The sequence below is a fragment of the Undibacterium sp. Ji49W genome, assembly GCF_049340205.1.
GTDB lineage: Bacteria > Pseudomonadota > Gammaproteobacteria > Burkholderiales > Burkholderiaceae_D > Undibacterium.
On the sequence record NZ_JBMPOW010000005.1, the window covers coordinates 115,344 to 173,014 of the forward strand.

Consider the following 57,671-nt stretch of genomic DNA (forward strand, 5'->3'; position numbering starts at 1 on the left):
CAGATATCCCGGCAAAGGATGTTGAATACCTTCAATGTGACGCTTTGGATACGGCACGCATCCTGGCGGCGGTGCCCAGGGTGGATGTGGTGATCCACGCCATCAATCCCGACTACACGCGCTGGGAGACGCTATTGCCACCCGTGACGGATGCTGTTATCCGTATTGCTACGGCGAGTGGGGCCTTGCTGATGGTGCCAGGTAATGTGTACAACTTTGGCAAAGAATTGCCAGCGGTGCTCAGTGAAGATACGCTCTTTAACGCCAATACACCCAAGGCGGCACAAAGAATCGCCATGGAACAGAGCCTGGCCGACGCCAGCCGCAAGGGTTTGCGCTGTGTCGTTGTGCGCGCCGGAGATTTTATCGGTGGCAGTGGTACCTGGCTGGATATGGCAATCACCAAGTCGCTGGATAAAGGTGTGGTCACCCATATGGGGCCGGACGATCTGCCGCATGCCTGGGCTTATCTGCCGGACCTGGCAAACGTATTTGTACGTCTGGCCGGGCAGCGTGACGCACTGCCTGCGTTCGATATCATGCATTACCCCGGCATTACCGCCACCGGCAGAGATGTGCACGCGGTGCTGGAACAACTGAGTGGCCGCAAGCTCAGGGCCAAAGCCATGCCTTGGTGGCTGATGAATTGCGTCGCCCTGTTTTCACCCATGTTGAAGGCAGTCATTAAAATGCGCTACCTGTGGCAGCGGCCACATCAGTTAAGTGGCGACAAGCTGGAAAAATTGCTGGTCAAGCTGACCGGCAGCAGCTTGCAGGATGCCTTGCGTCCGTATGTGAAGAATGCTCAGACACGCTAGGAGAACAGAGTTCAAGACCACCTTCTGCAAGAAACCGGACATCGGCGTATATTCAGGGCTTCTTTGGCTTCAGCTTATTCCGATGTCAGAACTATCTACCGTCATCCTGCTCGGCAGCGCGCGTAATCCGGGCAACACTTATCATCTGGCGCAGGCGCTGGCTGATAAACTGCAGGCCAGCCTGCTGGATCTCAATCGCTATCAGATCAAGCCCTTTGATTACGCCTTTCAGAATCAGGACGATGATTTCCCGGGCCTGATCCGTGAAGTCCTGAGCTATGAGCGTATCATCCTGGCCAGCCCTGTCTACTGGTATGCCCCCAGTGGCAGCATGAAAATATTCATGGACAGGTTGTCTGATCTGCTGAAAATCAACAAGCCGCTGGGTCGTCAACTGCGCAGCAAGCGGGCTGCGGTTCTTGCCACTGGTTCAGATGCCGTCCCGGCAGATTGTTTCGAGCAGGTATTTACACACAGTTTTGCGTATCTGGGCATGCAGTATGACGGCATGCTGTATGCCAGTTGTGATGAAGATTTTATTCATGAACAGCATGCAAAGGCCATCGACAGTTTTTGCCGGGGGCGGCATGCTGAATGAAGCGCAGATACAGGCTTACCTGGCCAGAATTGCCTACACCGGGCCGCGTGCAGCGACGCTGGATGTGCTGACCGCTTTGCATGCAAGCCACTTGCAGCACATCCCGTTTGAAAACCTGGATATCAGTCTGGGTCGCAAGCTGGATTTATCCACACCGGCATTGCTGGACAAGTTGTTGCAACAGCAGCGAGGTGGTTTTTGTTATGAACTGAACCAGGCATTCAGCTTGTTGCTACAGTCTTTCGGTTTCCAGACCAGCCTCATTTCTGCCCGGGTATTCAATGGCAAAGACTATGGACCGGATTTTGATCACATGCTGATACAGGTCCTGCTGGATGGGCAAAGCTGGATCGCTGATGTCGGGTTTGGTGACAGTTTCCGTGCACCGCTGAACATGAATGGCCAGGCTATCACTGAGTTAGGCATGCATTATCAGGTACAGCCTGAACCTGGTACGGCCTGCTTCAGGCTGAGACAGGGTAAGGACGGCAAGGATGGCAAGGATGGCAAGGACATGCAGCCGCAATTTCGCTTTTCCTTGCAGGCTTTCGGGATCGGCGATTTTGAGGCGATGTGCCTGTACCAGCAGACTTCGCCACTATCGCATTTCACGCAAAAAACCATTTGCTCAATTGCCACCCCGGAAGGGCGCATCAGCATCTCCAACAACAAATGCATTACTACCGAGCGTGGTGAGCGGCACGTACGTACCATCCATGATGCAGATGAATACCGCAGGCTGTTACAAGAGCATTTTGGTATTCATCTTGCAGTTGATGCCAACATACAAAAACTGATGGCGCGCCATCCGGCGTGAAACGGTTGATGGCTTCAGTCGATGATGCGCATCCTGAATTGCCTGCCCTTGATATTCGTGCGGCTCAAGCGGTCTACGGTCTTGACGGCAACATGGCGGTCCAGTGCGACATAGGTGACAAATTCAGATACATTGATTTTGCCTACTTGTTCTTTTTTCAGGCCCAAATCTGCCGTCAGCGCACCCAGCAGGTCACCGGGACGTAGCTTGTCTTTTTTTCCGCCCATGATGCAGACGGTCATCATCGGTGCTTCGAGGTGTTGTGCATCTTGATTCTGTAACTCGTGGATATCGGCCCAGGTGACGGCTTCACCCTGATATTCTTCTATCAGCTTTACCCATTTCTTTTCACCCGGCGTTGCCAGGCTCAGTGCCAGGCCTTTTTCACCGGCGCGACCAGTGCGGCCTATGCGGTGGATATGCACTTCGGTATCTTTGGATACATCGACGTTGATGACGGCACCGAGGGTTTGTATGTCCAGGCCACGGGCGGCAACGTCGGTGGCTACCAGTACCGAGCAACTCTGGTTGGCAAACCGGATCAGCACTTCATCACGGTCGCGCTGTTCCAGGTCACCATGCAGGGCCAGGGCGCTGATGCCCTGGGCATGCAATTCTTCTGTCAGTTCACGGCAATGGATTTTGGTATTGCAAAAAGCGATGGTGGATGCCGGTTGATAGTGATGCAGCAGTTGCGCAACGGCGGCATTGCGTTCTTCCGGCGTGACCAGATAAAACAGTTGTTCGATATGGTTGGCCGCATGTTGCGATTCGACCTTGATTTCTACCGGTTCACGTAATAACTGTTCGCTGGCCTTGCGGATGTTATCCGGGTAGGTCGCAGAAAACAGCAGGGTTTGCCGGCGCGGCGAAGTTGCTTCGACAATGTTATAGATATCATCATAAAAGCCCATGTCTACCATGCGGTCGGCTTCATCCAGCACCAGGGTTTGGACGGTTTTCAGGTTGATGGTGCCACGGCTGATATGGTCTATCAGCCGCCCCGGTGTACCGACCACAATATGCGCACCGTGTTCCAGTGAAGCGATTTGCGGGCGCATGGCGGTACCACCGCAGAGGGTGATGATCTTGACGTTTTCTATGGCTCTGGCCAGACGGCGTAATTCGTTTGCCACCTGGTCTGCCAGCTCGCGGGTCGGACAGATCACCAGGCCCTGTACCGCAAAATAAGTGGGATTCAGTTTTGCCAGTATACCAAGGCCAAAGGCTGCTGTCTTGCCGCTGCCGGTTTTGGCCTGGGCAATCAGGTCCTGCTGTTGCAGGATGACTGGCAGGCTGGCCGCCTGTATGGCGGTCATTTCCTTGTAACCCAGGCTTTCCAGATTGCTGAGCATGGGGGCGGACAGGGACAAGGAACTAAAGGCGGTAGGTGCAGACATGGGAATAATTTCAAAATAGAGGTGGCGGTTGTGCCGACGTGCCATTGCGTGACCAAGGGCGGGCTGATGGCAGTTCCACAGGATATGCCGCCATTGTAGGTTAAGCAGGCAAAGTGGTGGGAAAGCTTTGTGCCCCAAGTGCTTGTGGCAATAACAACAAAGCCCGCAATGCGGGCTTTGTTATCACCTTATAGATAAGCTGAGCGCCTTCGATTGCGTATCAGGCCTGCCAGAGCAGATATTCTATGCCGTTCTGTATGGCACCGATGACCAGTGCCTGGTTTTCGGTACTCTCGCAAAAACTGGCGAGCGCACCGGCTGCCGTGATCTTGTTGGTATTGAGCTGATCCAGCCAGTAATTGAAGCCGGACTGGTCGGGGGCGCGATGCAAGACATTCTGGTAAAAATTTGTCACCAGAGTGGAATTGGTCGGTGTGCTGCCATATAGCTTCTTGAATTCGGCCGATTGCATGAAGCCCGCTGCCACCGTGGTCAGACTGGAACCTTTGTCCATGTCGGCAATCCAGTAACCCAGGCCCAGCATGTCCGGCTTGCGGTCAAAGGCGGCCTGGTACAGGCGATACGCCTGACCGGCAGTGCCGGTGATATCCAGCGCAATATTTTCATCGCTGAACTGCAGACGTTCCACATTGATCAGATTATCTGCACCGTCGGTGCCGCTTTTTGCCTTGATGAAGGCGGTATTGCTCACCGCAGTTACCGTGTAGTTGGTGTGCAGGCCGTTGTAGATGGCTGTGTCCAGACCCAGGCCACCATCAATCGTGTCGTTGCCAGCATTGCCGGTAAAGCTATTGTTGATGGAATTGCCTATCAGGGTGTCGTCGCCTGCACCGCCTATGGCATTCTCTATAAAGGCTCCGTAGGCAATACCCAGATTGCTTACACCGGTATAGGTGGGTACGGTTCCTCCGACATATCCGGAAGGGATAGGGGAAGAAACCATGCGTATGTCGGAATAATTGCCTGGTGTCAGGTCAATCTTGCAAGCCAGAGTGAAATTGGCAACCGAAATCGTGTCATTGCCACCTGCATCCCATATCGTTTTCAGGAAAGGTTTGTCGGTTGCAAAGGTATAGACATCATTGCCCGTTTTGAAAGACGTGTTGGCACCGTACATATTTTGCATGGCGGCGATGTCAGCCACCATTGGCGTTTCTGGCACGATGTTGTCGTAAGTGAAAATCGGTTTGCCGTTCGTGCCATAAGTAACGGTAAGGAACAGGTCATTCGCCTGCTTGGTGTAAGACATGATGGTGTATTGCCGCGTGTCGAATGCGGTCGGCATGATGACACCGTCTTCAAACGGATGCTTGAGACCCAGCGCATGACCCAGTTCGTGCAGGATGGCCTGGTAATTGTAGGAACCGACCGTCCAGTCGGTGTCCTTGGTGGAACCGGTGGAAATCCAGATATCTCCGCCTTCCGGATAATAATTGCTTGGGTTATACGCCCAACCCCAAGCCGTTCTTCCAGTACTGGTTTTATCGGTGGCAGATGTGATGCCAATCCGGATATCTCCGGCAGAATTGCTGTTATCCGCGACCTGGGTGAACTGTATATTGGCAACGTCTGACCAGGCCTGCATGGCGGTTTTTGCAGACTGTTGCTGTTCTGTGTTTAATGCAGCATGGGAACTGGCACCGGGCTCATCGGTCGTCGAATAAGTACTGGACCCGTTGTGGCCAAAAAAATAGGAATCGCCGGTCGACCAGGGAAAACTGTAAGCGAGTGATATGCCTGTGTGTAGCCCGGTACCCCATTTGGCACCTGCAATTAGCGCATCAATCAAGATCACACCAGTCAATGGAACGTTGGTGGTGGGGACGGTGTTGTAAGGGGTAGGCATAACAATTGAAAATTAAAATTAGTTGATCCGCAGGACCAGCAAAGGCCGCTGTATTGTTGCTTATTGTAACGGGGAAACATGAGGTTATTACGAGGTTTATAGCAATTTATTTAAGTTTTTTGCTCTAAAAAAAGTACTTCCGTGGTTTTCGTCGCATGAAGCTGGTAATAATGTCATTGTCGTTTTAAGCTCAGCATTTCTTTCTTCAACCTGGAGTCAGCTCATGATGATATTTGCCATAGTGGTGCTTTTTCTCATCGCGTTTCTGCTGTATGTCGCGACGTTGCCAGATGCTTTCCGGGTTGAACGTTCACTGGAAATCAATGCGACCAGCGAGCAGATTTTTCCTCTGATTGATGATTTCCATGCGTGGGAAGCCTGGTCGCCATGGGAAAAAGCCGACCCTCTGGTCCAGCGCACTTATAGTGGCAGTGACAGCGGCCCCGGGGCGGTATATGCCTGGCAGGGTAACAAGCAACTGGGGGCAGGGCGTATGGAAATTCTGGAAACCCGGCCACATGATTACCTGCGTCTGCAAATCAATTTCTACAAACCTTTTGCGGCTCAGAACACCATAGAATTCAAGCTGGAAAACAAGGCGGGCAAGACCGTGGTCAGCCATGCCATGTTTGGCCCCAGCAATTTCATGTCCAAACTCATGGGCCTGTTTTTCAACATGGACAAGATGGTCGGCGGCAAATTCGATGAGGGCTTGCAGAGTCTGAAAGAAATAGTCGAGACACCTGTTCCGGGAAAATAGACATGGCCAGGCAGCGTAAATTTTATGCCTGGCTCTGTGATCACAGCGTGGCCTGCTTTGTCTTGCTGACACTCAGTTTTCTGGTATTTGGCAAATTGTCTTTCGACCTGATACACCTGTTTAGTGCCAATGCCGATTACCTGCTGGACAGTGGCTGGACAGGCCTGGTCGATGGTGGCCTGCAGCAGTTGCTGGAATTGCTGGCCACTTCTTGCGGTGCCATGCTTGCTTACCTGATATTCAAACTGTGCGAAAGCGCCATGGTTGAGCGGCTACGTCATCATTAAAATGAGTTCTAGCCAAAATGAGCAAGACTGATCATGCCTGCACGATGCAGCCTGCGTAAGCTGTGATCTGTCAGGGGGAAGCATAGTGAATATCAGGGATGTGGCTTATCAAACCAGAATGCTGAAGGTTTTGCATTACATCGACCAGCATCTGGACGAGGACCTGTCGCTAGAGTCATTGAGCGAAGTCGCTGCATTTTCGAAATTTCATTTCCACCGGCAGTTTTCCGATTACTTTGGCATCGCGGCAATCAGGTATGTGCAGTTGTTGCGATTCAAGAAGGCAGCGCATGCGCTGGCGTTTCGTGAGCACCGTCAGGTCATCGATATTGCTCTCGAAAGCGGATATGAAAGCAGCGAGGCATTTTCTCGCGCGTTCAAGAAAAGCCTGGGGCAAAGTCCGGCGCATTTCAGAAAACAGCCACAGTGGACCACCTGGCAGAACAGCTACTTATCCCTACATCACATGAGAGAACAGCATATGTCAGTCAACCACCAGCTTGAAGATGTGAAAATCATCGCATTTCCCGCAACCAGAATCGCTGTCTTGGAACATCGCGGTGACCCCGCAATGCTGAGCAGCAGCATTCAGAAATTTATCGCCTGGCGCAAACAAAATAAATTGCCGCCCGCCATCAGCGCGACCTTCAACCTGATTTATGATGATCTTGAGAATTGTATTCCCAGTCAATACCGTTTTGACCTGGGGGCAGCGGTGCAGGCGCCGGTAGCAGACAATGCGGCGGGCATCGTCAATAAAATCATACCAGAGGGATCGTGTGCCGTATTGCGGCATACCGGTTCGGATGCCTTGCTGGGTGCCAGCGTACGGTTTTTATACAGTCAGTGGTTACCGCAAAGTGGTGCCAGTCTGCGTGATTTTCCACTGTTTTTGCAGCGTCTGAGTTTTTTCCCGGATGTTCCGGAACATCAGATGAGCACCGATATATTTTTGCCTTTGAATCCGGTCAGCACGCCTTGACAGACTGAGCAGACCAAGCTTGCGCCAGTCATTGCTGACTGGCGCAAGCTGACAGGCAATTATTTCAATGTCCAGGCAAATGACAGATCATTCCAGCCTTGTGCAGCACCTGTCTGGAAGCGGCATGCTTTCAGTGCCAGCAGGGATGCTTTATCAAGCTTGCGGAAACCGCTGGAAGCAATGATCTTTGCATCGACAACAGCACCTTTTTTATCCACCATGTAACTCAGTTTGACCAGGCCTTCTTGCTCATCCGTCAAAGCGCGTTGATCATAGGATGGGGCTTCGCAACCCGATTCAGAAAACGGGTTACGCGTTTCTAATGCGAATGCTGGCGCTGTGACCAAAGCAAAAGCCAGTGTAGATACGATTGCATAGAGGCGGAAATGTGCGGACATAGTAAACTCCTGAAAATAATGAAAGCGATCGATAAATTTGCTGTTGCCCCTGAGGCAATTGACTGCCACTAAATCGAGCAGATGGTTGCACTATACGTCGTGCCAACTCAGCTAAAAAATCAATAATTCGTATAGGGATTATTTCCAAAAAGCATAATTGCTGCATCGCATCAATTTGGTGCGTCTATTTCATCATCTCCCTCTCAAAAAATCTCTGTGCTTGTGCAAAAAAGCCTGAAAAGCGGGCCTATGTTGCGTTCTGCTACTCATGGTGGTGCAAAAAGCGGTACCAGTCGGCGAGAAAATATTTTTCAATAATTTGTAACAAGACGCTTCAATTGTAGTGTTCCTTTTCATAAGTAGATGAAAAATTGAATTTTTCCTGTTATTCAGCATGATCAATGCGCAATCTCTATATGGCATTCCAGTCCATTAATGATGGCTGAAATTCATCATTGGCTTCTATTCATAACGTGAAGGTAAGCTAAATTCCCCCATATTGTTGTGTAGTTGTATGACAAGTTGTTGTCATCAAGCATATTTGCCTAAAATCAATTTTTTCACAGTAAGGATAATCATCTTCAGGTTAGAATTGCCATCAGTGTAATAGTGGATATGTCATGAACAGTTCACCTTGCTTTGTTAACCAAAATGCTTTATTTCACTGAAATTTGTTGAATTTGTGCAAACACTACAAGATTTTTTACAGCGTTGGCAGCAGCGAGGAATCTACACACGGCTATTTGTACCGCTCTTTTTCTTGATAATTGCCGTTACTGGTTTGCGCTACTACCTGCTGCTGGGTGCTGAAACCACAGATGTCCGTCAAAGGTCAGAGGCAGAGCTGCGCCATTCTTTTCATTATTTGATTCCCGTTTTGAGTAACCTTACAGTTCAGGGTGATAGTAAGGGCATACATACCCTGCTGGATCAGGAAGTCCGTTCCAGCCCTGTGATTGCCCGTATCACCTGGCGTTATGGCAAACAGCAATTTGTCGGACAAGATCCGGAGTTACCGCAGGCTGCCGTGCCAGCCTGGTTCAACAGAGTACTGTCCCTGCCTGCACAAACCTTTGCCAACGAAGCCAGGCTGGTCAATGGCGAGGTCGCCATGTTGCGGTTTGACACCACGCTCGAGCATGAAAAAGAACACATCTGGCAAAAATTCCTGATCCAGGCAAAAATTTCCCTGGGGATCATTTTTACCATCTATCTCTTGCTGGGCCTGATTTTGCGTTCGAACGCCAGAACCATGAGCCGCCTGGCCAATGCGACCGAGCAATTCAAGAAAGGCCAGCATGCAGTACGCATGTCAGTGACTGGTACTGCAGAAGCACGTGCTCTGGCGCTGACCTTCAACAGCATGGCCAATGAAGTGCAATCCCTGTTGCTGACCTTGCAACGCAGCCAGCGCGATCATAGCGAGCAATTGCATTTCACCTGGCAATTGTTGAATGCCTTGCCCATACCGATATTCTTCCAGGATCAGCATGGCATCTGCAGGCGCGTGAACCATGCCTGGGAACTGATGTTTGACCTTAGTGCAGAACAGGTTATCGGGCATCCCATGCCTGCTCTCTTCAGTGATGAAAGCATGCCTGGTATGTCCAGCCTGCCGTTGATGCCAGAGGATGCCGACGATACGGTTAAACGGGTGACCGAGGCCAGGGCCCATGTCGCCGGCAAACATCTGGATGTGATCTTTTACCAGGCCAATCTGACCAATGTAGAAGGCGAGGCGGTCGGCAGCATTGGCGCCCTGATCGACATCAGTGAACGCATCAAGGCGCAGGCAGCGCTGGCCGCAGAAAACGAAAAAGTGGAAACCACGCTCGCCTCTATCGGTGATGCCGTCATCAGTACCGATGTGGATGGCCGTATACTGATGCTCAATAAACTGGCACAGCAACTGAGCGGCTGGAGCAGGGAAGAGGCATGCGAGCATCATTTGCAGGATGTCTTTTTTCTGGCCGACGCGACCAGCAGGAGTGGCCTGGGTGATTTTGTCAGCAATATCTGCAATAGTGAAGATGTCTTGCAGGCCAGTAACCAGATCCTGGCTGCCCGTGGTGGCAAGCAGATAGAAGTGGATTACACGGCTGCGCCGATACGTCAGAAAGACGGCAGCGTCACTGGTTGTGTACTGGTGTTCCGCGATGTCAGTGAACGCCGGCAACTGATGCAGCAACTTTCCTGGCAGGCGGGCCATGATGTGCTGACCGGGCTGGAAAACCGGGCCTCGCTGGCCGACCGTTTCAGCGTGGCCATCAATAGCGCCCGTGAACAACAATGCTGGCTGGCAGTGTGCCTGCTTGATCTGGACCATTTTCAGGTCATCAATGAGAAATATGGGCATGAGTTTGCCGATAAATTATTACAACAGGTCGCACGGCGCCTGGAAATCAGCGTCGGTTCCAGCAATAGCGTGGCCAGGCTGGGCGGAGATGAATTTGTCGTGCTCTTGCACAACCAGACCGATATCGCCGGGGTTGAACTGAACCTCGCTCTGCTGTTGGCGGAACTGGCACAACCCTATGACATCGAACAGCGCACGGTCAGCATGTCGGCCAGCATAGGTGTGGCAATTTATCCGCGTGATGATGTCAATGCCGATACCTTGTTGCGTTGTGCCGACCAGGCCATGTACCAGGCAAAACTGAGTGGTCGCAATCAATTCCATCTGTTTGATGCCGAACAAGACCAGCAATTGCGAACCCATCATAACCAGCGTGCCCGCGTCCGCCAGGCCCTGCATGAGAGTGAACTGTGTCTGTACTTCCAGCCCAAGGTCAATATGCGCCTGGGCCATGTAACAGGCATGGAAGCGCTGCTGCGCTGGCAGCATCCGGAGCATGGCATCGTTGGCCCACTGGAATTCTTGCCGCTGGTCGAACACACTGACCTGATCATCGATATCGGTGACTGGGTTTTGCAGCAAGCCATGGAACAATTGCGCTTATGGAACCGGGAACACCGGCAATGGATAGTCAGCGTGAATATCGCCGCACGTCATTTCCAGAGCAAGGATTTTTTGCCGCGCCTGCGCAAGATACTGGCTGACTATCCGGATGTTGCACCAGAGCGCCTGGAAATAGAAATCCTCGAATCTGCCGCCATACAGGATATCCAGCATGTGCGCGAAGTCATGCTGGCCAGCCAGAAACTGGGCGTCAGTTTTGCACTGGATGATTTTGGCACCGGTTATTCTTCCCTGTCTTACCTCAAACGCCTGCCTGCCAATACCCTGAAAATCGACCAGAGCTTCGTGCGTGACATGCTTGACGACAAGGATGATCTGGCCGTGATCAGCGCCGTCATCGGACTGGCGCGCGCATTCAATCGCGAAGTGATCGCCGAAGGTGTGGAAAGTGCAGAACACGGCGTCGCCCTGATGCGGCTTGGCTGCATGCTGGCACAAGGCTATGGCGTGGCGCGGCCCATGCCCGCACTACAGGTCAGTGACTGGGCAAAAAGTTACATCATGCCGGCGATATGGGGGGAGGATAAAGACCTGCACTGGGAAGGTGCCTGAACAACGGGATCGCAGGCAGGGTGAAGCGATGCGACTTGATCAGTGACATAAAAAAAAGCGAATCATTGATTATGATTCGCTTTTTTTAACCTTGAAAACCCGGTTATTTCGCCGGGTATTTGATCGTCATTTCCTTCAGCACATTGTCGGCATGATCCACCTCGCTCATGACCCATAACATATAGCGGATATCGACATGGATGGCTCTGGTAATGGCGCTGTCAAAATACCAGTCCTTGGTAATCGATTCGTAAGTGGAATCAAAATTCAGACCTACCAGCTCACCATTCTTGTTCAATACTGCTGAACCGGAATTGCCACCAGTCGTATCCGCCGTGGACAGGAAATTCACCGGTACGGTATTCAATACCTTGTCCTTGAATATGCCGTAGTGTTTGTCCTTGATGCTGGCCAGCAGATTGACCGGTGCCTCGAAAGGCGCTTTGCCGGTATCTTTTTCCAGTATGCCTTCCACCGTGGTAAATGGTCCCTTGCTGATGCCATCGCGCGGTGTGTAAGGTGCTACCGTGCCGTAAGTGACACGCAAGGTGGAATTGGCATCGGGATATACAGGTTTGCCGATAGACTTCTTCCATGCAATCACAGCCTGCATGTACTGCGGGATGATGCGTTCCAGGTTGCCATCCACTTCCTTGCGCTGGTTTTCCAGTGCCATGTCTGTGTCATGCAGCTTGATGGCCAGACGGATGAAGGCATCGTCGGATGCGTCGAAGGCTGCGCGGTTCTTGTTCAACCAGCCAAGTCGTGTTGCCGTATTACCCAACTGACTTTGCTGATACAGGCTGACCACGCTTTCTGGCGCTGGCAGCAAGGCGTCCAGTCCTGTTGGATGAGCTTGTTCCGGCAATTTGTTATAGCGTTGCAGGGCTGCTGTAAAGCGTGCCTGATCGACGTTGGGCAGATAAGACTGTTCGAGACGGTTCAGGCGGCCAGCGATGAAAGACAATTCGCGTTGCTGATAATCGGCGTGCCGTTCGACATCCGGTTTTTCGCTTTCGATGGCGACGCGGTACAGCGTGCGCGCACTTTTCAGCATCTCGCCGGTATGGATAATAGTCCATGCCGTTTCCTGTTCGGACAATGCCATGTCACTGGCGATGACGGCATCCAGTTCTGACAGCAGAGCCTTGTTGTCGCCATGCTGTTTATACCAGGCGCGGAAATCGGCATCCTGACCATCCTTGATAGCTGCCAGGTCCTTGCGGGCAAAGCCTGCCAGCAAGCCTTCGGTTTTTTTCAAGCCGTTATTGATGCCTTTGACCACGCTGGCATAACGTACTTCAGCCGTCTTGTTGCCTTCGCTGGCAGCCTGGATGACGGCAATATCAGCTTTCGATTCAGCCACCTTTGCCGGATAGCTGTGGTCACGCGCAAAGCGAATTTCCGCCGGCAACTTGTAACGGCTGGTGCGTCCAGGGTAACCCGCCAGCAAGATCGGGTCACCGTTCTTCAAACCCTGTGCCGAAACCACCAGGAAGTCTTTTGACTGATACGGGACGTTATCGGCAGACGGGTCAGCAGGGCGGCCATCTTTGCCCACATAGGCGCGCAGGAAAGAATAATCGCCAGTGTGCCGTGGCCATTCAAAATTATCGACCTCGCCACCAAAATTGCCGATCTTGTCAGACGGTGCATACACCAGCCTGACGTCACGTATCATCATCTGGCGTATGCGGTAGTACTCCAGCCCGCGATGGAAGCTGGGTACGGAACAGCGATAGGCCTTGTCCTGTTCACAGTCGGCAATCAGGGCCTTGATGCGGTTTTCCACCTGTTCATGGCGGGCGCGGCCAGACATGTCGGCCGTCAATCCCTTCAACACCTGGTCAGTGACGTTTTCTACCTTGTCAGTGATGTACATGTGTGCATCCGGTCCGGCAGGCAGTTCCTCTGCCTTGGTACGGGCCAGGAAACCTTCGCTGATGTAATTCTTTTCAGCCGTGGAATTTCTTTGTATGGCCTTGTAGGCGCAGTGATGATTGGTCACCGCCAGCCCGCTGTTCGACACAAAAGAGGCAGAACAGCCACCCAGCGACACCATGGTATTGAGCGGGTGCTTGCTCAAATCCGCCAGTTTTTCAGCAGGGATCGTGATGCCTATGCGTTTGAGTTCGGATTTTAACTGGGGTAACTGATGTGGTTGCCACTGGCCTTCGTCGGCATGGGCGGATGAAACAGCACCGGCAACGGCCAGTGTCAGCGTGATAACTTTGAACAAATTGGTCTCCAACGAGGTAAAACTTACGGGCGGCAGTATAGCTGTACCCATGAGCAGAAAATAGCTGGCCTACAGGAAATGCTGAAAAAATGCGGTGAAACACAGCAAAGTGCGGTGACTTCCGGTCTGATTTTTCTTTTGCATATAAAAATGACAGGAAATCCTGGTAATAGCAGTCAGTTACAGACACATATCCATAAATTTAGTTCCTGCATTGCCCACCTGCAAGTGCATATTATTTTCATTATTTCGCCAAATGGAATAATAAATTATAAATCATGAGGATTCTCTTTGTGCTGTTAATGACAGACACTGTCATTCATGGCTTAATTTTAGGCCGTTTACCTGACAGGAGATCATCATGTCCCGTGCATTTGCCGATATCAGCTTTACCCCCAGTGTCAAAGCAGCACAAAGCCTGTATGGCAGCCGGGAAGACAATCTTGGTTTTGAACTGGTGGATGAAAAGCGTGACCATTTGCTGGAACGTGACATTGAATTCCTGCAGGCGCGCGATAGTTTTTATCAGGCGACGGTGTCTGAAAACGGCTGGCCGTATGTGCAGCACCGCGGTGGCCCGGTGGGTTTCCTGAAAGTGTTCGATGCCAAAACCATAGGCTATGCCGACTTTGTCGGCAACGCGCAATACCTGAGCGTGGGGAACCTGTTTGCGAATGACAGGATTTCGCTGATCCTGATCGATTACCCCAGGCGGCGGCGTATGAAAATCTGGGGCCGGGCCCGTATCGTCCACGAACATGAAGAGCCTGCGCTTATCGCCAGGCTGGCCATGCCTGCTTACCGCGCCCGGATTGAACGCGCCATCATCATCACGGTCGAGGCCGTAGAGTGGAATTGTCCACAACACATCACCCCCAGGTTTACCGGGGCCGAAGTGCAGGAGATGATGGCGACGGTACTGGAAGAAAACCGGCAACTGAAGCAGCAATTGCAGAATTTGCAGAAATCGCAGCAATCACTTGCGGCTGACCGGGGAGCCGGTTCCGCGACATGACATGGGTTTGCCGTGGGCAGCTATAATAAGAAACCCACAGCAAAGACAGGCATCATGAAACTCTATCGCTATCTGACCGGCCCCGACGACAAGGCATTCTGCCTGCGTGTATCTGAAGCGCTCAATAAGGGCTGGTCCTTGTATGGGGGACCGACCCTGAGTTTTAACGGCAAGAACACGATAGCCGGTCAGGCCATCCTCAAGGAAGTGGACGGCGAATTTTCAGCCGACCTCGACTTGTCTGCCATGTAATGCTGCCACTACCAAGGCTGGAAAAGGCGGCGCCATGCTGCTCATCCGGCTTAGTGCTTATCCTGGTCTTTCCTTCCAAATTATGAATCAGCAACACGAGCAATTTCCCTCGGCGCTGGAAGCAGTTTTTCTGGTCGCCTTTCTGATGGGCGTGGAATTTGTCATCAACGCCGGTTTTTACGATATGCGTTCCGTGCTGGGAATGGACCCCGCGCACATGATAGGCATCGTCTTTTTGTTGGCCAATGCCGTGCTATTTACGGTACTGCTGCATTATAAGAAGATGACGTATTCATCGCTATTTCATGCATCCCGTACCCCGATCATGGCGACCGTGACCTTGCTGGGTGTGCCGGTACTAATGCTGGTGCCAGCATTGTCGCTGCTGATCATGCTGCTGGAGCAAGTGCTGGTGCAATGGATGCCGGTACCAGTGGCGCAACAAAAGGTATTTGACCAGATGATGCTGAGCGGTTTGTCATCCATCGTCACCGCCTGCCTGATCGCCCCGGTGGTGGAAGAAATGCTGTTTCGCGGGATTATCCTGCGCAGTTTCCTGAATCAGTATTCACGCTGGCAGGCCATATTCGCGTCTGCCCTGCTGTTCGGTTTTGCGCACTTGAACATTTACCAGTTTTTTGCTGCCTTGCTGCTGGGCTGCCTGTGTGGCTGGCTGTATGAACGCAGCCGTTCTTTGTGGCCTGGCATTATTTTGCATGCCAGCTATAACAGTCTGGCCATGCTGGTGGAAAGGCTGGCAGTATCCGGCGTAGACTGGCAACCAACAACGGCACATTGGTTGATCGCCATCGTGCTGCTAGTCATTGGTGCCGGTCTGTTGCACAAACTGCTGCGACAGCGGGCTTTGCCGCCGCCGGAAAAACCGGCGGATAAATAACAGAGCAGGGGGAAGCGTTAACTGCTTCCCCCTGTTTTTTAGTCTGGCTGCATTTCGCGTTTCAGGCGACGCTGTACTTCCCAATCCAGTTCGGTGTCGCGTTTCTTTTCCAGCGCATCGATATGGCGCAGTTTTTTGCCTTCGACAAACTGGCCAGACAACAGCAGGCGCGGTTTGCTGTTCGCAGATACCATACCATGGGTTGCCCAGCGTGAACGTGGCAAGGTGGTACCGGCCAGGATGCCGTAATCGCTGCCGCAACTGATACCTTTTTCACCAATCACGGATTCACCAGACTTGATGTACTTGGCCGCATAAATCGTGGCTTTGGTGGCGATCCAGCGTCCGCAATGGATTTCGCCGCGCAGACTGCTGATTTCGCCGGTAGCACGCAAGCTTCCCCAGGTACTGATATCGCCCTGGCTGCACAGGCTGTCGACTTCCAGGTTACCCTGGCAAATCACGACGGCGGCAAACAGACTGCCTTCCACCTGAACGTCGGTTTCGCTGAACAACTCACCCTGGCAATTGCAGTCACCGGCGACATGGATGCCGGCAGCCGACAGATGTCCGCCGATGAACTGGATTTCACCTGCTTCCAGCACGTCGTCGAGTTGCACATTGCCGTGGCAGTCCAGGTCGGCGCAGGTCAGGTAACCCAGCGCCTGGATATCGCCATAGCCGCCGAAGGCATCATGATGATCATGACGCGCCAGGATGGCCGGGTGCACCAGTTGATGTATGAAATTACTTTCACCTGCTACTGGTTTGCGCTGATCCAGTTCCAGCATGCGTGCCATCCAGTCAGCACTGCAACCGGTTTTCAGCAGGTATTCCACTTCGATATTGCCACCTGCATCCAGCGTATGGCCAACATACAGTGATTGCACGCGGATATCGCCGGTTACCGTCAATTTACCCAGGCAAAATACTTCTTCTGCTTCCAGGTCACCATCGATCAGGCAGTCACCGCCCACGATCAACTGGGTTGTGATCAGGGCATCACCCTGTACATGTACGTCACCCGTGCTGGCAAATTGCTTGCGTTTCAGGCGTGTGGTCTGGACCGGCAGGGGCGCAGGAAGAATGACGGGCGCGGTGATTTTACTGGCCACGGTGGAAGTGCGCTTGGACATGGTAAGCCTTGCAAGAAAAATGGTAATCGGGAAAAATCGCAGAATGGTAATAGCGGATACGGCGGCATTATCCCAGAGTTTGACCGTCAGTCGCCATCTGGATTGACGATATTGGTTGCGCTGGCTGTATTGCCGGTGCTACCGGTCAACTCAGGATGGCAAGGCGTCCAGCCGGCCAGCTTCTGCCAGCTCGCGGATGATGCGTACGGTTTCCACGTCGGCTTCGTGATAGGCCGATTTACGGTATTCGTTATACATGTCATTTTCGGCATCATGCTGCGCGCTTTGGCCATTGTCATAGCTGAAACGTACAAACAGTGCCTGTGGCTGCGGTTCTTCTATGCTCATACGCAGCGTGGAATGCGGGATTTCCTTCTGTGCTGCGACATCGTAATGCACATGTTCCAGATGCACGAAACTGACACGGTCAGTGACTTCCAGCTCGCCATATTTCAGCGTACGCGTCATACCGGCTTCGGTGCGCTCCATGATCAGGGCGTCATCCAGATAGGACACAAACATTCTTGGCATTTCTGCCCTTAACACCAGGCCGCGCCACAATTGCTCGCGGGTGATGACTTCTATCATGGGATTGCTTAAATCATTGATTTCTACCAAATGCTCAAATTTCATGGGACACCTTTTTTCAGTAACCCATAGTTTACCTTGCCTGCCCGGTATTGTGAGCGTTGTGAGCAAATTCCATACTGGAAAGCAGTTTCATCATGCCAATATGACAGCAATTCATTTGCGCAAGACCTTGTTCACCAGGTCCATAAATTGTTGATAACGGATGGGTTTTGCCATATAGGCATCACAACCGGCTGCCATGAAGCGTTCTTCATCACCATGCATGGAAAAAGCGGTCAATGCCATGATGCGGATGCGCGCGGTAGCGGCATCATTCCTCAGCAGGCGTACCGCCGTCATGCCGTCGATACCGGGCAATTGCATATCCATTAATATCAGATCCGGCAATTGTTCTTTTGCATAGCGCAGGCCCAGTTCTGCATCTACAGCCTGCACGACTTCGTGACCAGCATTGTTGAGCAGAAACGAGGCCAGTTTCATATTGACAGGATTGTCTTCCACGATCAGTACACGTGCCATGTCATTTTCCTCTGCCGGCCATGGCGCGTCTTACTTCGCCGACGAAACGGCCATGATTGAATTCGGATTTTTCCATTACTTTTTTAACGTCGCCGTTCAGGCGCAACTTATCTTCGGTGGTGATTTGTTTGGCTGTCAGTATCATGACAGGAATTCCGGCTGTGCTGGCATCTGCCTTCAAGGCTTCAACTACATCAAAACCGTTGACTTCGGGCATCATCAAATCCAGTACGATCAGGTCGGGCTGGGCGTGACGCGCTGTATGTATTCCTTCTTCTCCACCCAGGGCAGACAGGGTACGGTACCCGAAACTGTCGAGGTAGGTTGTAATCAGTTGTATCGCCTTGGGGTCATCATCAATGACCAGCGCGCTTAATTGTCGCCCACCGCTACGCGAGGCAAAGCCCAATTGTGTCAGGGCGTCATTCATGGTTTCCCTTGATACGGGTTTTTGCATGACTTGCGCCGCCCCCAGTGACATGCCACGGCCACGATCCGCCACGATGGAGATGATCACCACCGGCACGGCAGCAAACCGCGTTTCCAGCTTGAAGCGTTGCAGGAATTCCCAGCCATCCATGCCTGGCAATAAAATGTCCAGGGTAATCAGGTCAGGGCACTCCTGTTCGGCCAGTGCCAGTGCGCTTTCTGCCGAAATGGCGCGCACGATACGAAAGCCTTCGCTTTCCAGTTGCAGACGCAATACTTCGGCGGCCTGGTCATCGTCTTCTATCACCAGTGCCAGCAAGCTGCCACTGGTATCGCCTGTAGCGGTTGTAGTGGCTGTAGTGGCTGTAGCACTGCGGGTAACCGGCAAGGACGCGTTGTCGGCAATAGCCGCTATCTGGACAGCAGAGCGCAATGGCAATAGTACCGTGAAGGTGGAACCCTGATTGGGTTCGCTGTGCAGGGTAACGCTGCCGCCATGCAGCTCTGCCATGCGCTTGACCAGCGCCAGGCCCAGTCCCGTACCTTGATGGCGGCGCGCCAGGCTGCTGTCTATTTGGGTAAATGGCCGGAACAGGCGCGACTGCTCTTCCTCAGACATACCTATGCCGGTATCACTGACGCTGATTTCCAGATAATGCTCATAGCGCCCCCCGGCGATCTTCAGACCATCGACGCGGCGTGCAGCAATACTGACTTTGCCGCCTTCGGGCGTGAACTTGACGGCATTCGATAACAGGTTGTAAACGATCTGTTTGATCTTGACTTCATCCAGCCAGGCTTCTCCCAAGTCTTCCTGTACATCCGCGCTCAAATGCAAGCCCTGCATCAGCGCTTGCTCGCGCACGATTTGCAGGCTGGCCTGCACCAGCGGCGCGACACTGACGGCTTCGAAATTCACATTCATTTTACCGGCTTCGATTTTGGACAGGTCAAGAATGTCATTGATCAGGCTCAGCAAATGCTTGCCGCTATTGAAAATATCGTTGATGCCCTCGCTTTGCCGGTCATTCAAATCCCCCATCAGGCCATCCTTGAGTATTTCAGAAAAGCCGATGATGGCGTTCAGCGGGGTACGTAATTCATGCGACATATTCGCCAAAAATTCGGACTTCATCAGACTGGCCTGTTCCAGTTGTTGATTTTTAGCGGCAATTTCTTCGCTGCTGGCACGCAGGCGGTCCGCCAGCAGTTTCAGGTCGTTGTACTGGCGCAGATTGTGCAATGCGACACCCAGTTGTATCACCAGTTTTTCCAGGAAAGCCTGGTCGCTGTCTATCAGTTTGGTGGTCGCTGCCAGTACCAGCACCGCCAGGCGGCGTTCCTGATAAATAACAGGCAGCATCAACACCTGCGTCGGTGTGAAATCAGCCAGCCCGGTTTGCAGATTCAGATACGCAATATCGAGAAAACTGGTTTTTCCGCTAAGTGCGGCCTGACCCAGCAAGCCTTCGCCCAGTGCAAATTGACGTGGCACTTCACGCCCCAGGCCATGCGCCGCTTCGCAACGAAAAAGGGCATTCCATTCATCAAATCCATACAAGGCAGATACGGCGAAACCATGCCGCTCAGCGAGCAAATTCAGCAAGCCAGAAAAAATTTCCTGGCGGTCAAAACTGGTGGCAAACAGGTTTTGCGCCTGTACCTGGGTGTCATCATAATGGGCCGCAGCCCGCAACTGACGTTCGGTACGGATGAATTCAGTCACATCGACATTAACGGACAAACCACCTACGATCACACCACTATCGTCACGCAAAGGGGCGGTATTGTTTGTAATGGTTTTGCGGGTGCCATCAAAGCAGCGTATGTCTGCCAGTTCGTTCAGAATGGTTTCGCCGGTCTGCATGGTACGCGCCAGTGCCCATTCATCGGCCGCAATACGTTTGCCGCTATCTGGCCACCAGCCTACATATTCACCATATTGATCCATACTCACATGGCGTGCCCCTCCCCAGAGTTTGTCACCATACGGATTGATCTGGGTCAGCGCGCCGTTGCGGTCTGAAATAAATACACCTACAGGCAGGATATTGAGTATTTGCTTGAGCAGTAATTCACTCTCGTGTACTGCTTTTTCGGCGGCTGACCGGTGCTTGACATCAATTCTGATTTGTTGCCACAACAAGAACCAACCCAGCAAAGTAATCACCACCATCAGAATGCCGACATTGCGTGCCTGCACTGCGCTTTGTTCAACCTGTCTGGTACGCTGACTAAGTAAAACCTGCTCTTCCTGTTCCATTTGACGGATCTGATCCAACAGGCTTTCCATGACGATGCGTGGTGTTCCGCCTATCAGCCTTTGTCGCGTGGCGTCAAAACCAGCTTCCTTGTAGATGCGCATGGTCTGATCAAGGGTATTGATGCGTTCATTTAGTCTTTGCGCCAAAACCTTGCTTTGTAGTTGCTGGCGGGGATTGTCGATCGTCAGCTCAGTGATTTTCTTCATGGCAGCCTGTATCTGTGCCGTCTGCGCTTCGCGCTGGCCGACAAAGGAGGCATCGCCGGTAATGATATACAGTCTTTGTATGCTTTCCATCTCGAGTACGCCAGATTTCACATCATCCAGCCCACCCATGACCAGGTAGGTATGCTCTACCCAGTTGGAGTTATTGCGGTATTCCTGCAAGGCACGATACAGTTGCCATCCCGCAGTCAGCAGCAATAACAGTCCGACTGCCAGCCCAGTGACCAACCTGAATTCTGTACTGAATTTTTTCATGTGGCTCTTCCTGTGTGACTTGTTGTTATTGGTTGGCTGACGTGAAGATCATGTTCTGGTATCGGTACATGCGGACTTCTGTGTGCTCATGGCAAAAATTCAGATCAAAAATTCAAATATCCGGCGGACGCCCAAGACTGGGTTCCGGAGCGAAAGCGATCAGGGTGCCGGCAGTCAGTTCCAGTACAAAATAATCCAGTCTGCGATTGACGGCAGTACGGTGTTGCAAATGCTGGCGACGCGGCGCATGGAGTGCGACCTGCAAGGCAGCGGGCAAGTGCGCGCTTGATATACCGGCTTCTGCGGGTGCTTCTTCCATCTCCTGCAAGAATCGCCGTGCTGGCGTATTCGACTGGCTGATACTGCCATCGACCAGCAAGAGTGCACCTACCGGCAAATGATGGATCGCATCCGCCGCCATATCCTTGTGAATGGAATGCATGAGCGCATCCAGCACGCGAAAGGCGTGGGCTCCTTCGGCACTCGCCAGTATGCCCTGGTACTCATGTAGCAAGCGTTGTTGTTCCTGTTGTTGGATTGCCTGTTCGAGAGCCCGTTTGATCGTATTCAGCAATTCCTCATCCGTGCAGGATTTGATCAACAGGCGGTAAGGACTGATCTGGTTCAGTACCTGCAATACTTGCGGGTGTTCGGGGTGGCTGGTCAGGATAAGGTTCAGCATATGGCCATGGCGGCCATGGGTTTCATGCATGTCCTGCATGAAACCGGCGACACCGGCATCGGCTGGTTCACCGACAAGCAGGATGATATCGTGCCTGTTCAGCATCGCGCTGGCTTGTATCTGGTCGGCAGCGACATAGAGCACACAGGGTAAAGAGTGCAACAAGGCTGGCAACCTGAGCTGCCAGACAGGGTCCGCGTCAATCAGCAAGATACCAGGAGTCAGTTCAGGCATCGTCATGCTGTTTATAAATGGCGGCAAAGTGGTCGGCATGTGCAATGAAGCAGGACAACACGGCAGGGTCAAAATGCCCTGGTTCAGTCCGGCCGTCACCGTGAGTGATGATGTCCATGCTGCGCTGATGGTCAAACGCTGGCTTGTAGGGACGGCGGCTGCGCAGTGCATCATAGACATCGCAGATTTGCATAACACGGGCTGCAATGGGAATGGCTTCACCTTTCAGTCCGTTTGGATAACCTGTGCCGTCCCAGCGTTCATGGTGATTGAGGGCAATTTCTGCCCCCATTTCTGTGTACGGCGAACTACCGTTGGATAAAATACTGGCACCTAAAGCGCAATGGGTGCGCATGATATTCCATTCATCCATGGTGAAGCTGCCAGGCTTGAGCAGTATATGGTCAGGGATGCCTATTTTGCCGATATCGTGCATGGGACTGGACTGGAAGATGGCATCGTGGAATTCCAGCGGCAAATTCATCGCCAGCGCCAGTGTCTGGCAGTAATAGCTGATACGGCGCACGTGGTGGCCGGTCTCTTCATCCTTGTGTTCGGCTGCGCGCACCAGCGTAAATACCGTTTCGCGATACGCACCTTCCAATTGCCGGGTGCGTTGTTTTACCTGTTCTTCCAGCAAGAGATTGTGGTCATGCAGAAAATCGCCATACTCCTTCAGCCTGAGCAGATTGCGTACCCGCACGCTGAGGTCGGCCCGGTCTACCGGCTTGGACAGGAATTCTTCGGCTCCTGCCTCCAGCGCCCGCAGTTTCGAATTACGGTCATCCAGCGCTGTCAGCATGATGACGGGCACATGCTGGGTCACGGGATCGGCTTTCAGTGCAGTGACAGTTTCAAAACCATCCATGCCCGGCATCATGATGTCCATCAGTATCAGGTCAGGCAGCGCGCTGACGGCCATGCTCAGCGCATCGCGTCCATTGCTGGCCGACAGCGTGGTATAGCCTTCAGACTGCAGCAATAACTGCAATAGCCTGATATTTCTTTCTTCATCATCAACGATAAGGATACGAGCCGATTGTAAATCTTTCATAAAATGCATCCCCCCTGAGGTGAGAATAGACTGGACTTGTGTAATTGTCTAGTTTTAACACTATTGTTAACAATATTTTTTCTTTTTGGCAACGATCTTCCTGGTTTGACTATCGTCATGGATGCACTTCTTATGAGTTCTAGTGACTTATCGCGGAGACTGATACTGAAGACGGGGATTGTCTGCACTCAAGTTACAATGGCACCTGAAAGTTTTTCCGGATGTGCTCCGTCTGCCCTTTATGTCTCATGGTCTGAATACCCCCCAAAGCAATGCTGTCAATTATATGGATGGCCCCTGCCTGGTCCTGGCAGGGGCCGGGTCGGGCAAGACACGCGTCATTACTCAGAAAATTGTCAACCTGATCGAACTGCATGGCTATGACCCAAGACATATCGCCGCCCTGACTTTTACCAACAAGGCCGCGCTGGAAATGCAGGAGCGCATCGGCAAATTGCTGGCAGAGCCGCGTCAGGCCAGACAACTGACGGTATCGACCTTTCACTCGCTGGGGGTGAAGATATTGCGCCAGGAAGCCCAGGCCCTGGGCCTGAAAGACCGCTTTTCCATCATGGACAGCGACGATTGTTTTTCCCTGGTGCAAGATCTGGCGATTACCACCGACAAGCAGTTGATACGCCGCATACAGACTGCCATGTCGCTTTGGAAAAACGGCCTGGTTGATCCTGAAGTCGCCCTGAAACAGGCGCAGGACGAAGACGAGGCCATTGCTGCCCGGGTCTATCGCAGTTATGTCGCCACCCTGTCCGCCTATCAGGCGGTGGATTTTGATGACCTGATACGTCTGCCGGTGGAATTGTTTCGCAGCAATGAACAGGTACGCGATAAATGGCAGCGCCGCCTGCGCTATCTGCTGGTGGATGAATACCAGGACACCAATACCTGTCAGTATGAGTTGGTCAAATTGCTGGTGACCGGCATAGGCAAGAAACCCATGTTTACTGCCGTCGGTGACGATGACCAGGCAATCTATGCCTGGCGTGGTGCCACCATAGAAAACCTGAAAACCCTGCAAGTCGATTTTCCCAACCTCGAAATCATCAAGCTCGAGCAGAATTACCGTTCCAGCACCCGCATCTTGCAGGCGGCCAATGCGGTCATTGGCAATAACCCCAAGCTGTTTGAAAAGTCGTTGTGGTCGGAACACGGCTTGGGTGATCCGGTCAAGGTATTGGGTATGCAGGATGATGAGCAAGAGGCTGAGCAGGTAGCCATCATGATCTCTGCCCACCGCTTCGAGCGCCAGGCCAGGTATTCGGATTACGCGATTTTGTATCGCGGCAATCACCAGGCCCGTGTCATCGAACAGGCATTGCGGCGTGAGCGTATCCCTTACACCATATCCGGTGGCCAGAGCTTTTTTGACCGCGCCGAAATCAAGGACATCATTGCCTACCTGCGCCTGATTGCCAATGAAGATGATGATCCTGCCTTCATCCGCGCCATCACCACGCCCAAGCGCGGCGTCGGCCTGGCCACACTCGAAGTGCTGGGCGAATTTGCCGGCCAGTGGCAATGTTCGCTGTTTGCCGCTGTCTTCAAAGGTGGCATAGAAGCCAAGTTGCCCGACAAACAGCTACGACCATTACGGAATTTCTGTAGCTTCATCAACCAGGTCGAGGCCCATGCCCACAGAGAAGGCCATGCCACCGAATTGCTGGATGACCTGATGAAGGAAATCAATTACGAAGGCTATCTCTACGACAGTTTTGAAGACCGTGCAGCGCAAGGCAAATGGCAAAACGTGCTCGACTTTACCCAGTGGCTGAAAACCAAGGGTAGCGGTGGCAAGGATGGCACCGATGACCACCGCAGCCTGCTGGACCTGACCCAGATGGTGGCCCTGATGACCATGATGGAAGGCAAGGATGAAGAACCGGATGCCGTGCGCATGTCCACCCTGCATGCCTCCAAGGGACTGGAATATCCGCACGTGTTTCTGGTCGGTGTGGAAGAGGGCATTTTACCGCACAAGGGCGACCCTGATGCACCGGTAGAAACCATGGCGGCGCGCATAGAGGAAGAACGTCGCCTCATGTATGTGGGCATTACCCGCGCCCAGCGCAGCCTGCATATTACCTGGTGTAAAAAACGCAAGCGTGCCGGTGCACCCGTGCACTGTGATGTCTCACGCTTCATCAAGGAAATGAAACTTGACGAAGGCACGGCCTTGCCGACCGAGACGGAAGTGCTGACCCCTAAAGAGCGCCTGGCCGGTCTGAAAGCCTTGTTGAGCAAGCCCAGAGAATAGTTTTGGAGAACCAGCCTCATTCATCGCAATGACAATAATAATGCAAATAACTGAGTGCAAGAAATCACTGCCCTGAAAAGGTGAAAATGTTAGTATTACTTACCGGGTTAGGATGATGCACTGTTGCAAGTGTTGTGGACTTGTCATTTTTGCGGAAGTGATTTATGCATCGTGGTCTGATTTTGCTGCTTTTCATTTTGTTTGCACCGCTAATCCAAGCGGCGGGAAAATGTGAGCGCATGGTCATTTCGGCAGATCCTGCCTACCCACCCCTGCATTGGCATGATGGTAAAAATTTCCACGGTGCCAGCATAGACATCGCCACCCGCATCATGAAAGACCTTGGCATACCCTATGAAGTGCGCTATCTGGGGCCATGGAAACGGGTCTTGAGCGCAGCCCAAAGCGGCAGCATAGACCTGATCGCCACCCTGAAAAACACGCCCGAACGCACCAGTTTTTTACTCTTCAGTGATCTGGTACTGGTCAACCCTGTGGCCGCTTTTGTCAGAAAAGGCCGCATCGTACCCTACAATAAATGGGACGACCTGATCCCCTATTATGGCGGCATCGCCCGTGGCAATCGCTTCGGACGTCCTTTTGATGACTTCATGGATACACATCTGGCCATCAATGAAACCGACAATCTGGAAATCGCATTCAAGATGTTGCAGGCCAACCGTTTTGATTATGTCATCACCGGCTATCATTCCGGCATGGCCTATCTGGCTTCAGGCAAACTGGATGACAAATTGATGCCCCTGACCCCCTACCTCATCGAGACCGCGAATTTGCTGGGCTTTGTTGCCAGCAGTCCTTGTGCCGTTTACTTGCCGGCAGTTAACAAGCAATTGCAGAAACTGCAAAAAGAAGGCTATATAGAACGCGCCCTGCTACAGGCCAGGGAAGAATGGCGGCTTGCCCCCAACCTGGGGAAAAACTGACTTGCTCTATTGCCCCATTGTCCAATCACCCAATCACCACAGAATCCTGAACTACCTTTATCTGTCATGACACAATCACATCTCATCACCACAGCAGAACAACTCGCCGGGCTTTTTGATACCGTTGGTGAAGCTTCCCTGAAAAAAGAAGTCAGCTACCTTCATCCGCATTACCTGGCGATGATAGAGGCTTCGCCGTTCGCCGTACTGGCCACCCATGGCCCCGATGGGCTGGATGCATCACCCCGTGGTGATGCCCCCGGTTTCATCGTTGCAGAAGATCAGCACACCCTGTTGCTGCCCGAGCGACGTGGCAATAACCGTATCGACAGTCTGCGCAATATCTTGCATGACCCGCAGGTGGCATTGCTGTTCCTGATCCCCGGTCTGGGTGAAACATTGCGCGTGAATGGCCGTGCCAGTATTTCGGTTGAACCGCAATTGCTGGACAAGCTGTCCGTGGACGGCAAGGCACCAAAATGCGTAATACGCATACAGGTGGAATGTGTGTTTTTCCAGTGCGCCCGTGCAATTTTGCGTTCGCAATTATGGCAACGCGCAGACGCCGGGCGTCCGGCTGGCATCCCCAGCGCCGGCACCATCCTGGCGGCGCTGAGCAATGCCGCGATTGATGGCCAGAAGTATGATACGGAATTGCCAGCCCGTCAGCGTGCGACGCTGTATTGATCGCTGTATTGTATTTGCTGGTGACGAACGCATTTCTGCTATCCTGTGCCGCGTTGATACGTGGCAAATGCCTTACCTATTTTTTACGGAACATCCATAATGAATTTTAAAATTTCCTTTACCCGCCTGGCTGCCCGCTACCTTGGCATCGCCGGCCTGAGTCTGGCCTGCGCCGTTGCCAATGCGCAGACTGCAAAAGAAGACACGGCCAAAGGCGTGCTGTGGGAAGTGAAATCGGCTGGCAATACGGCATACCTGTTTGGTTCCATCCATCTGGCCAAGGCCAGTTTTTACCCACTGCCGGAAGCGGTGGAAAATGCCTACAAACAGGCCGATATCCTGGTGGTTGAGGTCGATACGTCCGACGCCAGGGCCGCAGAAAAAGCCATGCCCTTCTTTACCTACAAAGCACCGGACAAGCTGGAAAACCACATCACCAAAAAAACCTGGGAAGACCTGCAAGGCATGGTCGGTGCTGCCAGCACCCAGTTGCAGGGCTTGAAGCCAAGCATCGTGGCGACGGCACTCAGCGTAGGTGTCTTCAAGCAGCAGGGTTTTGATGCCAGCAAAGGGGTGGACCTGCACTATATGCAAAAAGCGAAACAGGACAAGAAAGAGATTGTTTCGCTGGAAACCATGGAATTCCAGGCCAACGTGCTGGCCGGTTTAAGTGATGAAGATGGCGATGCCATGCTGGCGCAAACTCTGGACGGCCTGAAGAATGGCGACCTGCTGCGTGAAACCAATACCATGATCGAGGCCTGGAAAACCGGCGATGCCGACGCGCTGACCAAAATCCTGCAAGATTCAGCCAGCAAGGATGCCGGTTCGCGCAAGGTCATGAAATTGCTGCTTGATGACCGCAATCCCGGCATGGTGGAAAAAATCAGCGACTTGCTGGAAAAAGGCAAAAAACTGTTTGTCGTCGTCGGTGCCGGACACATGGGTGGCCCCAACAGCATTACAGAATTACTGGAAAAAAAGGGTTTTGAAGTGAAGCAGATCAAGTAAGTCCTGGTCGTGAGCAGGGGCTGCATGACACGCCCCTGCATCTTAACGGCTATGCGCTTAAAACTACGCCGATGGCCACTGCGTATGTTCAATTTCGCTTTGTATTGAACATATGACTTGCGCCTTGTTTTCCACACTTTCGCAAAAACTGACCAGCGCCGATTCCCGTGCACTCACTCCGCTGCTGAGTTCTTTGTTTCAGTAATCAAACCCGGCCTGATCCGGCGCGCGATGTAACACATTCTGGTAGAAATTCGTAATCAGTGTCGTTGTCGACGGATTACTGCCATACAGTTTCTGAAATTCTGGCGACTGGAAAAATCCGGCGGCAACCGTCCTGAGGTTGAAACCCTTGTCCATATCTGCAATCCAGTAGCATCGGGTTTGCGATCAAATGTCGCCTGATACAGAAGATAGACTTGGCCCGCCGTTCCAGAAGGCGTGACAATGACGGTTTCTTTTTGTGTGGAGACGGTTTCAGCCATGATCTATATTTTGGGAGAAGACAATTGGAAAAGAGATATTGCTGTTGGCATAGGTATGACATGTAATCCACTGCCTGAACGGTTTGGCTATCACCATCCAAATGATGATGGACAATCTGTTTTTTGACGTGTTTGCAAAGCCTGACCAGTAGCAAAAATGCAGGATTTTACGCAGATACCGTGAGTGCATTTTAAGTAGAGCATATCCCTGTTGATGAAATGAGTGATGGAGATTTGTGTCAGAATGCGGCTGTCAGCCTTCATACGCTGTCAAATTGAAACGACAGTTCCGAAAGTAATCAAGAAACAAGATGACGTTTAATGACAAGCTGCAAGCTGATTCTGTACCAGACTTGCAAGAACACCCCTGGATATCACTGGAAACCGCGCTGGATGTTGAAGCGTGGATGGATTTGCAACATCGTGAACTACAGCAAGCCCTGGGCAACAAGCCGACCACAGGGCAGGGTATCTGCCTGAGCTTATTGCATGGCGGTGAACTGTATCTGCATACCAATTCTGATGGAGATGTCTTGCTGGACCTGACACCAGAAGCACAGTGGGTGACGCCGGTATTAAGTGCCGTGACCCATACAGCACCGCCACGTGGCCAGGTCTGGTGCCTGCAAGGTCATGTGCTGATACAACTGATGCTGGGTTTGAATACCCTGGTTGCCAGCAGCAGGCTGGTGCTCAAGCATCAATACAAAGGTGCACGTCATAATAGTATGTAATAGTGTGCAATAGCGTGCAATAACGAGCAATAAGGCCGATTAGCACCAGCTTAGCGCTGTGAATATATCCTGGCCAGTTCACCTTCCTGATGGGCGCGCAGGATGGTGCGATTGATTTTCTGCATCAGTCCCTTGTCAAGATCAGGACGGATTGCGATATGTATATCTACAGAAGAAACCGGTTTTGGCAAAATGCAAAACAGTTTTTCTGCGGTCTGGCCTGGAGCGAATTCCGTTGCATACTGGCGGTTGATGTTAACTTCCAGCTGGCTGATATTGCTGGCCGAACTATATAGCAAAAACGCATCCATACGGCCCAGGTAAAGTTTTTTGAGGCGGCCAGAATTATTGCTGGTATCGTCTTCCACCTTAAACAGTACATTGCTGAGCCGGTCAAACTTGTCCCCATTGCTGGTGCCACGGACGATGCCTATGGTTTTGCCCTTCAGATCATCCAGGGATTGAAATACAAATTTGCTATCGCAACGGGTAACCAGCAAGGACTGGTCGCTAAAAATCGGCTGGGAAAACTTGAAACTGCGCAATCTTTCCCGGGTTTTTGATATGCCAAAGATCAGGCCTTCCCCTTTCTCTGCATTTTCCAGCGCACGTTTCCAGGGATAACGGCGTATGTCGAATGTCAGGCCGGAGTGTTGTTCGAGATAACGCAACAAGGCCGTGACTTCGGGGGACATGGGAATGAGCTTGCCCTTGTCATCCAGTTCTTCACTCATCAGCAGTACGGCGCGCTGGTTGTTACCGGCAAACACCAGCTCTGCCTGGCACAGGTAGGCCAGCAGGAGACAGGCGAATAAGTGCAAAAACCTGAGCATGGTGATTCCGGTTGCGGATTCGAGACTTATCTTAGCGCAATTTACGGCTTTGTTATGCGGTATAGGTAGTTCCACTAATCATTCCCGGATCGCCTTGTTTATATCCCCGCGTGACAACGGTGCTATTTATGAAATGCGTACTACAGATTAATTGTTAGAATGCTCAAACGATAAAGTGCCGTAAAAACATGACAACGAATAACAATAAAATTCTCTTTGCCAATCAGTTAAGAGGCGTGGCTGCATTTCTTGTGCTTATTTCACATTGGTTTGGCGTGTACTGGGGAATGAGAGAGGCTGTTTCTTATTACACCGCTTCACCCGTTCATGGTGGTGTCAACCCGTTTGCGTACGAGCTGGTGTCGTTCAATCCCAATTTTGGTCTTGGGCCTTTTGGGGTGTCGATATTCTTTCTGATTAGCGGCTTTGTCATACCTATTTCCCTTGAAAAGAATAGCGTACCCAATTTTCTGATCATGCGGCTTTTCAGGATATTTCCCACCTACTGGATTAGTTTATGCGTTGGTTTGTTATTCGTATATGGTTCCAGCCAATTTTGGGGGCAGGCGCTTTATTGGAACGCGAAACTGCTGGTGACCAACATGTTGTTAATCAACGATCTGTTTTTGCTGCCGAGTGTTGATCTGGTCAATTGGACGCTTGCAGTGGAATTAAAATTCTATCTGGTCGTGGCTTGTCTGAGCCCGGCGATCAGGCAAGGGAAAGTTTTGCCATTGTTTATTTTCTCTGCCTCGATATTGATATTGAATTGGTGTCTGAACAGTACACTCTGTGCCGTGGCTCCCACCGATTTCGTGTCTGTCTTCAGAATGCTGGCGTCAGAGTTTGTCTACGTCCAGTTCATGCTGGTAGGACTGTTTTTTTATTATGCCTATCAGCAGAAAATTTCTAATAAGAAATTCATTCTCTACGTTTTTCTACAATTGACTTTGTTTTCGCTGACATGGCTGAACAGCAGCATCCGGGATCAATTTCCGGTGGTGACCCTGATTTACTTGTATGGATTTGCCCTCTTTTCATTGGCCTATTTCTTTAGAAAGAAATTCAGGCAATCTACGGTCATCAATTTATTGGCCGACATCAGTTTCCCTCTGTACCTGGTGCACTCACTCGCTGGCTATGTGATGATAAAAATACTGATGTCTTACGGCTGTTCATTCTATGTGTCGGTCTTCCTGGCTGCATCGGTGGTCGGCATCATTGCTTATGCGATTCATCGTTGTGTAGAAATGCCAACGAACTCCGTCGGTAAAACCATATCAAAATTCCGCACGTCCAGAATAAAAGTAAACAAAAGCTGCTAGGTACTGTCAGGAATTTTGTTGATTTAAAAAGCGTCCAGTTGCTTTTTTTTGGGGGAGGGGCAGTTCAGTTCGCAGGCTGGATGCTTTAGCTTTTCGACCCGGCTATACATAGCCGGGTTAGCTGGGCGAGCGATCTTTAACTCGCCACCCCATTGCGGTCTATCTTGACGACGCGTGAGCCGCCGGCTTTCTTCACATTGACTTCCGCTTCGCCGGGGCCGGTGACCTTGATGCTGGCGCTGTCGAGCAGCAATTCGCTGGCGCGCAGGTCGCCGCTGCCGCTGACTTTGGCCGTCAGGCTCTTTGCCTTGCCTCGCAGGCTGGCTTGCCCGGGGCCTTGCATATTCAGTTCCAGCGCCGCATCGGATTGCAGTTCCGCATCCAGATCACCGGAACCCGACATCTCAGCCTTCAGGATGCCCTGTATGCCACGGAAACTTTGGTTCGAGGGGCCGGTATTGGCGATATGCAGGTCCTTGATCTTCAGGTTTGCTGCATCCAGATCGCCGGAACCGCTGGTAGTGAGCGTCAATTCGCCGACTTCGCCTGCCAGCCGGATATCGCCAGAGCCGCTGGCACGTACATTGGCCTGTTCGCTTTTGATACCCTGGATATCGATATCCCCTGACCCTACCGTTTCCAGTTGCAGGGTTTTGATATTGCCGAGCAGGCGCACATCACCGGACCCATGCTTGATCAGTTTGACACTGGCAGCCTGCAGATTGTCGACGCGCAGGTCGCCACTGCCGTTGGACGTGGTATCAAGTGACTGGCTGACGGTATCGAGGTGCACTTCACCAGAGCCGCGCATCTCCAGTTCGGCCTGGGCGACCTGCAATTGCTGCATGTCCAGATCACCGCTGCCGGAAGACACCAGTTTCAGCATGCCCAGCTTGCCGGTGACCCGCACATCGCCAGAGCCATTCAGGTTCAGAGTCAGTTTTTCTGATTGCAGATCATGTATATCCATGTCGCCGCTACCAGAATTGGTGGCCTTGCTGAGGGCTGTTGTAGTGATCCTGACGGTACCTGGCTGGCTGCTCCAGGTAAAGTGATAGGATTTGCGCTTGCTGCGTATGATCAATACCTTGTTTTCCACCACGGTTTCAATTTCCGGCACCAGATTGTCGTCGCCACTGATGACGATGGGGGCCTGCGGCCCGTTGGTGACCACCACATCAAAGAAACTGGAATTTTCTATGGCATTGAATTCAGCCACCGTGCGCTGTTCGGTAGCGATTTTGCCGCTACCTCTGATGGTATTGCCATCGACGCTGATTTCGCAGCCACCCAGCAATACGGCCAGCAGTGTGAGACATCCTAATGATTTGATCATGATTTGACGTGATGAAAGAGTTAACAGTTTCCAAGTGTAGTAGGATTCATGCAGATTTTCACTGCCCTTAGAGACAGACTGCACATTCCGTGTCATCAAACGCAAATTTGCCGGACGAAGCGTTGTCATATCAGCCAAAATGTTGATTCAGATGTACACTTGGCAGCAGTTTCTTCAAGTACAACCACGACGACATCATGATGCCAACCCGCCGCCAGCTTTTAAAACAAGGTCTACTGCTCAGCGCCACCGGTTTGCTTGGTCAACCTCTGCTGTCACAGGCCGCTCCTGCGGGAGAAAAATCTGCACAGCCTGCCCCGCCGCCGGATTTATTTGATTCCCAGGCACTGGATATCGAATTCTGGGTCAAGCCCAGGACCCTGGATCTGATACGGCCAGCTACCGGCGAACGCAGCAAAATCCTGTACTGGAAAGATGGTGAGGTGCTGGAATCTGCCTACCAGCAACTGTGCCACTTGTTGCGTGACGTGAATGGCAAGCAGACTGCCCCCATCGATCCCAAACTGCTGGAAACCCTGTGGGCTACCCAGGCCTATGTGGCACGCTTTGGTGTCAGCCGGCCGCTGGAGATCTTGTCCGGCTACCGCACCCAGGCATCGAATCAGCGCCTGATCGAAGAGGGCGTGCCTGCTGCCCGCAAATCCCTGCATATGGAAGGCAAGGCCGCAGATATCCGCATACCGCAATTGCACGAAGAAATACTGGGGGAACTGATACAGAGCTTCCGCCAGGGCGGCGTCGGTTTCTATTACCGCCAGACTGCGCAAGGCGGCTGGATACATACCGATACCGGCTTGCAAAGAAGCTGGAAGGGCTGATTGCTCCTTCCAGCAAATTCCTGGGGTTTACGGTTTCTGGTTCATCTTTTTGGGGTCCCCCGTGGTCACGATGCTCCACAGGTTGGGTTGCAGATATTTCCGGCTGACCTGGTTCAACTGTTCCAGCGTCAGGTTCTGGATGGCGGCTTCTCTCTGCGCATAGAGTGAAAACTCCTTGCCCTGATGCAGAGCAGTATTCCACAAGCTTGCAATACGGGTATCGTCGGCGCGTTGCTGTTGGGCCAACCGGCCAAGTACCTGTTTGGCCTTTGCCAGCTCTTCCGGCCTGAAGCCAGCGCTTTCCACCGTACGCAATTCTTCGATGATGGCGGCTTTCAGTTTGTCTACATTCGCCGATGCAGCGGTGGCGATGATTTGCCAGCTGGCTGCCGGATCATTCATCTGCGCTTCAATACGCGAGCGCACATGGTAGCTCCAGCCTTCTTTCTGACGCACCCGCAGTCCCAGCCGTGATTCTGCGGTGCTACCGCCTATGAGGTAATTGGCCACTTCCAGTGCCGCGTAGTCAGGGTCATTCTGGCTGATGGCCAAATCTATGCGTCCCATGAAATAGCCATTGTCTTTACCAGGGGTGGGGATGAAGGTATCAAGTGGCAGGCGTTCGATGATACTGGTCTTGGCATGCTGGTAGGGGGTCTTGCTTTCCCATTCGGCGAATTGCTGACGCAGGACGGTCGCGGCTTCATCCACGTCAAAATCACCGACGATGGCCAGATGGCCATTGGATGCGCCGTAAAACTGTTTGTGAAAATCAAACAGGTCGGTAGCTTTGATGGCATTCAGTTCGGAAATGATTTGCTGGGCAGTTTCTTGCGCCCGGATATCACCGTCCGGATAGGCATTGAAATGTCTGGCCATTTCATCCATGCCCATTTGTACCGGATTGCCGCGTTCGGCAAACCACTTTCTTTTTTCCTTGTCGATGACGGTTTGCGCCTGGGCGAAACTGGGTTCTTTCAGGTTTATGACCATTAATTGCAAGGCCTGTTTCAGATGTGCCCGGTCAGTGGTGAACTGGGTCAGGCCACCACGGATATGCGATTTTTCTCTTTCAGCTTCCAGCGCTTCCTTGCCAAACTGGCCGCTGCCGTTGAGCATGGTCTGGTCTGTCATGCGTTCCAGCCAGCGCTTGGCAAACAGGGATTGCTCATCGCCCCAGTGCAATGCCAGATCGACGCTGACCGCCTGGCCACGGCTGGGTTTGGACAGCAGGGCAACATCCAGGTTGCCGATTTTCAGGCGCCGGGTCTGCTTCTGGATATTCGCAACGCTGGCATTGAAATCGCTGACCAGCGCATATTCATTGGTGTGTGAGAAATTCTTCATGACCTCGCTTAAGGGCGGGGCTGGCGGGATACTGGTATCCGGACTTTTTTCATCTGCCAGCAAGACGCCGACGGTACGGTTTTCCCTTACGAAATAGCGTTTTGCCGCATTCTGTACCTGGGTGGTGGTCAGTTTGGCGATGCGGTCTTTTTCCACAAATAACAGACGCCAGTCGCCCAGAGAAATGTAATCAGAAAGTGCGGTCCCCATTTTTTCAGCATCATTCATGAGCCGGGAAAAATTGTTCACATACTGGCTTTTGACAAAATCCAGTTCATCCTGGCTCAGGTTTTGCTGACCAAAGCCCTCTATGATTTTGGCCAGGCCTTTGGCGTTTTCATCAGATGGCGCACCCGCATAATTGTCGGTGGTAAATACGGCAAGACCAGCGTCTGTATTGCCCTGCATGGCAAAAGCGGGTGAGAAATTGCTGAGGATGATTTCATTGTCTTTATTGCGCTGCTCGCGCCCGGATGACAGCATGCCGCCAGCCACTTTCAGGGCTGCATAATCGGGGTGCAGGGCAGAAGGTTTGTGATAGGCCAGCATGGTAACGTTGTAGCTGGACTTTCTTCTGACGATGACCTGACGTTCCCCCTGTTGTGCCGGTTCTACCGTGGGTATCACGGGCAATGCCGTTTTCGGCGTGACCAGATGACTGAACTTGCGTGCTATCACCTCCAGTGCATGGGCCGCATCAAATTTGCCTGCCACTACCAGCACTGCATTGTCGGGTCTGTAGTAGGTGTGGTATAGCTGACGCAATTGCTCGATGTTGACCTTTTCTATATCGCTTTTTTCACCGCCGGTACTGTGGCCATAACCATGCCAGTCAAAGGCGACCGCCAGCAGGCGTTTGCTCAGGATTTCACTCGGGCTGACCTCGCGCAATTCCAGTTCATTGCGCACCACGGTCATTTCTGTGTCGAGCTCGGTCTGCAAGACCTGGGCATTTTGCATGCGGTCGGCTTCCATTCCCAGTACCCAATCCAGATCTGCTTCATTGGCCTCAAAGGAACCGATGTAATTGGTGTAGTCCAGGCGGGTAAACGCGTTCCAGCGGACACCACGATTGCTGAGCTGGCTGGCAATCTGCGGATAGCTTTTGCTGCCTCTGCACAGCATGTGTTCAAGCAGATGTGCATACCCCGTCTGCCCAATGTTTTCATGCCGCGAACCCACCATGTAGATCATGTTGACTGTAATGGTGGCCTGTGAATTGTCGGGCATCAGCAATACTTTGAAGCCATTCGGCAAGCGGTATTCGGTAATGCCTTCGACGCTGCTGGCCTGCGTGACATTCACCGGCAGAGTGGCCGCAGCATGGACAGGGGCGTGCGATACCAGCAGGGAAATTGCCAGAGCAAAGGAGGTGAGGGTGGTGTTCAGGGCGGTCATATCGAGTATAAATAAAATTAGGACTTACGCAAAACCGCCCCAGCTGCGTTGCAGCTCCCGCATTTAGCAAGATTCGGTACTAAAGTACTGTCTGCGTCGCTGACGGTGTAGTCGGTGTTTCAGACAACATGTTGTCTGCCGACGAAACGAACCTCCCCTGCAAGGGAGGTTTCCTAAAAGCGAGAGCCTTGCCGGGACAATTTTGCGTAAGTCCTATAAAATAAAAAAAACCGGAAATCATCGATTTCCGGTTTTATCACCAGCCTGGGTTATTTGGCTGTTGTTGTTGCTGCTGGTGTTGCTGTTGTTGCAGCTTTCGCTTTGGCTTCATCACCGGCGATGAAGATACTCATTTTTGCCGGATCAATATAACGACGGAATACGTCATTGACCTGTTGCAGGGTCAATGCCTGTATCTTGTCATCCATGGCTTGTGACCAGCCCCAGTTGCGTTTCAGGTACAGGTTGCCGTTCCAGCCGGCTGCAAGGGTGCCGTCGTTGGTACGTGCTTGCAGGCGTTGTTGCAGCAGGCCGGATTTGGCTTTGGCCAGTTCTTCGGCGGTGAAGCCGTCTTTCAGCGTACGGTTCAATTCATCCTTGATCGAGGCTTCGAGTTTTTCCAGATTCTGTGGTGCTGCTGTGGCATTGATACCGAAGCTACCGACAGGGTCAATTTCACCAACACTCAGGATGGAACTGCCGCCATAGGACAGACCTTCTTTCTGACGTACGCGTTCCAGCAGACGTGAATTCAGGCCAGAACCACCAAAGATATAGTTGGCTACGCGCAGGGCAGGGTAGTCAGCATCATCTTCACGCATGGTGAGATTGATGCGACTCAGGTAGATCGCGTTTTCCTTGTCCGGCGTGTTGAAGGTCTTGCGCACGACTTCGACCTCTGTGCGTTTGGCGACCAGGCGGGTGTAAGGGGCTTTGCTGGTCCAGCCATCAAATGCCTTGCTGATGGTCTGTTTGGTGCTGTCCACATCGAAATCACCGACGATACTCAGTTCACCTTTGGAGACGCCATAAAAATCTTTATGGAAAGCCTTGATATCGTCGAGCTTGACCGCACGCAGTTCTGCCAGTGCTTCATCCAATGTCACGGCAGCGCGGATATCGCCTTTCGGGTAGCTGTTAAAGTGCAGGCTCATGGCGCGGCTGGCAACAGAACCTGGTTCATTGCGGGAAGCTTCCAGATTGACTATGGACCGTTCCAGTGCCTGCTTGAATTCACTCTCTGGATAATTGGCTTCTTTCAATACATGGGCCACCAGTTCCAGTGCCGCCGGCAAGTTTGCCCTGGTAGTCTGGAAAGAATACAGGCCGCCACTCATTTTCAGTTTGGACATTTCATCCGACAACTGTGCACGTGAATATTTGCTGGTGCCAGTCGTCAGCAAGGAACCGGCGAAACCGGAAATCGCGCCTTTCTTGAACAGGCTCTTTTCATCACCCCAATGCAGGGACAGCGACACGTTGACGGTTTCGCCACGGGTTTTCTTCGGCAACAAAGCCAGTTGCAGATTGCCCATGGTACTCAGTTGCGTGCGCTTGTCGATATTGGCTGGGGCCGGGTCAAATGCTTCACCGGTCAGTGTCGCAGCCTTGGGTTTGAAGTCTTTCATGACTTCGGCCATGCTTGGTGCTGCCGGGACTTCTGCGCGCTGAGGATTGTCTTCCGGGATGAACATGCCTACCGTGCGGTTGTCACGCACCAGATAGCGTTTGGCAGCGGCAGTCACCTGTTCAGCGCTGACGTTGTCCCCATCGTCCCTGTCCTTGAACAGATAGCGCCAGTCACCCATGGCGATATATTCAGACATGCCGATGCCTATGGATTCATGGTTGTTCAAGAGTTTTTCGTAATAATTGGCATTGTCGCGTTTCTGACGATCCAGTTCATCCTTGGTGGGCGGGTTATTTTTGAAGTCTTCTATGCCCGCCAGCAGCGCATCTCTGGCTGCTTCTACCGATTCACCTTTTTTAACTACCGCACCAATGATGTTGATGCCGGGTTCGACTTGACCCAGGCTGCTGGAAAAGACCTGGACGACTTTGCCGGTTTCCACCAGTTGCTTGTGCAGTCGGCCATGTGGTGCCCTGGTCATGATACTGTTGGCAAGACCCAGGGCATCGCGGTCATTGTGCAGGCCCGCCGGTACTTTGTAGGCGATCATCACCAGTTGCACATCACCCTTGCGGCGCACGACGACACTGCGTTCACCATCCTGTGTTGGTTCCACCGTCCAGAACTGCGGCAGGCTGCGGGTCGGTTTGGCGATCTTGCCGAAAGAAGCATTGATCCATTGCAGGACTTTTTCCTGTTCGAACTTGCCGGCCACCATCAGCACCGCATTGTCAGGCTGGTAGTAATTGCGGTAAAAAGCCTGCAAATTTTCTATCTTGACGTTCTCGATGTCGCTGCGGTTACCGATGGTGGAATTGCCATAATTGTGCCAGTCATAAGCCACGCTTTGCAGGCGCTTCATCAGCACGGCACCGGGTGAGTTTTCACCGCCTTCATATTCATTGCGCACGACCGACATTTCTGTATCCAGATCTTTTTTGGCGATGAAGGAATTCACCATGCGATCGGCTTCCATCTCCAGTGCCCATTTCAGGTTGTCGTCACTGGACTGGAACAGTTCATAGTAGTTGGTGCGGTCGAGCGAGGTCGTGCCGTTCATGCGCATGCCACGCTTGTTGAATTCTTCCGTGATCTTCGGGTTGTTGGGCGTGCCCTTGAACAGCATATGTTCGAGCAAATGCGCCATGCCGGTTTCGCCATAATTTTCATGCCGTGAACCGACCAGGTAAGTGATGTTGACGGTGACGGTCGGTTTTGTTGCATCCGGCATCAGCAATACCCGCAAGCCATTTGGCAGACGGTATTCGGTAATGCCCTCGACACTGCTGACCTGGCTGACACCCTTGGGCAAACTGTCTGCCAGGGCCAGCGGCGCAGTGAATAGAAAGACACCACTCATGACCAGTGCGCGCAACACAGGTTTGAGTGAAAGCTGGATACCGGAGCGTGCAGAGTGCATAAAATCCTTACGACTAAATAAGATAAGAACAAAAAAATAAATGATCCGGCCTGTGCTTCTGCACTGGTGGGATCATTTCTGGATTGGTAACGATTTTGTACAATTGATTAATTCAATACTGTCAAAGTCGGTTTGCAGCAAGCCAATGCGCGGCAAACCGAGAATTGTGACTATGTGTTAAATGGGCAGCATTGTCAATTGCTTCATGCACGAATTTCCAGAGTCTGGCTTCCAATCCAGTTTTCGCCTGGTGCCAGGTTGACTGGGCGCAATATGGTGGCCGCTTCCACGCACAGCATGCGTTGTTCGCCACCGGCTTCCATGTCGCTGATGTTGGCAGCACCCGCACCCGGGTTCCACACCACGGCGTCAGCAAAACCGGTGCTGCTGATGATGGTGGTCTGGTGCGGCTGACGTAATTCCAGCTGCGCTGGTACGCCACCGTAGATGCGATCGGTTTCGGCATGTATATGCAGTGCCGCATCATTATCCAGGCAATGGTCCTTGCCAGTGACGGTATCGCGATAATGCAGGCCGTGCAGACCGTGCAGGCTGACCTGGCGGATATCCCGGACAGCCAGATAAGTGTGCAGCGCACTACAAAAACTAAAGTGGGTGTCGCCGGTATTGTGTATCTCCAGCGTCATTTGCAGGGCATTGGCGCGCAGGGTAAAACGCAGTGTCGCGCGGAATACATGCGGCCATATCGTCAGGCGCGCAATATTTTCCTTCAGTTCGTACACGGCCTGGGCTGCACCGCTGTCGACAGCGCTGGATTCAATGACGCCTGATTCCAGCAAACGCCATTCCGAGGTGCGGGCAAAACCGTGCTTGGGCAAGGTACCCAGATTGGAAAACTGTGGAAACACCACCGGTACGCCACCGCGTATGGCAATACCTTCCTTGAAGTCAGAGCGGCTGCTCATGAATAATTGTTCAGACCCACCCGCAGGTATCCATGAACACAAATGCGCGCCCTGGCTGGCAATTCTTGCTTTGGCACCATCTTTTGACTGCAGGTCGAGGAAATTCATTACATCAGGCTCTCTGGTTGAATAGTGATAGCCTGAAGTTTAAAGGATTTTGCCAGATGCCTGTCAGCCTCCACCTTCGTCTGCTTTCGGGTAGTATTGCAGGCACAAAAACGACAGTGAGGTTTATCTATGGATATGTTGCCCAGCTATGTTGGCATCAAACATTTGCATATGACTTGTGCAGCCCTGAGTGGCAGTCTGTTTTTGTTGCGCGGGATATGGATGTTGCGTTCTTCATCCATGCTGACACGACGCTGGGTCAGGATACTGCCGCATGTGATTGACACCATTTTGCTGGCAAGCGCATTGACCTTGGCGATGTGGAGCGGGCAATACCCTTTCCGCCAGGATTGGCTGACTGCAAAATTGCTGGCGCTGATTCTATACATTGTGCTTGGTACCGTCGCCCTGAAACGTGGCAAGACACCTGCCATCAGGGCTGTGGCCCTGGTGGCGGCTCTGCTGGTGTTTGCTTATATTGTCAGCGTTGCGCTGACCCGCCAGGTTCTTCCCTTGTGAATGAGAAGAGAGATCCATCGATGAGATCCCGATTGCTGAATTTGAGTTTGAATTTGAATCTGCGCCTGAATTTGAGCCCGAACCTAAGCCCGAATCTAAGCCCGAAACTGGCGCTGGCCAGTGCCCTCTCACTATTGTTTATACAAACTGCACAAACTGCGGCAGCCAGTGATGAATTGAGCGTACTGGCGCAAGAGTTGCGTCAGGGTAAAACCAGCGCGCAGGAAGTGCTGGCAAGTTACCAGGCTAAAATCCAGTCTGGCAACCCGGCGATACAGGCCGTCATGACCATCAACCCGCAGGCACAGGCGGAAGCAATAGCCGTCGATCAGCGGGTAGCGCGCCGTGGCAGTCTGGCCGGCTTACCCATCTTGCTGAAGGACAATATCGATGCCAGCGGCATGGTGACTACGGCTGGTTCACTGGCGCTGGCAGATAATCTGGCGCAACAAGATGCGCCCCTGGTGGCACGGCTGCGGGCGGCCGGGGCCATCATTGTCGGCAAGGCCAATCTCAGTGAATGGGCGAATTTGCGTTCCAGCCAGTCCAGTAGTGGCTGGAGTAGTGCCGGTGGCCAGACCCGTAACCCATACGCGCCAGAGCGCAGCCCTTGTGGATCAAGTTCCGGTTCTGGTGCAGCGGTGGCGGCACGTCTGATACCGGCGGCGATAGGCACCGAAACCGATGGCTCCATCGTCTGTCCGGCATCGGTGAATGGTCTGGTGGGCTTGAAACCCACCGTTGGTCTGGTCAGCCGCACCGGCATTGTTCCACTCAGCCATAGCCAGGATACGGCGGGGCCCATGACGCTGACGGTGCGTGATGCGGCCATGCTGCTCAATGCCATGGCCGGCAGTGACGCGCACGACCCGGCAACCCGCCAGGCGGATCGTCGCCGCAGCAAGGACTATACGGCAGGACTGAAGAAAACTGCGTTGCAGGGTGTACGGCTGGGCATAGTGCGCAAGATGGTCGATGGTTACGATGCCGAAACCCGCGCCCTGTTTGAGCGCAGTCTGGCGATACTGATTGCCAATGGCGCCACCATCGTAGACCAGATAGACCTGCCCTATCTGGAAGAACTGGACAAGGATGAACTGACTGTTCTGTTGTATGAATTCAAGGCCGACCTGAACACCTATCTGGCAAGCACGCCAGCCGCAGTCAAGACCCGCACTATGGCGGATGTGATTGCCTTCAACAAGCAACATGCAGATACCGTCATGCCCTATTTTGGGCAGGAATTGATGGAGCAGGCACAAGCTACACCAGGCTTGCAGGATGCCGCCTACCGCCAGGCCGCAGCCCGCATCAAGTCAAGGGCGGGCAGGCAGGGTATTGACGTGGTGCTAAAAAAATACCGGCTGACGGCTTTGATTGCGCCCACCACTGGCACCGCCTGGTCCATCGACTACAAAGCCGGGGATGTGGTTGCCGGCAGCGCCAGCACACCCGCCGCGGTTGCCGGTTATCCGCACCTGACTGTGCCCATGGGCCTGGTGCGGGGTTTGCCGGTGGGCCTGTCCCTGTTTGCCGGTGCCTGGAGCGAAGCAAAACTGCTGAACATGGGCTATGCGTTTGAGCAGGCCAGACCGGCTTTGCCGGCACCAGCCTTGCTACAGCCTCAATCCATGGCCAGATAAGTTAGCCAATGAGTTAGCCAATGAGTTACTGCGCAGGCAGGGCGCTCACAGCACGGCCCGTATCATGTCCGCTGCCTTTTCACCTATCATCATGGTGGGGGCATTGGTGTTGCCACCGATCAGCGTCGGCATGATGGAGGCATCCACTACCCGCAAGCCAGTCAAGCCATGCACGCGCAATTGCGGGTCGACCACGGCCATGTCATCCACCCCCATCTTGCAGGTGCCGATGGGGTGATACACGGTATCGCAGGTCTGGCGCAGCACGGCACGGATGTCGTCGTCGCTGTGTACATTGGCCGTCTGGAAGTCACTGCTGCGCGCCGCGACCAGCGCTGGGGCATTCATCAACTGGCGTGTCAGTTTGAAAGCCTTGACCATGTTTTCCAGATCGTCGGGATGTTCCAGAAAACGCGGGTTGATCAGCGGAGCTGCCGTGGGATCAGCACTGGCCAGTGTCACTTCCCCCACGCTTTTGGGGCGCAACAGACAGACATGGCAGGAATAACCGTGGCCCAGATGCAGTTTGCGCGCATGGTCATCCAGCATGGCCAGTACAAAATGCAGTTGTATGTCGGGTGCTGACAGCGCCGGGTCCGTCTTCAGAAAACCACCGCCTTCCGCCCCGTTGGAACTCAGTATGCCGCGCCGCTGTTGCCGATAACGCCGGAATTCTTTCACCATGCGCACGCCGCCGCCGGCAGAAATACCCAGCAGGTCCAGGCTTTTGGCGCGGTATTTGAATACGAAATCAGGATGATCCTGCAAATTCTGGCCTACGCCTGGCAAGTCATGTACGACTTCTATCCCCAAGCCTTGTAATGCCTGTGCGTTGCCTACGCCGGACAGCATCAGCAATTGCGGGGTCTGGAAGGCACCTGCCGCCAGCAGTACTTCGCGTCTGGCTTTCAGGGTCTTGGTCTGCCCGCCCTGACGATATTCGACACCGACTGCGCGCTTGCCTTCAAACAGGATGCGGGTCACATGGCAGCCGGTTTCCACTTGCAGGTTCTGGCGCTTGCCCATGTGCGGATGCAGGTAAGCCCGTGCTGCGGTCCAGCGTTCGCCATTGTGCTGAGTGACCTGGTAAATGCCTATGCCTTCCTGGTCTTCGCCATTGAAATCGGTATTGATACGAAAACCGGCCTGGCGTGCGGCTTCCAGATAGATTTGCTGATAGGGATTGTCGCTGCGCAATTCGCTGACATGCAGGGGGCCGGACTGGCCATGATACGGGCCGCCATGGGTTTCATTGTTTTCGGAACGCTTGAAGTAGGGCAGCACCTCATCAAATGACCAGCCAGGGTTGCCCAGTGCAGCCCAGTGATCATAGTCCTGTTTGTGGCCACGGATGTACACCATGGCATTGATGCTGGAAGAGCCGCCCAGCATCTTGCCACGCGGTTGATAGCCACGGCGGCCATTCAGGCCAGGTTGTGGCACGGTTTCAAAAGCCCAGTTATTCAGTTTGGTCGGCAACATGGCGACCACGGCAGCCGGTGTATTCACCACCCAGTTATCCGCTTTGGCACCGGATTCCAGTACCGTGACGTGCAGGGCAGGGTCTTCGGTCAGACGTCCGGCCACGGCGCAGCCGCCCGAACCACCGCCAACGACGATAAAATCAGTAGTAGTCATTTTGTCTCTCTTGTGTTTTTGCTGTCTTGCCGGAATCACCGTTCCGGTGTAATTTCAGATATTAAGCCTCTGTCTTCCAGAAAGTAAGGACAATTACTGCCATGTTGCGTTCTTATCCATGCTGAACCCCTATCCGCATCATCCACCCCAGGCTAAACCCCTGGTATTGTCGGTGCAGGATGTGGTATTTCCGGTGCACCCGTTTTCGGGTGTACTGGCGATAGGGCGTGAGCGTGACTGGCAATTGAATGCCATGTTTCCGGCATTGAGTCTGGATGCAGACGGCAAACCGGCAGGCGATGTGCGCATCAGCTACCTTCAGGCCAGAGAGAGTCTGTTGCAGGCGCGGCATCAGGGTGGTGCCGACCTGGGTATTTTGTCCGGAGCCCGCAAATCGCTGCCGCAACTGGGGGCCATGGGCAAGGGTTTGCTGGCGCAAGAGACCTTGTATAAGGCGATGGAATTTGGCCTCGAATATCAGTTGATAGCCGGTGCCATGGTGCAACTGGTACTGGAACCGGGCGCAGAATTCTCGGCAGTAACGGCCCGCCCGCTGTTCGATGATGCAGAGTTACAGGATTTTCTGGATGCCGACCACCTGGCGACCGCCATCAATGCCAGCCGAACCCTGTGTGGCAGGGGACCTGGCCAGGGTTTGCAAATCGAAAGGGTGGAATTGCGCGGTAACCGTCAGGCCAGCCGTTCTGTCGGCGAAGATTTTTTTGCCTGCCCGGTGGTCTATGGTGCAGATGTCAGCCGCATCATCGTCAGCAATAGCGTACTCAATACCTTGTTGCAGGCACCGGATCCAGAACTGGCAAACGCCTCCAAAAAAGTCTGCGATGCTGAACTGGCAGCCGTTGGTTTAAGTGGCAAGCAAAGCCTGCTGCATAAACTGGTCAGTCTGCAATGTGAATGCCATAGTGTGCAGGAACTGGCGCAACTGCTGGGTATCAGCCCCCGTTCATTGCATCGCTTGCTGGCGCGCGAAGGTTGTTCGTATTTCCAGATTGCCGAAAGCCTGCGCATGGAAAGAGCAAGATACTATCTGCGGCATACCAGCATGAGTCTGGACGAGATCGCTGAGCAATTGCACTATTCGGATAGCCGCAGTTTTCGCAGGGCCTTCAAACGAGCCAGTCAACTGAGCCCTTCAGAATTTCGTCAGCAGGCGCTGTTATCTGCCTCAATCGATGTCAGCGATAGACATCAAACTCAAACCAGAAAGTAGTACCTACATCCGGTGTGCTGTGGAAGCCTATTTGTCCATGCATTTTTTCCAGCATGGCTTTGGTGATGGACAGCCCCAGCCCGGTCCCGCCTTTTTGCCTGGTGTTGGTGCCGTCGGCCTGGGTGAAAGGTTCAAACAGGTGTTCCTGGAATTCTGGTGCAATACCGGTGCCGCGGTCGCAGACTTCAACCCGGTAGCGTGGCCCGGCATTCATGATGTACAGGGATACCGCATCACCCTCACGCGAGAACTTGGCGGCATTTGACATCAGGTTGGCCATGACCTGCATCAGCCTGTCGTAGTCGGCCAGTATCCAGGCATGGGGCGGATGGCTTTCCAGTTTCAGGCTGACTTTCAGCGAGTTTGCATACGACATATTCGATTCGATGGCATTCTGTACCAGCGTCACCAGGTCCAGTGCTTCTGATTTGAAAATCATCTTGCCGCTGGCCAGCTTGTCCATGTCCAGTATGTCATTGACCAGGGTAATCAGGCGCTTGCTGTTATTGTGGGCGATGCGTATCAAATGTTCGGCCTGCTGCGGTAAAACACCGCTGACGCCGGATTCCAGCAGACTGAGCGAGCCACGTATGGAAGTCAGTGGCGTACGTAGTTCGTGGCTGACGACAGAAATGAATTCAGTCTTCAGGCGGTTCATGCGCAGGCGGTCGCTGATATCCATGGCAAAGGCGACCCAGTCACGCTCGGAATTTTCTAGGTGGCTGAGGCCAACCAGGATGGGCACGCCGTTGGCGTCTCCCTGCTGCAACATGATTTCGAAAGGCACGGTCGTGCCGGTCCGTATCAGGTCTTCGTAAGCCTGCTGGCAGATTTTGACATCCTGCTGTGACAGCAGGGTTTCCCAGACATTGCTGTGCGTCAGCAGATAATCGCGGCTATAGCCGCTGAACTGGGTGAAGACATCATTGACGTCCAGTATCTGTCCCGATTCATTGCCCTGGATGATGCCAATCAGGCTGGAATTCATCAGTCTTTGCAGGCGTTGTTCGCTATGGCGCAGGGCATCCAGCGTGGTTCTTTGCTCAGTGATGTCCTGTATCATCCACACTGCCCCCTTGACGTAACCACCGGTGGGCAGGGCGCGTCCGGCGATACGGCCAATGAAGGGTTCGCCATTGTAGCGGCGCAGATGCCATTCCAGCTCTACCAGCTCATCTGCCAGCAAGCCTGGTGTGACCTCGTTGCTGAAGGCTTCATAATCAGCCAGCCCCTGATACAGGAAGGAGGTTTTCTTTCCTATCATGGCCTGGACATCATGGAAGCGGCATAACTCTGCCAGTGCCTTATTGGCACGGACGATCACACCATCGCTGACGAACATGATGCCGACCGGCACATTGGTAATCAGGATTTCCAGTTCTCTTGCCAGTTCCTTGTAGCGATCCTTGCTCGATTGCAGCAACTCCTGATTGTGCCGGAGCATGTCTTCTGTTTGCTTGCGTTCGGTGATATCGATATGGGTGCCGACCATGCGCAGTGGTTGACCTCCACTGTCCCATTCAACGATGCTGCCCAGCGACATGATCCAGCGCCAGTCGCCTGCCTTGTTCTTTTGCCGGAATTCAGCGTGATAATCACCCTTACCTTTGCCGCTGGCATGAGTCTTGTAGGCTTTTTTGAGACCCCGCAAATCGTCAGGGTGCACGCCTGCACCCCAGAAATAATCCCAGAACAGTTGTGGCGTGGCAAAATCATCCGGGCTATAGCCCAGCATTTGCAGGTATTCCGGACTGAAACTGCCTTCGCCGGTTTGTAGATTGATATCGTACAAGCCTTGATTTGACGCCTTCATAACCAGGCGACGCTGGCGCTCGGCTGCCAGCAATCTTTGCTCGGTGAGCTTGCGTTCGGTATTGTCAGTCAGAAAACCGTGCCACAGGACACTGCCATCCGGCAACAACTCTGGCGTGGCATCACCGACCACCCAGCGGTCTGGCTTGTCGGGAGAAATGATGCGGTATTCCTGATGCCAGACGCTGAGTTCGGTGTACGATTTGCGTATGGCGGCAATCATTTTCGGCAAATCGTCGGGGTGGATGGTGAGCGCCAGGAAACTGGCATCTTCGCGCAACTGTTCCGCCTTGACACCAAAAAAGGTGGTGACGGCATCACTGGCATAGGGGAAACAGATGCGACCATCGGGATAGCGCCGGTATTGATAAAACATACCCGGCAGATGGCGCGAGAAATTCGACAGCAGGTGATGGCTGCGTCTCAGCATGTCCAGCTCCGCCTGATCAGGCGGAAGCGTGGGTGGGGGAGACAGATCAGACATCCGGATTGATAATAATTAATAATGATTGATTAGGGGTGAGGATATTCCTAGTGATACAGGGCGGTGATTTCATCAAAAAAATCGTAGACCCCCTGCTCACTCATTTTGCGGGCATTCGACAGTTCGCCACCTTTGGATGCATACAGTACGCTATTGTCCGGCCTTAACAAGACCGCTGCCGGAATGCCCTTTTTGGTCGGTGTGCCATAACTGTTGGACAGTTCCATGTTCTTGTCGAACTGACCGACATTGACCTTGACCGTGACAAATTTGCTATCCAGCAGTGGTGCACTTTTGCCATGCATGGATTTGTCCAGTTCCAGGCAATCCTTACACCAGTTGGCACCAAAGATCACCAGTACTTTCTTGTCACTTTTCTTGGCTTCTGCCAGCGCTTTGGTGATGGCAGCCTTGGCATCAGCGCTTTCATCGTAAGGCTGAGCCGGACCGGTAGCGGCATGGGCCATGCTCAAGCCAAAAACCAGGGTGCAAATCAGTGAAAACAGTTTTTTCATCATCCATCCTTTAAAAAGCATGTAAATCGCGTTACTACAGATAAGACTATCTTAGCTTAAACCACAACATCTAGTCATTTCTTACAAGAATTAGCTGCATTTATACTGTATGCACATTCAGTTAAAGCGTGGATTTGGGATAAAATACGGCATTCTTACTTTGAGTAGCCAGTTTGAAAAAGATTATCCATTGCGACTGCGACTGTTTTTATGCAGCGATAGAGATGCGCGATGATCCGGCGCTGCGTGGAAAACCCCTGGCGGTGGGCGGCAAGCCTGACCAGCGCGGCGTCGTGGCGACCTGTAATTATGAAGCACGCCGCTATGGCATACGCTCGGCCATGCCGATGTCGCAGGCAGTCAGACGCTGCCCGGATCTGATGATCATGCCGCCGACCATGGAAAAATACCGCATCGCCTCACGCCAGATCCTGGCGATTTACCGTGATTACACCGATGCGGTAGAACCGCTGTCGCTGGATGAGGCTTATCTGGATGTCAGCCATTCGACCCAGCACAAAGGCAGCGCCACCCTGATCGCGCAAGAGATACGGGCGCGCATTGCCGAGACCGTGGGCATAACCGCTTCTGCCGGCGTGGCACCGAATAAATTCCTGGCCAAGATCGCCAGTGACTGGAACAAGCCAGACGGCATGTTCGTCATTTTGCCCGATCAGGTAGAGGAATTTGTCGCCGCTTTGCCCGTGGCCCGCCTGTTTGGTGTCGGCAAGGTTACTGCTGCCAAACTGCATTCCATGGGCATCCATGAATGCCGTGATTTACTGAAATGGTCCCTGCCCGACCTGATGCAGCATTTTGGCAAACTCGGGAACAATCTGTACCAGCTATGCCGTGGTATGGACAGGCGCGAAGTATGTGCTTACTCGGAACGTAAATCCGTGAGCGTGGAAGAAACCTATACCATCGATTTGCCTGATCTGGCTGCCTGCCAGGCAGAACTACCCGCCTTGTACAAGTCCTTGCAGCAACGCATGCAAAGGGCGGCGGCAGAAGACAGCATACAAAAGCTGTATGTCAAAATCCGTTTTTCGGATTTCCGCATCACTACGGTGGAATGTGGCGCCAGGGCGCTGGATCAGGATATGTATGCGCAACTGCTGGCGACGGGTTATTCCCGCCGCCAGTTACCGGTGCGCCTGCTGGGCCTGGGGACAAGGCTGGCAGATGAAAAGACGGAGGGTCAGTTGAATCTGTTTGGTGGCGAATAGCTGCGGTGGCAAGGACTTTCCGCATGGGAAAGTCCTTGTGCCATGTTTGAAGGCTTATTTTGAAGGCTTATTTGAAATCACCCGCAAAAACACGTACCAGCTTGTCATAACCCAGATGGCGGTTCATGGCGTCCTTGATAGTGGCGACGCTTAAGCCCTGGATTTTCTTTTCCACTTCAGCGTCAAACTGCATGTTGCGACCCAGATACAGGTTGGTGGTTAGCGTGGACGCGAGGGAATTGTCCTGGCTGCGTTCCAGTTGCATTTGCTGTAGCAGGCTCTTCTTGCCATCTTCCAGTTCGGCCGCGGTAAAGCCATCTTTCAGGGCGCGGGTAATTTCTTCCCGTATGCCGGTCTCCAGCTTGACGCGGTTTTGTGGCGCATAAATGGCAGCGACCGAGAAACTTGCGACTTCATCCAGGGATGAAGCATTGAAGTACGAGCTGCCACCGTAACTGACGCCGTCTTTTTGGCGTATGCGTTCCAGGATGCGCGAATTGAAACTTCCACCCAGCAGGTAATTACCCATCACCAGCGCCGGATAATCTGCATGTTTGATACCGGCCGGTACCTGCATGCTGGCATAGAAGAAGGCATTTGCCTTGTCCGGCGTGATCAGTTGTTTTTCTTCCGCCTTGGTGGCGGAATAGGGTCTGGCCAGGCGACTGAAATTTTGCTGTGCCTTCCAGTCGCCAAAGGCGGTTTGCAACTGGGTTTTGATGGCAGCAGCATCGAACTCACCGACGATGGACAATTGCGCCTGGGTAGGCTGATTGACACCGTAGAACTCTTTCCAGAATGCCTTGGCATCGGCAAGTTTGGCGGTTTTCAGAGCGGCAATCTGTTCAACGATGGAGCGCTGGTAACGCGGGTCATCTGCTGGCCAGGTATTTAGTGCTTTCTTGGCGGCATCAACGGCAATCGCCTGTGGGTCTTTGCGCGATTCTTCCAGCTGCGCCAGCTGGGCATTGATCAACTGGGTAAATTCGGTTTCGCTGAAAGCCGGTTGGCGCAGGGCATCATGCAACAGGCCAAGCACACGTGGCAGGTTGTCGCGTATGGTTTCCACATTTATATAGACGGTCGAGGCGCTGCCGCTGATTTGCAGCTTGGCCCTGAGCTTGTCGAGTTCTTCAGTGAATTGCTGATGGCTGAGTTTTTCGGTACCACGATTCAGCATGGCGGCTGCCAGTTGACCGGCGCTGGCCTTGCCTTTCAGGCTGTTTTCGTCACCCATGTTCAGCATCATGGACAGCACCACGGTATTGCCACGTGTGGTTTTCGGCAGCAATGCATATTTCAGGCCGTTGCTGAGTGCGCCGGTCTGGGTGCGCTTGTCGATATTGTCTGCGGTGGTGACAAAGTTTTCTGCCTGTGCCAGGGCTACGCCAGGTTTGAATTCCTTGATCTGTTCATCGACGGCGACTTTGGCGGGTGCCGGTACACGTTCCGGTTTTTCGCTGGGGATAAAACTGCCGGAAGTACGGTTGGTGGATTTCAACCAGGTCGTGGCCACCCGCTGCACATCATCGACTCTCAATGCTTTGACGCGATCACGGAACAGGAAGAACAGACGCCAGTCGCCGCTGGCGATGCTCTCTGACAAGGACACCCCCAGTTTTTCCGGGTCATTGAAGATTTGGGTAATATCAGAATCCAGTTTGGCCTTGGCCCTTGCCAGTTCAGCTTCGGTCACCGGAGCCTTGTCGAAACTTTCTATAGTGTCCAGCAAAATCTTTTTCGCTTCAGGAACATTCTGCTCGGTACGCATATTGGCACCCAGCAGCAGGAAGCCCGGTTCTTCCAGATTGGCTGCCCAGGGGAAGACATCGGCGGTTTTTTTGGTTTCCACCAGTGCCTTGTACAGACGGCCATTCGGGGTATCACCCAGTATCAGGGCCAGTGCTTCGGTCGCTGCGTAATCAGGATGCGCTGCTGGCACGGTATGGTACAGCGCCACGATGGCTTGCGAATCACCGACGCGGCGCACGATCACATCACGCTCACCATCCTGTGCCGGGTCCAGCGTATACGTGGTTTCTATCTGGCGTTTCGGTTTGGGGATTTTGCCGAAATGGGTACTGATCAGTTGCAACGCCTGTTTGGCATCAAAGGCCCCGGCGACAATCAGGGTGGCATTGTCCGGCTGGTAATATTTGCGCCAGAAAGCCTGCAAATGCGGGATATTGACGTTTTCCACGTCGGTGCGGGCGCCGATGGTGTCCTTGCCATAGTTATGCCACTGGTGGGCGCTGGAAATGACGCGCTGTATCAGGGTACCGACGGGCGAGTTTTCATTTTTCTCCATTTCGTTGCGGACGACAGAAAATTCAGTCTTCAGGTCTTCGCCAGAAATCCGCGAATTCACCATGCGGTCTGCTTCCATGGAAATCGCCCAGGCCAGGGTTTCGGGCTTGGCGGCAAAGGTTTCATAGTAGTTGGTGCGGTCCAGCGAGGTCGTGCCATTGAACTGCACACCGCGCTGCGCCAGTTCTTCCCACAGGCGGGGATGGGATTTGCTGCCCTTGAACATCAGGTGTTCCAGCAAGTGCGCCATGCCGGTTTCGCCGTAGTTTTCATGACGCGAGCCGACGCGGTAAGTAATATTCACCGTTGTGCTTGGCTTGCTGGCATCGGGCACCAGCAATACCCGCATGCCGTTAGCCAACTGGTATTCGTCTATGCCTTCCACCTGACGTATCAGTTTCAAACCTGCTGGCAAAGCGGTTTTGGCCGCGGGCGTTGCCTGGTCCGCCGCCATTGTGGCGGGCGACATGGCGGCGCAGGCCAGCGCGATGGACAGGCTAAGCGTAGTAAGCTGGAGACGGCTTGATTTCATAAGCGACCTTCAAGTGGCAAGTAAATGGCATGTGTATGGGAAAACCCGACCCTGTTCTGCGATAGCAGATACCGGTATGACAGAACAGATAGGGGCTGGTTCAAAAAATGAAATACTTGCAAGGCAATTAATTTAGTATGTGCCGGGCCAGCATATAGCATGCGCAGTAATTTTTACAAGAACAGGGAAGACGGCCTTAGCCGACATGGGCTGCTGAATGACACCAGGACACTGCTGGCAGCAACAAAAAAACAGGCAAAGAAGGTAATGACAGGAAGAGAAACTTGGCGCGCCAGACACGAATCGAACGTGCGACCCCAGCCTTCGGAGGGCTGTACTCTATCCAACTGAGCTACTGGCGCGTGGGGTATGCTGTTTCGAACTCACTAAACGTGGCTATGAGTTCTGGTAATGCAAGGGCAACATTCTAACCTAAATTGGCGTTTACCTTCTGCCCCAAACCAAGGAATTTGTCGTTAAACAGGCTGGAATTTCTGTATTCTTGGCTAAGGGCCCCTGCTTTTCATTCCAAACAGGGCACTTTCGCACTATAATCCCAAGCTTTGGCAGTTGCTCGCGCAAGCGGCATGCCTGCATTCTGGATTTATTTTCAGCATCTAATTTATTTGCAACGAGGAAACCATGAGCGACGCGCACGACGAACACGAATCAGCGATCAAGACCCCCAAGCAACTTATCGTTGCTATCCTCGCCGGTTTCCTGGTCCCCATTATCGCCATTGTCTTGCTGGTACAGTTTGTATCCAATGACAAAAAAGTTGGTGCTGGTTCTTCCGCGCTGACACCAGAGGCGACAGCAGCACGTATCAGTCCTGTTGCAGATCAGGGCTTTACCTTTAAAGATGCAAGTGGTCCCAAAACTCTGCAAGCTGGCGAAACTGTCTATAAAACGATTTGTGCGGCTTGTCATGATGCCGGTGCTGCCGGTTCGCCAAAATTTGGTGATGCTGGCGCATGGGGCCCACGTATTGCCCAGGGTTACGACAAACTGGTGGCCAATGCCATCGGCGGTATTCGCGCGATGCCTGCCAAAGGCGGCAATCCTGATCTGGATGATATCGAAGTTGCACGTGCTGTAGTTCATATGGCCAATGCAGGCGGTGCCAAGTTCAAGGAACCAGAAGTCAAGGCTGCTGCACCAGCGGCAGCATCGGCCGAAGCTTCAGCCAAGTAATTCCCCCTCACCAGTATTGCTGGTGTCTCGACAAAACCCCGGTTCGCCGGGGTTTTTGCTTTTCGGCAATCAATTCAGCCCTTAATTTCCTTCGCCATTTCTACATAATTTAATTGCCAATCTTTATTTGGCATCCTTAATATTTTAAGTGCACAAATTAAGGGCATTATTTTCTAAGTAAAAAATACACTATCTGTCGTTTTCATCTCGCATCATCGCGATACTACTTAATTGCAAAAAAGTAATTCTTGTAAAAGTAACAGTAGAAAAACTATGTTACAATTTAATTAAAATTATTTTCGTTTTTCCGGAACTTTCATCCTAATCTGTAGACTTATGTTGGCGACTTGTTTCAAGGAAATGGGCTAAATTATTTGAGTGTTGTTTTTTCGTCGTTTGTACAATTTCAAGATTGACAGCAGATTCTCCCAGATGGTTTCATTCTAAGACTAAATTTTTGAAAGAATTTAATTCAAAAATTCATCAGGAATGGAAAGATTTTTCCATTTTAATTTGGTAATTTTGCTTATCCGCAAAATTTATCTGGATGTCACAGATTTGTTAGTAATGTACAAACAACGGAGCACAAAGTGATTAAAGAAAAAACCATTTCAAGATCAGTACGTCTGATCTGTTCTAGCGGCCTGGTGCTGAGCATGGGTGTATTTGCACCAGTTGCTTTTGCGCAAGAAGGTCTGCAAAAAGTCGAGATTACCGGTTCCAGTATCAAACGTACTGAATCAGAAGGTGTTGCAACGACCCAGATACTGAGCCGTAAAGACATCGAGCAAACAGGCAAGACTTCTATCGCTGACGTGGTACGCAGTATCTCTGCGGATAACAACGGCAGTATCAGTGGCTCGTTCACCAACGGTTTCGCCGGCAGTGCTTCCGGTGTTTCCCTGCGTGGTTTGAGCGTCAGCTCCACGCTGGTGTTGATCAATGGTCGTCGCACGGCACCTTATGGTTTCGGTGATGATGGTCAGCGCAGCTTCGTTGATTTGAATTCCATCCCTCTGGATGCGGTTGAGCGCATCGAGATCCTGAAAGACGGCGCTTCCGCGATTTATGGTTCCGACGCGATTGCCGGTGTGGTCAACATCATTCTGCGTCAAAATTATGTTGGTCAATCGGTTGCTGCGAGTATTGGCCAGTCTTCGCGCGGTGACGGTCGCGTCTCCAGTGCTTCTGCATCGATAGGTTTCGGTAATCTGCAAACCGAAAAATACAATGTGTTCATGACCATTGATGCCAAGAAACAAGAAAAAATCTGGCAAAAAGACCGTGACGATTACATCGGCCAGGCAGATGCCCGCCCATGGGGTGGTCGTGATCAGCGCGTCGGTTTCATCACTTCCGGTAATGCCGGTGGCAGCAATATGCTGGGTACAGTGCGCCCTGTGAGTGCTACAGGCGGCACCATTGCTGGCCGTGGCATACAGCAATTGCCAGGTACTTGTGATGCCAAAAACCTTGATCCAGTGGGTGGTACATCGCTGGATAACGGTGGCGGCGGTTGTATGTATGACCCAGTGAAATACCAGACCATTCAGCCAGAAACACAAAACCTGAACGTGTATGCACGCGGTACTTTCGCGATCAATGATGTCACTACTGCATACACAGAACTCGGTTTGTTCAACAGCAAGGCAAAAACACAAACGACACCTTCCGGTCTGACCGGCGCTGGTTTCGATCTGGTGAATGCACGTGTCAACAATACTGGTACAGGTCCTGATCAGTTGTTGCTGCCTATCGGCCATCCGGACAATCCTTACAGTGACGCACGTGCGCGTCCGCGCTGGATTGATGCAGCCCGCCCACGTACTGCCGATCTGGAAACAACGGTCACCCGTTTCCTGGCAGGCGTAAAAGGTACGTTTGCTGAATGGGATTACGATACTGGCTTCCTGTATGCTGAAAGCAAAACAGACAAGACACAAAACGGCTACTACCGTCAATCTGCTTTGAAAACGGCGATCAACAACGGTACTTTCCGCATCGGTCAAGGCCGCGTCAACACACCTGAAGTGCTGGCACTGGTGTCGCCAACACTGGTTAACTCTGGCGTGACGAAGAGTACATCCGTGGATTTCAAAGCCACACGTGAGCTGATGCAGTTGCCAGGTGGCGCCATGGGCATTGCGGTTGGTGCAGAATATCGCAAGGAAGAAACCAACAGCGATCCTACGCCTTACACCAACACCAATGACATCGCTGGTCTGGGCTATTCCGCTGCCAAAGGTTCACGCAACGTCAGCGCGATTTATACTGAGTTGGCTATCCCTGTGCTGAAATCGCTGGAATTCCAACTGGCTGCCCGTTCAGACAAATACTCTGATTATGGTCGTTCAACAACACCAAAAGCTGGCTTCAAGTACACCCCAACCAATACCATCGCTTTCCGCGGTACGTATGCTGAAGGTTTCCGTGCTCCTAGTGCGGCAGAGAATGGTGACAGTGCCGTAGCCGCATTTACCAACATCGCCAGCGATCCTATCCGCTGTGCAGTGACCAAACTGGCTGCCGATTGCTCTTCGCAACAAGTTGGTGCTATCACCGTTGGCAACAAAAACATCAAGCCTGAAACGTCCAAGAGCTATAGCCTTGGTCTGGTTGTAGAACCGGTCAAGAACTTCAGCATCTCCCTGGACTGGTGGAAAATTGTTCGTGACGGCGAAATCAGCGGTTCCGACCCTGGTGCGATTGTTGCCAATCCAGGTAGTTACCCAGACGCCCAAATCGTCCGCGGTGAAGCAACAACCAACTTCCCTACCCTGGCTGGTCCTATCCTGATGGTGAAAGCACCTTACCTGAATGCTGGTAAGACACAAACTTCCGGTCTGGATCTGGACATGCGTACCAAGTTTGACCTGGGCAGCAATGGCAAGTTGAACGCTGGTGTGGTCATCACGTACATGAATGAATTCAGAAGAACGGATGCCGACGGTACAGTGCATGAATTTGCAGGTACACACGGTGATGTGAATCTGTCTGGTGACGGTGGCACACCACGCACTAAAGCCAGTTTCACTCTGGGTTGGGAACGTGGTCCATGGACACTGTCCGGTAACGTCAACTATGTTTCCAGCATCAGCGATACCAATGAAATCGGTGGCGACTGCCTGGACGTAGATGCGAATGGCAAGCCTTACCTCGGTTGCCGTGTTGCTTCATTCACGACCATGGATGTATTTGGTAAATGGAAAATGTCGAAAAATCTGGAATTCACGGCATCCATCACCAATCTGTTCGACAAGATGGCTCCACTTGATGTCCAGACTTATGGCCGCATCAACTACAACCCATCCCTGCATCAGTCCGGCGCAGTTGGCCGTTACTTCAATGTTGGCGCACGTTACACATTCTGATAAGGATGTAGACGGCGGATACATGTAGAAACCTGCCCCTGCTGTCGCCACGACGGACAGCATCGGGGGCTGGCTGAAGTATAGTATCGTTGTTATTGAGATAAAAAACCGCAAGCTTGCTTGCGGTTTTTTTTATTTCGGCTGGTCAAAAAAAGTTCGCCCCTGCTCGGGAATGGCAAAAAATTAACTATGCCAGTCTGGTGCATGCACTCATGAGCTTTGTCTCTTTAAAGATACAGAAAAGTATATGGAAGAAAATATATTAACAATATCGCCTTCCGCCATTTTCATAAAATTTGCATCAATTTACATCTCGGTGCAGCCGATAAAAATTATGCTAATTGCAATGTCAATACTCGATGCTGCAATCTGCTCAAAAAAAGACAAAATAAATTCACGAATTTTCGTCCCTTCAATAGCCCCCTGCTGGCAATAAAATTTTGTCCTGTGTCTCCGCAAGTGAATTAAAACGAGCAAAGTTGCCGCCAGTTATAAGATTAGACAATTTGGGCAAGAATAAATAAAAAAATATTACTTTGCTTTGTATTTTTATATCGGCCTATCCCACCCCGCAAACCTGCTCCACAGCCGCAAAAAACCGCCTTGACACTGCGTTTTCCCAATGGTTCCATGCAATATGAGTATTTTTT

Annotated in this window: 44 protein-coding genes and 1 tRNA gene (1 of these 45 only partly in view); 24 read left to right on the forward strand and 21 right to left on the reverse strand. The window is 52.5% G+C overall.

The annotated features are described in order from the left end of the window. The 3 genes from ACO0LK_RS07770 to ACO0LK_RS07780 form a co-directional block, all read left to right on the forward strand. Positions 1–818: the 3' portion of an NAD-dependent epimerase/dehydratase family protein gene (locus tag ACO0LK_RS07770; RefSeq protein ID WP_422973800.1), read on the forward strand. The gene continues 142 nt to the left of window position 1, outside the view; the window shows 818 of its 960 coding nt (coding positions 143–960); its start codon lies beyond the left edge, outside the window; its stop codon occupies positions 816–818. Positions 819–900: 82 nt separating this feature from the next. Then, the gene (locus ACO0LK_RS07775; protein WP_422973802.1) at positions 901–1,416 is read left to right on the forward strand and encodes a flavodoxin family protein; all 516 of its coding nucleotides are present in this window, start codon (positions 901–903) and stop codon (positions 1,414–1,416) included. Further along, a complete protein-coding gene (locus ACO0LK_RS07780; protein ID WP_422973804.1) occupies positions 1,361–2,233 on the forward strand; it encodes an arylamine N-acetyltransferase family protein in 873 nt (290 codons plus the stop codon). The genes ACO0LK_RS07775 and ACO0LK_RS07780 overlap by 56 nt, the downstream gene beginning before the upstream one ends. 14 nt (positions 2,234–2,247) lie before the next feature. Here ACO0LK_RS07780 and dbpA read toward each other — a convergent pair whose 3' ends face one another. Next, positions 2,248–3,633, reverse strand: coding sequence for an ATP-dependent RNA helicase DbpA (gene dbpA / locus ACO0LK_RS07785; RefSeq protein ID WP_186945843.1), 1,386 nt, complete (start codon positions 3,631–3,633; stop codon positions 2,248–2,250). Between the two features lie 220 nt (positions 3,634–3,853). Continuing rightward, on the reverse strand, positions 3,854–5,500 hold the full coding sequence (locus ACO0LK_RS07790; RefSeq protein WP_422973806.1) for a DUF4214 domain-containing protein: 1,647 nt from the start codon (positions 5,498–5,500) through the stop codon (positions 3,854–3,856). 223 nt (positions 5,501–5,723) lie between these two features. On the opposite strand from ACO0LK_RS07790, the gene ACO0LK_RS07795 reads away from it, so the two are divergent. From ACO0LK_RS07795 to ACO0LK_RS07805, 3 genes are all read left to right on the forward strand, one after another. Continuing rightward, positions 5,724–6,260 (forward strand): SRPBCC family protein, encoded by a 537-nt coding sequence (locus ACO0LK_RS07795; protein WP_422973808.1) that lies wholly within the window; start codon positions 5,724–5,726, stop codon positions 6,258–6,260. A 2-nt stretch (positions 6,261–6,262) separates the two neighbouring features. Then, entirely contained in the window at positions 6,263–6,547 is a 285-nt protein-coding gene (locus ACO0LK_RS07800) for a hypothetical protein (protein ID WP_422973810.1), read from the forward strand. Positions 6,548–6,632: 85 nt separating this feature from the next. Continuing rightward, positions 6,633–7,529 (forward strand): AraC family transcriptional regulator, encoded by an 897-nt coding sequence (locus ACO0LK_RS07805; RefSeq protein WP_422973812.1) that lies wholly within the window; start codon positions 6,633–6,635, stop codon positions 7,527–7,529. 59 nt (positions 7,530–7,588) lie between these two features. On the opposite strand, the gene ACO0LK_RS07810 is transcribed toward ACO0LK_RS07805, so the two are convergent. Next, a complete protein-coding gene (locus tag ACO0LK_RS07810; RefSeq protein WP_422973814.1) occupies positions 7,589–7,927 on the reverse strand; it encodes an energy transducer TonB in 339 nt (112 codons plus the stop codon). A gap of 877 nt (positions 7,928–8,804) precedes the next feature. Between ACO0LK_RS07810 and ACO0LK_RS07815 the strand changes: the two genes are divergently transcribed. Then, complete coding sequence (locus tag ACO0LK_RS07815) at positions 8,805–11,459, forward strand: bifunctional diguanylate cyclase/phosphodiesterase (protein ID WP_422973817.1); 2,655 nt, start codon at positions 8,805–8,807, stop codon at positions 11,457–11,459. A 103-nt stretch (positions 11,460–11,562) separates the two neighbouring features. On the opposite strand, the gene ACO0LK_RS07820 is transcribed toward ACO0LK_RS07815, so the two are convergent. Continuing rightward, positions 11,563–13,698, reverse strand: a complete 2,136-nt coding sequence (locus ACO0LK_RS07820) for a S46 family peptidase (RefSeq protein ID WP_422973818.1) — start codon at positions 13,696–13,698, stop codon at positions 11,563–11,565. A gap of 361 nt (positions 13,699–14,059) precedes the next feature. On the opposite strand from ACO0LK_RS07820, the gene ACO0LK_RS07825 reads away from it, so the two are divergent. The 3 genes from ACO0LK_RS07825 to ACO0LK_RS07835 all read left to right on the forward strand — a co-directional run bounded on the left by ACO0LK_RS07825 (position 14,060) and on the right by ACO0LK_RS07835 (position 15,863). Beyond that, a complete protein-coding gene (locus ACO0LK_RS07825) occupies positions 14,060–14,713 on the forward strand; it encodes a pyridoxamine 5'-phosphate oxidase family protein (protein ID WP_422973820.1) in 654 nt (217 codons plus the stop codon). A gap of 54 nt (positions 14,714–14,767) precedes the next feature. Next, entirely contained in the window at positions 14,768–14,965 is a 198-nt protein-coding gene (locus ACO0LK_RS07830) for a DUF1737 domain-containing protein (protein ID WP_422973822.1), read from the forward strand. Between the two features lie 82 nt (positions 14,966–15,047). Then, positions 15,048–15,863 (forward strand): lysostaphin resistance A-like protein, encoded by an 816-nt coding sequence (locus tag ACO0LK_RS07835; protein WP_422973824.1) that lies wholly within the window; start codon positions 15,048–15,050, stop codon positions 15,861–15,863. A 38-nt stretch (positions 15,864–15,901) separates the two neighbouring features. Here ACO0LK_RS07835 and ACO0LK_RS07840 read toward each other — a convergent pair whose 3' ends face one another. From ACO0LK_RS07840 to ACO0LK_RS07865, 6 genes are all read right to left on the reverse strand, one after another. After that, positions 15,902–16,999 (reverse strand): hypothetical protein, encoded by a 1,098-nt coding sequence (locus ACO0LK_RS07840; RefSeq protein WP_422973826.1) that lies wholly within the window; start codon positions 16,997–16,999, stop codon positions 15,902–15,904. A 150-nt stretch (positions 17,000–17,149) separates the two neighbouring features. Beyond that, positions 17,150–17,632: an SRPBCC family protein gene (locus tag ACO0LK_RS07845; RefSeq protein ID WP_422973828.1), complete on the reverse strand. Its 483-nt coding sequence runs from the start codon at positions 17,630–17,632 to the stop codon at positions 17,150–17,152. A 111-nt stretch (positions 17,633–17,743) separates the two neighbouring features. Beyond that, entirely contained in the window at positions 17,744–18,109 is a 366-nt protein-coding gene (locus ACO0LK_RS07850; RefSeq protein WP_422973830.1) for a response regulator, read from the reverse strand. Position 18,110: 1 nt separating this feature from the next. Beyond that, positions 18,111–21,281, reverse strand: coding sequence for a response regulator (locus tag ACO0LK_RS07855; RefSeq protein WP_422973832.1), 3,171 nt, complete (start codon positions 21,279–21,281; stop codon positions 18,111–18,113). A gap of 112 nt (positions 21,282–21,393) precedes the next feature. Further along, on the reverse strand, positions 21,394–22,203 hold the full coding sequence (locus ACO0LK_RS07860) for a hypothetical protein (protein ID WP_422973834.1): 810 nt from the start codon (positions 22,201–22,203) through the stop codon (positions 21,394–21,396). Next, complete coding sequence (locus ACO0LK_RS07865; protein WP_422973836.1) at positions 22,190–23,251, reverse strand: response regulator; 1,062 nt, start codon at positions 23,249–23,251, stop codon at positions 22,190–22,192. Before ACO0LK_RS07865 ends, ACO0LK_RS07860 begins: the two co-directional genes overlap by 14 nt. Positions 23,252–23,492: 241 nt before the next feature. Between ACO0LK_RS07865 and ACO0LK_RS07870 the strand changes: the two genes are divergently transcribed. The 4 genes from ACO0LK_RS07870 (at position 23,493) to ACO0LK_RS07885 (ending at position 28,165) form a co-directional block, all read left to right on the forward strand. Further along, positions 23,493–25,523 carry a UvrD-helicase domain-containing protein gene (locus tag ACO0LK_RS07870; protein ID WP_422973838.1) on the forward strand — a complete coding sequence of 677 codons (2,031 nt, stop codon included), beginning with the start codon at positions 23,493–23,495 and terminating at the stop codon, positions 25,521–25,523. A 239-nt stretch (positions 25,524–25,762) separates the two neighbouring features. After that, positions 25,763–26,467, forward strand: a complete 705-nt coding sequence (locus tag ACO0LK_RS07875) for a substrate-binding periplasmic protein (protein WP_422973840.1) — start codon at positions 25,763–25,765, stop codon at positions 26,465–26,467. A gap of 66 nt (positions 26,468–26,533) precedes the next feature. Then, a complete protein-coding gene (locus ACO0LK_RS07880; protein WP_422973842.1) occupies positions 26,534–27,154 on the forward strand; it encodes a pyridoxamine 5'-phosphate oxidase family protein in 621 nt (206 codons plus the stop codon). A gap of 99 nt (positions 27,155–27,253) precedes the next feature. Further along, positions 27,254–28,165 carry a TraB/GumN family protein gene (locus ACO0LK_RS07885; protein WP_422973844.1) on the forward strand — a complete coding sequence of 304 codons (912 nt, stop codon included), beginning with the start codon at positions 27,254–27,256 and terminating at the stop codon, positions 28,163–28,165. Between the two features lie 198 nt (positions 28,166–28,363). Here the strand turns inward: ACO0LK_RS07885 and ACO0LK_RS07890 are convergent, their stop codons facing one another. Continuing rightward, complete coding sequence (locus ACO0LK_RS07890) at positions 28,364–28,525, reverse strand: DUF4214 domain-containing protein (RefSeq protein WP_422973846.1); 162 nt, start codon at positions 28,523–28,525, stop codon at positions 28,364–28,366. An 87-nt stretch (positions 28,526–28,612) separates the two neighbouring features. On the opposite strand from ACO0LK_RS07890, the gene ACO0LK_RS07895 reads away from it, so the two are divergent. Both ACO0LK_RS07895 and ACO0LK_RS07900 read left to right on the forward strand, forming a co-directional pair. Next, positions 28,613–28,777: a hypothetical protein gene (locus tag ACO0LK_RS07895; protein WP_422973848.1), complete on the forward strand. Its 165-nt coding sequence runs from the start codon at positions 28,613–28,615 to the stop codon at positions 28,775–28,777. A 184-nt stretch (positions 28,778–28,961) separates the two neighbouring features. Beyond that, complete coding sequence (locus ACO0LK_RS07900) at positions 28,962–29,384, forward strand: hypothetical protein (protein WP_422973850.1); 423 nt, start codon at positions 28,962–28,964, stop codon at positions 29,382–29,384. Between the two features lie 50 nt (positions 29,385–29,434). Here ACO0LK_RS07900 and ACO0LK_RS07905 read toward each other — a convergent pair whose 3' ends face one another. Then, entirely contained in the window at positions 29,435–30,217 is a 783-nt protein-coding gene (locus tag ACO0LK_RS07905) for a substrate-binding periplasmic protein (RefSeq protein ID WP_422973852.1), read from the reverse strand. A 188-nt stretch (positions 30,218–30,405) separates the two neighbouring features. On the opposite strand from ACO0LK_RS07905, the gene ACO0LK_RS07910 reads away from it, so the two are divergent. Then, positions 30,406–31,542 carry an acyltransferase family protein gene (locus ACO0LK_RS07910; RefSeq protein WP_422973854.1) on the forward strand — a complete coding sequence of 379 codons (1,137 nt, stop codon included), beginning with the start codon at positions 30,406–30,408 and terminating at the stop codon, positions 31,540–31,542. Between the two features lie 136 nt (positions 31,543–31,678). Here ACO0LK_RS07910 and ACO0LK_RS07915 read toward each other — a convergent pair whose 3' ends face one another. Continuing rightward, entirely contained in the window at positions 31,679–32,878 is a 1,200-nt protein-coding gene (locus ACO0LK_RS07915) for a GIN domain-containing protein (protein WP_422973856.1), read from the reverse strand. Between the two features lie 200 nt (positions 32,879–33,078). Here ACO0LK_RS07915 and ACO0LK_RS07920 point away from each other — a divergent pair, with 200 nt between their 5' ends. Next, positions 33,079–33,717 carry a YcbK family protein gene (locus ACO0LK_RS07920; RefSeq protein ID WP_422974137.1) on the forward strand — a complete coding sequence of 213 codons (639 nt, stop codon included), beginning with the start codon at positions 33,079–33,081 and terminating at the stop codon, positions 33,715–33,717. 27 nt (positions 33,718–33,744) lie between these two features. On the opposite strand, the gene ACO0LK_RS07925 is transcribed toward ACO0LK_RS07920, so the two are convergent. The 3 genes from ACO0LK_RS07925 to ACO0LK_RS07935 all read right to left on the reverse strand — a co-directional run bounded on the left by ACO0LK_RS07925 (position 33,745) and on the right by ACO0LK_RS07935 (position 40,546). After that, on the reverse strand, positions 33,745–36,462 hold the full coding sequence (locus ACO0LK_RS07925; RefSeq protein WP_422973858.1) for a M16 family metallopeptidase: 2,718 nt from the start codon (positions 36,460–36,462) through the stop codon (positions 33,745–33,747). Between the two features lie 269 nt (positions 36,463–36,731). After that, positions 36,732–39,512 carry a M16 family metallopeptidase gene (locus ACO0LK_RS07930; RefSeq protein WP_422973860.1) on the reverse strand — a complete coding sequence of 927 codons (2,781 nt, stop codon included), beginning with the start codon at positions 39,510–39,512 and terminating at the stop codon, positions 36,732–36,734. Between the two features lie 203 nt (positions 39,513–39,715). Beyond that, positions 39,716–40,546: a D-hexose-6-phosphate mutarotase gene (locus ACO0LK_RS07935; protein WP_422973862.1), complete on the reverse strand. Its 831-nt coding sequence runs from the start codon at positions 40,544–40,546 to the stop codon at positions 39,716–39,718. Between the two features lie 129 nt (positions 40,547–40,675). Here ACO0LK_RS07935 and ACO0LK_RS07940 point away from each other — a divergent pair, with 129 nt between their 5' ends. Further along, positions 40,676–41,065, forward strand: a complete 390-nt coding sequence (locus ACO0LK_RS07940; protein ID WP_422973864.1) for a SirB2 family protein — start codon at positions 40,676–40,678, stop codon at positions 41,063–41,065. Positions 41,066–41,085: 20 nt separating this feature from the next. After that, positions 41,086–42,708: an amidase gene (locus ACO0LK_RS07945; protein WP_422973866.1), complete on the forward strand. Its 1,623-nt coding sequence runs from the start codon at positions 41,086–41,088 to the stop codon at positions 42,706–42,708. Between the two features lie 45 nt (positions 42,709–42,753). Here the strand turns inward: ACO0LK_RS07945 and ACO0LK_RS07950 are convergent, their stop codons facing one another. Then, a complete protein-coding gene (locus tag ACO0LK_RS07950; protein ID WP_422973868.1) occupies positions 42,754–44,346 on the reverse strand; it encodes a GMC family oxidoreductase in 1,593 nt (530 codons plus the stop codon). Positions 44,347–44,464: 118 nt separating this feature from the next. On the opposite strand from ACO0LK_RS07950, the gene ACO0LK_RS07955 reads away from it, so the two are divergent. After that, a complete protein-coding gene (locus ACO0LK_RS07955) occupies positions 44,465–45,577 on the forward strand; it encodes a helix-turn-helix domain-containing protein (RefSeq protein WP_422973869.1) in 1,113 nt (370 codons plus the stop codon). Here the strand turns inward: ACO0LK_RS07955 and ACO0LK_RS07960 are convergent. Both ACO0LK_RS07960 and ACO0LK_RS07965 read right to left on the reverse strand, forming a co-directional pair. Beyond that, complete coding sequence (locus ACO0LK_RS07960) at positions 45,543–47,819, reverse strand: PAS domain-containing protein (RefSeq protein ID WP_422973871.1); 2,277 nt, start codon at positions 47,817–47,819, stop codon at positions 45,543–45,545. The genes ACO0LK_RS07955 and ACO0LK_RS07960 overlap by 35 nt on opposite strands. A gap of 101 nt (positions 47,820–47,920) precedes the next feature. Further along, positions 47,921–48,388 (reverse strand): thioredoxin family protein, encoded by a 468-nt coding sequence (locus ACO0LK_RS07965; protein WP_422973873.1) that lies wholly within the window; start codon positions 48,386–48,388, stop codon positions 47,921–47,923. Positions 48,389–48,561: 173 nt separating this feature from the next. On the opposite strand from ACO0LK_RS07965, the gene dinB reads away from it, so the two are divergent. Beyond that, entirely contained in the window at positions 48,562–49,617 is a 1,056-nt protein-coding gene (gene dinB / locus ACO0LK_RS07970; RefSeq protein ID WP_422973875.1) for a DNA polymerase IV, read from the forward strand. A gap of 67 nt (positions 49,618–49,684) precedes the next feature. On the opposite strand, the gene ACO0LK_RS07975 is transcribed toward dinB, so the two are convergent. Beyond that, positions 49,685–52,456: a M16 family metallopeptidase gene (locus ACO0LK_RS07975; RefSeq protein ID WP_422973877.1), complete on the reverse strand. Its 2,772-nt coding sequence runs from the start codon at positions 52,454–52,456 to the stop codon at positions 49,685–49,687. Between the two features lie 285 nt (positions 52,457–52,741). Next, a tRNA-Arg gene (locus tag ACO0LK_RS07980) sits at positions 52,742–52,818 on the reverse strand. A 280-nt stretch (positions 52,819–53,098) separates the two neighbouring features. Between ACO0LK_RS07980 and ACO0LK_RS07985 the strand changes: the two genes are divergently transcribed. Further along, positions 53,099–53,650 carry a c-type cytochrome gene (locus ACO0LK_RS07985; protein WP_422973879.1) on the forward strand — a complete coding sequence of 184 codons (552 nt, stop codon included), beginning with the start codon at positions 53,099–53,101 and terminating at the stop codon, positions 53,648–53,650. A gap of 590 nt (positions 53,651–54,240) precedes the next feature. Then, the gene (locus tag ACO0LK_RS07990; protein WP_422973881.1) at positions 54,241–57,021 is read left to right on the forward strand and encodes a TonB-dependent receptor; all 2,781 of its coding nucleotides are present in this window, start codon (positions 54,241–54,243) and stop codon (positions 57,019–57,021) included. The last annotated feature ends 650 nt before the right edge of the window (positions 57,022–57,671 follow it).

Excerpts from the sequence above, each read along its gene's own strand:
- ACO0LK_RS07775 (WP_422973802.1), top strand. The coding sequence starts at position 901 with ATGTCAGAACTATCTACCGTCATCCTGCTCGGCAGCGCGCGTAATCCG.
- ACO0LK_RS07780 (WP_422973804.1), top strand. The coding sequence starts at position 1,361 with ATGAACAGCATGCAAAGGCCATCGACAGTTTTTGCCGGGGGCGGCATG.
- dbpA (WP_186945843.1), bottom strand. The coding sequence starts at position 3,633 with ATGTCTGCACCTACCGCCTTTAGTTCCTTGTCCCTGTCCGCCCCCATG.
- ACO0LK_RS07790 (WP_422973806.1), bottom strand. The coding sequence starts at position 5,500 with ATGCCTACCCCTTACAACACCGTCCCCACCACCAACGTTCCATTGACT.
- ACO0LK_RS07795 (WP_422973808.1), top strand. The coding sequence starts at position 5,724 with ATGATGATATTTGCCATAGTGGTGCTTTTTCTCATCGCGTTTCTGCTG.
- ACO0LK_RS07800 (WP_422973810.1), top strand. The coding sequence starts at position 6,263 with ATGGCCAGGCAGCGTAAATTTTATGCCTGGCTCTGTGATCACAGCGTG.
- ACO0LK_RS07810 (WP_422973814.1), bottom strand. The coding sequence starts at position 7,927 with ATGTCCGCACATTTCCGCCTCTATGCAATCGTATCTACACTGGCTTTT.
- ACO0LK_RS07825 (WP_422973820.1), top strand. The coding sequence starts at position 14,060 with ATGTCCCGTGCATTTGCCGATATCAGCTTTACCCCCAGTGTCAAAGCA.
- ACO0LK_RS07830 (WP_422973822.1), top strand. The coding sequence starts at position 14,768 with ATGAAACTCTATCGCTATCTGACCGGCCCCGACGACAAGGCATTCTGC.
- ACO0LK_RS07835 (WP_422973824.1), top strand. The coding sequence starts at position 15,048 with ATGAATCAGCAACACGAGCAATTTCCCTCGGCGCTGGAAGCAGTTTTT.
- ACO0LK_RS07840 (WP_422973826.1), bottom strand. The coding sequence starts at position 16,999 with ATGTCCAAGCGCACTTCCACCGTGGCCAGTAAAATCACCGCGCCCGTC.
- ACO0LK_RS07845 (WP_422973828.1), bottom strand. The coding sequence starts at position 17,632 with ATGAAATTTGAGCATTTGGTAGAAATCAATGATTTAAGCAATCCCATG.
- ACO0LK_RS07850 (WP_422973830.1), bottom strand. The coding sequence starts at position 18,109 with ATGGCACGTGTACTGATCGTGGAAGACAATCCTGTCAATATGAAACTG.
- ACO0LK_RS07855 (WP_422973832.1), bottom strand. The coding sequence starts at position 21,281 with ATGAAAAAATTCAGTACAGAATTCAGGTTGGTCACTGGGCTGGCAGTC.
- ACO0LK_RS07860 (WP_422973834.1), bottom strand. The coding sequence starts at position 22,203 with ATGACGATGCCTGAACTGACTCCTGGTATCTTGCTGATTGACGCGGAC.
- ACO0LK_RS07865 (WP_422973836.1), bottom strand. The coding sequence starts at position 23,251 with ATGAAAGATTTACAATCGGCTCGTATCCTTATCGTTGATGATGAAGAA.
- ACO0LK_RS07870 (WP_422973838.1), top strand. The coding sequence starts at position 23,493 with ATGTCTCATGGTCTGAATACCCCCCAAAGCAATGCTGTCAATTATATG.
- ACO0LK_RS07875 (WP_422973840.1), top strand. The coding sequence starts at position 25,763 with ATGGTCATTTCGGCAGATCCTGCCTACCCACCCCTGCATTGGCATGAT.
- ACO0LK_RS07880 (WP_422973842.1), top strand. The coding sequence starts at position 26,534 with ATGACACAATCACATCTCATCACCACAGCAGAACAACTCGCCGGGCTT.
- ACO0LK_RS07885 (WP_422973844.1), top strand. The coding sequence starts at position 27,254 with ATGAATTTTAAAATTTCCTTTACCCGCCTGGCTGCCCGCTACCTTGGC.
- ACO0LK_RS07890 (WP_422973846.1), bottom strand. The coding sequence starts at position 28,525 with ATGGACAAGGGTTTCAACCTCAGGACGGTTGCCGCCGGATTTTTCCAG.
- ACO0LK_RS07895 (WP_422973848.1), top strand. The coding sequence starts at position 28,613 with ATGACGGTTTCTTTTTGTGTGGAGACGGTTTCAGCCATGATCTATATT.
- ACO0LK_RS07900 (WP_422973850.1), top strand. The coding sequence starts at position 28,962 with ATGACGTTTAATGACAAGCTGCAAGCTGATTCTGTACCAGACTTGCAA.
- ACO0LK_RS07905 (WP_422973852.1), bottom strand. The coding sequence starts at position 30,217 with ATGCTCAGGTTTTTGCACTTATTCGCCTGTCTCCTGCTGGCCTACCTG.
- ACO0LK_RS07910 (WP_422973854.1), top strand. The coding sequence starts at position 30,406 with ATGACAACGAATAACAATAAAATTCTCTTTGCCAATCAGTTAAGAGGC.
- ACO0LK_RS07915 (WP_422973856.1), bottom strand. The coding sequence starts at position 32,878 with ATGATCAAATCATTAGGATGTCTCACACTGCTGGCCGTATTGCTGGGT.
- ACO0LK_RS07920 (WP_422974137.1), top strand. The coding sequence starts at position 33,079 with ATGCCAACCCGCCGCCAGCTTTTAAAACAAGGTCTACTGCTCAGCGCC.
- ACO0LK_RS07925 (WP_422973858.1), bottom strand. The coding sequence starts at position 36,462 with ATGACCGCCCTGAACACCACCCTCACCTCCTTTGCTCTGGCAATTTCC.
- ACO0LK_RS07930 (WP_422973860.1), bottom strand. The coding sequence starts at position 39,512 with ATGCACTCTGCACGCTCCGGTATCCAGCTTTCACTCAAACCTGTGTTG.
- ACO0LK_RS07935 (WP_422973862.1), bottom strand. The coding sequence starts at position 40,546 with ATGAATTTCCTCGACCTGCAGTCAAAAGATGGTGCCAAAGCAAGAATT.
- ACO0LK_RS07940 (WP_422973864.1), top strand. The coding sequence starts at position 40,676 with ATGGATATGTTGCCCAGCTATGTTGGCATCAAACATTTGCATATGACT.
- ACO0LK_RS07945 (WP_422973866.1), top strand. The coding sequence starts at position 41,086 with ATGAGATCCCGATTGCTGAATTTGAGTTTGAATTTGAATCTGCGCCTG.
- ACO0LK_RS07950 (WP_422973868.1), bottom strand. The coding sequence starts at position 44,346 with ATGACTACTACTGATTTTATCGTCGTTGGCGGTGGTTCGGGCGGCTGC.
- ACO0LK_RS07955 (WP_422973869.1), top strand. The coding sequence starts at position 44,465 with ATGCTGAACCCCTATCCGCATCATCCACCCCAGGCTAAACCCCTGGTA.
- ACO0LK_RS07960 (WP_422973871.1), bottom strand. The coding sequence starts at position 47,819 with ATGCTGAGACGCAGCCATCACCTGCTGTCGAATTTCTCGCGCCATCTG.
- ACO0LK_RS07965 (WP_422973873.1), bottom strand. The coding sequence starts at position 48,388 with ATGAAAAAACTGTTTTCACTGATTTGCACCCTGGTTTTTGGCTTGAGC.
- ACO0LK_RS07975 (WP_422973877.1), bottom strand. The coding sequence starts at position 52,456 with ATGAAATCAAGCCGTCTCCAGCTTACTACGCTTAGCCTGTCCATCGCG.
- ACO0LK_RS07985 (WP_422973879.1), top strand. The coding sequence starts at position 53,099 with ATGAGCGACGCGCACGACGAACACGAATCAGCGATCAAGACCCCCAAG.